This is a genomic window from Domibacillus aminovorans (assembly GCF_001643235.1).
Lineage (GTDB): Bacteria > Bacillota > Bacilli > Bacillales > Domibacillaceae > Domibacillus > Domibacillus aminovorans.
This window is the reverse complement of sequence record NZ_LQWY01000007.1, coordinates 1-57,671: the sequence shown is the minus strand read 5'-3', so window position 1 is coordinate 57,671 and position 57,671 is coordinate 1. Positions and strand designations below refer to the sequence as shown.

General features: G+C 40.5%; 57 protein-coding genes, 2 tRNA genes, 1 rRNA gene, 1 pseudogene and 1 riboswitch (1 of these 62 running past the window's edge). Of the genes and pseudogenes, 11 read left to right on the top strand and 50 right to left on the bottom strand.

All coding sequences use genetic code 11. The features are described 5' to 3' along the window. The 24 genes from ligA to nadE form a co-directional block, all read right to left on the bottom strand. On the bottom strand, nt 1-293 hold the start of the coding sequence (gene ligA / locus AWH49_RS04135) for an NAD-dependent DNA ligase LigA (RefSeq protein WP_063964737.1). The gene continues 1,717 nt to the left of window position 1, outside the view; the window shows 293 of its 2,010 coding nt (coding positions 1-293); its start codon is at nt 291-293; its stop codon lies beyond the left edge, outside the window. Nucleotides 294-310: 17 nt separating this feature from the next. Further along, on the bottom strand, nt 311-2,500 hold the full coding sequence (gene pcrA / locus AWH49_RS04130; protein WP_063964736.1) for a DNA helicase PcrA: 2,190 nt from the start codon (nt 2,498-2,500) through the stop codon (nt 311-313). Between the two features lie 40 nt (nt 2,501-2,540). Beyond that, nucleotides 2,541-3,233, bottom strand: a complete 693-nt coding sequence (gene pcrB, locus AWH49_RS04125) for a heptaprenylglyceryl phosphate synthase (protein ID WP_063964735.1) — start codon at nt 3,231-3,233, stop codon at nt 2,541-2,543. Between the two features lie 191 nt (nt 3,234-3,424). Next, nucleotides 3,425-3,721 (bottom strand): YerC/YecD family TrpR-related protein, encoded by a 297-nt coding sequence (locus AWH49_RS04120; RefSeq protein WP_026221837.1) that lies wholly within the window; start codon nt 3,719-3,721, stop codon nt 3,425-3,427. 2 nt (nt 3,722-3,723) lie between these two features. After that, on the bottom strand, nt 3,724-4,704 hold the full coding sequence (locus AWH49_RS04115; protein ID WP_063964734.1) for a DUF3048 domain-containing protein: 981 nt from the start codon (nt 4,702-4,704) through the stop codon (nt 3,724-3,726). Nucleotides 4,705-4,739: 35 nt separating this feature from the next. Next, a complete protein-coding gene (locus AWH49_RS04110; RefSeq protein ID WP_063964788.1) occupies nt 4,740-6,476 on the bottom strand; it encodes an adenine deaminase C-terminal domain-containing protein in 1,737 nt (578 codons plus the stop codon). Between the two features lie 229 nt (nt 6,477-6,705). Further along, on the bottom strand, nt 6,706-7,974 hold the full coding sequence (gene purD, locus AWH49_RS04105) for a phosphoribosylamine--glycine ligase (protein WP_018395505.1): 1,269 nt from the start codon (nt 7,972-7,974) through the stop codon (nt 6,706-6,708). Nucleotides 7,975-7,990: 16 nt separating this feature from the next. Further along, nucleotides 7,991-9,526, bottom strand: coding sequence for a bifunctional phosphoribosylaminoimidazolecarboxamide formyltransferase/IMP cyclohydrolase (gene purH, locus AWH49_RS04100; protein ID WP_018395504.1), 1,536 nt, complete (start codon nt 9,524-9,526; stop codon nt 7,991-7,993). Further along, nucleotides 9,523-10,110 (bottom strand): phosphoribosylglycinamide formyltransferase, encoded by a 588-nt coding sequence (gene purN / locus AWH49_RS04095; RefSeq protein ID WP_063964733.1) that lies wholly within the window; start codon nt 10,108-10,110, stop codon nt 9,523-9,525. The genes purH and purN overlap by 4 nt, the downstream gene beginning before the upstream one ends. After that, the gene (gene purM, locus AWH49_RS04090; protein WP_063964732.1) at nt 10,107-11,132 is read right to left on the bottom strand and encodes a phosphoribosylformylglycinamidine cyclo-ligase; all 1,026 of its coding nucleotides are present in this window, start codon (nt 11,130-11,132) and stop codon (nt 10,107-10,109) included. Before purM ends, purN begins: the two co-directional genes overlap by 4 nt. Nucleotides 11,133-11,161: 29 nt before the next feature. Further along, nucleotides 11,162-12,574: an amidophosphoribosyltransferase gene (purF, locus tag AWH49_RS04085; protein WP_063964787.1), complete on the bottom strand. Its 1,413-nt coding sequence runs from the start codon at nt 12,572-12,574 to the stop codon at nt 11,162-11,164. Beyond that, nucleotides 12,550-14,778, bottom strand: a complete 2,229-nt coding sequence (gene purL, locus AWH49_RS04080) for a phosphoribosylformylglycinamidine synthase subunit PurL (protein ID WP_063964731.1) — start codon at nt 14,776-14,778, stop codon at nt 12,550-12,552. The genes purF and purL overlap by 25 nt, the downstream gene beginning before the upstream one ends. Continuing rightward, the gene (purQ, locus tag AWH49_RS04075) at nt 14,762-15,445 is read right to left on the bottom strand and encodes a phosphoribosylformylglycinamidine synthase subunit PurQ (RefSeq protein WP_034288681.1); all 684 of its coding nucleotides are present in this window, start codon (nt 15,443-15,445) and stop codon (nt 14,762-14,764) included. Before purQ ends, purL begins: the two co-directional genes overlap by 17 nt. Continuing rightward, a complete protein-coding gene (purS, locus tag AWH49_RS04070) occupies nt 15,442-15,696 on the bottom strand; it encodes a phosphoribosylformylglycinamidine synthase subunit PurS (protein WP_018395498.1) in 255 nt (84 codons plus the stop codon). Before purS ends, purQ begins: the two co-directional genes overlap by 4 nt. After that, nucleotides 15,696-16,409, bottom strand: coding sequence for a phosphoribosylaminoimidazolesuccinocarboxamide synthase (purC, locus tag AWH49_RS04065; protein ID WP_018395497.1), 714 nt, complete (start codon nt 16,407-16,409; stop codon nt 15,696-15,698). The genes purS and purC overlap by 1 nt, the downstream gene beginning before the upstream one ends. A 30-nt stretch (nt 16,410-16,439) precedes the next feature. After that, complete coding sequence (gene purB, locus AWH49_RS04060) at nt 16,440-17,735, bottom strand: adenylosuccinate lyase (RefSeq protein ID WP_018395496.1); 1,296 nt, start codon at nt 17,733-17,735, stop codon at nt 16,440-16,442. Nucleotides 17,736-17,762: 27 nt separating this feature from the next. After that, the gene (gene purK, locus AWH49_RS04055) at nt 17,763-18,890 is read right to left on the bottom strand and encodes a 5-(carboxyamino)imidazole ribonucleotide synthase (protein WP_063964730.1); all 1,128 of its coding nucleotides are present in this window, start codon (nt 18,888-18,890) and stop codon (nt 17,763-17,765) included. Further along, a complete protein-coding gene (gene purE / locus AWH49_RS04050) occupies nt 18,883-19,371 on the bottom strand; it encodes a 5-(carboxyamino)imidazole ribonucleotide mutase (protein WP_034288670.1) in 489 nt (162 codons plus the stop codon). Before purE ends, purK begins: the two co-directional genes overlap by 8 nt. Nucleotides 19,372-19,467: 96 nt before the next feature. Next, nucleotides 19,468-19,567, bottom strand: a riboswitch (purine riboswitch). A gap of 75 nt (nt 19,568-19,642) precedes the next feature. Beyond that, complete coding sequence (locus AWH49_RS04045; RefSeq protein WP_018395493.1) at nt 19,643-19,837, bottom strand: NETI motif-containing protein; 195 nt, start codon at nt 19,835-19,837, stop codon at nt 19,643-19,645. Continuing rightward, nucleotides 19,834-20,376 (bottom strand): DUF2179 domain-containing protein, encoded by a 543-nt coding sequence (locus AWH49_RS04040; protein ID WP_063964729.1) that lies wholly within the window; start codon nt 20,374-20,376, stop codon nt 19,834-19,836. Before AWH49_RS04040 ends, AWH49_RS04045 begins: the two co-directional genes overlap by 4 nt. Before the next feature lie 98 nt (nt 20,377-20,474). Beyond that, the gene (gene ptsG / locus AWH49_RS04035; RefSeq protein WP_063964728.1) at nt 20,475-22,553 is read right to left on the bottom strand and encodes a glucose-specific PTS transporter subunit IIBC; all 2,079 of its coding nucleotides are present in this window, start codon (nt 22,551-22,553) and stop codon (nt 20,475-20,477) included. A gap of 176 nt (nt 22,554-22,729) precedes the next feature. After that, nucleotides 22,730-23,572, bottom strand: coding sequence for a glucose PTS transporter transcription antiterminator GlcT (gene glcT, locus AWH49_RS04030; protein ID WP_063964727.1), 843 nt, complete (start codon nt 23,570-23,572; stop codon nt 22,730-22,732). A 210-nt stretch (nt 23,573-23,782) separates the two neighbouring features. Further along, nucleotides 23,783-25,336: a glutamine-hydrolyzing GMP synthase gene (guaA, locus tag AWH49_RS04025; RefSeq protein ID WP_018395489.1), complete on the bottom strand. Its 1,554-nt coding sequence runs from the start codon at nt 25,334-25,336 to the stop codon at nt 23,783-23,785. Between the two features lie 185 nt (nt 25,337-25,521). Beyond that, complete coding sequence (gene nadE, locus AWH49_RS04020; RefSeq protein ID WP_063964786.1) at nt 25,522-26,343, bottom strand: ammonia-dependent NAD(+) synthetase; 822 nt, start codon at nt 26,341-26,343, stop codon at nt 25,522-25,524. A gap of 290 nt (nt 26,344-26,633) precedes the next feature. Here nadE and AWH49_RS04015 point away from each other — a divergent pair, with 290 nt between their 5' ends. Then, the gene (locus tag AWH49_RS04015; protein ID WP_034288659.1) at nt 26,634-26,930 is read left to right on the top strand and encodes a hypothetical protein; all 297 of its coding nucleotides are present in this window, start codon (nt 26,634-26,636) and stop codon (nt 26,928-26,930) included. Nucleotides 26,931-27,179: 249 nt separating this feature from the next. Here the strand turns inward: AWH49_RS04015 and larE are convergent, their stop codons facing one another. From larE to AWH49_RS03995, 4 genes are all read right to left on the bottom strand, one after another. Further along, nucleotides 27,180-28,013, bottom strand: a complete 834-nt coding sequence (gene larE / locus AWH49_RS04010; protein WP_063964726.1) for an ATP-dependent sacrificial sulfur transferase LarE — start codon at nt 28,011-28,013, stop codon at nt 27,180-27,182. 34 nt (nt 28,014-28,047) lie between these two features. Next, a complete protein-coding gene (larA, locus tag AWH49_RS04005) occupies nt 28,048-29,322 on the bottom strand; it encodes a nickel-dependent lactate racemase (RefSeq protein WP_063964725.1) in 1,275 nt (424 codons plus the stop codon). A gap of 90 nt (nt 29,323-29,412) precedes the next feature. Next, nucleotides 29,413-30,543, bottom strand: coding sequence for a 2-keto-3-deoxygluconate permease (locus AWH49_RS04000; RefSeq protein WP_063964724.1), 1,131 nt, complete (start codon nt 30,541-30,543; stop codon nt 29,413-29,415). Next, the gene (locus AWH49_RS03995; RefSeq protein WP_063964723.1) at nt 30,533-31,699 is read right to left on the bottom strand and encodes a glycerate kinase; all 1,167 of its coding nucleotides are present in this window, start codon (nt 31,697-31,699) and stop codon (nt 30,533-30,535) included. Before AWH49_RS03995 ends, AWH49_RS04000 begins: the two co-directional genes overlap by 11 nt. A 152-nt stretch (nt 31,700-31,851) precedes the next feature. Between AWH49_RS03995 and AWH49_RS03990 the strand changes: the two genes are divergently transcribed. Next, on the top strand, nt 31,852-32,946 hold the full coding sequence (locus AWH49_RS03990; RefSeq protein WP_169815971.1) for a CdaR family transcriptional regulator: 1,095 nt from the start codon (nt 31,852-31,854) through the stop codon (nt 32,944-32,946). A gap of 66 nt (nt 32,947-33,012) precedes the next feature. On the opposite strand, the gene AWH49_RS03985 is transcribed toward AWH49_RS03990, so the two are convergent. The 6 genes and pseudogenes from AWH49_RS03985 to AWH49_RS20635 all read right to left on the bottom strand — a co-directional run. Continuing rightward, nucleotides 33,013-33,930, bottom strand: a complete 918-nt coding sequence (locus AWH49_RS03985) for a DMT family transporter (protein ID WP_063964721.1) — start codon at nt 33,928-33,930, stop codon at nt 33,013-33,015. Between the two features lie 95 nt (nt 33,931-34,025). Beyond that, nucleotides 34,026-34,223, bottom strand: coding sequence for an SDR family oxidoreductase (locus tag AWH49_RS20640; protein WP_280512812.1), 198 nt, complete (start codon nt 34,221-34,223; stop codon nt 34,026-34,028). Continuing rightward, nucleotides 34,153-34,323, bottom strand: coding sequence for an SDR family NAD(P)-dependent oxidoreductase (locus tag AWH49_RS21165; protein ID WP_211268376.1), 171 nt, complete (start codon nt 34,321-34,323; stop codon nt 34,153-34,155). Before AWH49_RS21165 ends, AWH49_RS20640 begins: the two co-directional genes overlap by 71 nt. Nucleotides 34,324-34,865: 542 nt before the next feature. Further along, nucleotides 34,866-35,156: a hypothetical protein gene (locus tag AWH49_RS03975; RefSeq protein WP_063964720.1), complete on the bottom strand. Its 291-nt coding sequence runs from the start codon at nt 35,154-35,156 to the stop codon at nt 34,866-34,868. Between the two features lie 412 nt (nt 35,157-35,568). Next, nucleotides 35,569-36,924, bottom strand: coding sequence for an arsenic transporter (locus AWH49_RS03970; RefSeq protein WP_063964719.1), 1,356 nt, complete (start codon nt 36,922-36,924; stop codon nt 35,569-35,571). A 150-nt stretch (nt 36,925-37,074) separates the two neighbouring features. Continuing rightward, a pseudogene (locus tag AWH49_RS20635) lies at nt 37,075-37,158 on the bottom strand (recombinase family protein); the annotation flags it as partial. 430 nt (nt 37,159-37,588) lie between these two features. On the opposite strand from AWH49_RS20635, the gene AWH49_RS03965 reads away from it, so the two are divergent. The 3 genes from AWH49_RS03965 (at nt 37,589) to AWH49_RS03955 (ending at nt 39,877) form a co-directional block, all read left to right on the top strand. Then, on the top strand, nt 37,589-38,014 hold the full coding sequence (locus AWH49_RS03965; protein ID WP_063964718.1) for a hypothetical protein: 426 nt from the start codon (nt 37,589-37,591) through the stop codon (nt 38,012-38,014). A 328-nt stretch (nt 38,015-38,342) separates the two neighbouring features. After that, nucleotides 38,343-39,428 carry a CotH kinase family protein gene (locus tag AWH49_RS03960; protein WP_063964717.1) on the top strand — a complete coding sequence of 362 codons (1,086 nt, stop codon included), beginning with the start codon at nt 38,343-38,345 and terminating at the stop codon, nt 39,426-39,428. Between the two features lie 68 nt (nt 39,429-39,496). Continuing rightward, complete coding sequence (locus tag AWH49_RS03955; RefSeq protein WP_063964716.1) at nt 39,497-39,877, top strand: SET domain-containing protein; 381 nt, start codon at nt 39,497-39,499, stop codon at nt 39,875-39,877. A gap of 494 nt (nt 39,878-40,371) precedes the next feature. On the opposite strand, the gene AWH49_RS03950 is transcribed toward AWH49_RS03955, so the two are convergent. After that, nucleotides 40,372-41,871 (bottom strand): malate:quinone oxidoreductase, encoded by a 1,500-nt coding sequence (locus tag AWH49_RS03950; RefSeq protein WP_018395476.1) that lies wholly within the window; start codon nt 41,869-41,871, stop codon nt 40,372-40,374. A gap of 674 nt (nt 41,872-42,545) precedes the next feature. On the opposite strand from AWH49_RS03950, the gene AWH49_RS03945 reads away from it, so the two are divergent. Next, the gene (locus AWH49_RS03945; RefSeq protein ID WP_063964715.1) at nt 42,546-42,845 is read left to right on the top strand and encodes a hypothetical protein; all 300 of its coding nucleotides are present in this window, start codon (nt 42,546-42,548) and stop codon (nt 42,843-42,845) included. 402 nt (nt 42,846-43,247) lie between these two features. On the opposite strand, the gene AWH49_RS03940 is transcribed toward AWH49_RS03945, so the two are convergent. After that, nucleotides 43,248-44,015: a TSUP family transporter gene (locus AWH49_RS03940; protein WP_063964714.1), complete on the bottom strand. Its 768-nt coding sequence runs from the start codon at nt 44,013-44,015 to the stop codon at nt 43,248-43,250. A gap of 217 nt (nt 44,016-44,232) precedes the next feature. Here AWH49_RS03940 and AWH49_RS03935 point away from each other — a divergent pair, with 217 nt between their 5' ends. Continuing rightward, nucleotides 44,233-45,090 (top strand): LysR family transcriptional regulator, encoded by an 858-nt coding sequence (locus tag AWH49_RS03935; protein WP_063964713.1) that lies wholly within the window; start codon nt 44,233-44,235, stop codon nt 45,088-45,090. Nucleotides 45,091-45,288: 198 nt separating this feature from the next. Continuing rightward, nucleotides 45,289-45,783: a ferritin-like domain-containing protein gene (locus tag AWH49_RS03930; RefSeq protein WP_063964712.1), complete on the top strand. Its 495-nt coding sequence runs from the start codon at nt 45,289-45,291 to the stop codon at nt 45,781-45,783. A 14-nt stretch (nt 45,784-45,797) separates the two neighbouring features. Here the strand turns inward: AWH49_RS03930 and AWH49_RS03925 are convergent, their stop codons facing one another. From AWH49_RS03925 to groES, 4 genes are all read right to left on the bottom strand, one after another. Then, the gene (locus AWH49_RS03925; RefSeq protein WP_063964711.1) at nt 45,798-46,079 is read right to left on the bottom strand and encodes a hypothetical protein; all 282 of its coding nucleotides are present in this window, start codon (nt 46,077-46,079) and stop codon (nt 45,798-45,800) included. A gap of 215 nt (nt 46,080-46,294) precedes the next feature. Next, a complete protein-coding gene (locus AWH49_RS03920) occupies nt 46,295-47,206 on the bottom strand; it encodes a tyrosine-type recombinase/integrase (protein WP_063964710.1) in 912 nt (303 codons plus the stop codon). A 155-nt stretch (nt 47,207-47,361) separates the two neighbouring features. Next, a complete protein-coding gene (gene groL / locus AWH49_RS03915) occupies nt 47,362-48,987 on the bottom strand; it encodes a chaperonin GroEL (protein WP_018395474.1) in 1,626 nt (541 codons plus the stop codon). 50 nt (nt 48,988-49,037) lie between these two features. Continuing rightward, the gene (gene groES, locus AWH49_RS03910; RefSeq protein WP_018395473.1) at nt 49,038-49,322 is read right to left on the bottom strand and encodes a co-chaperone GroES; all 285 of its coding nucleotides are present in this window, start codon (nt 49,320-49,322) and stop codon (nt 49,038-49,040) included. A 209-nt stretch (nt 49,323-49,531) separates the two neighbouring features. Between groES and AWH49_RS03905 the strand changes: the two genes are divergently transcribed. Both AWH49_RS03905 and AWH49_RS03900 read left to right on the top strand, forming a co-directional pair. Then, complete coding sequence (locus AWH49_RS03905) at nt 49,532-50,269, top strand: CPBP family intramembrane glutamic endopeptidase (RefSeq protein ID WP_063964709.1); 738 nt, start codon at nt 49,532-49,534, stop codon at nt 50,267-50,269. A gap of 12 nt (nt 50,270-50,281) precedes the next feature. Next, nucleotides 50,282-50,479, top strand: a complete 198-nt coding sequence (locus AWH49_RS03900) for a YdiK family protein (protein ID WP_018395471.1) — start codon at nt 50,282-50,284, stop codon at nt 50,477-50,479. 15 nt (nt 50,480-50,494) lie between these two features. On the opposite strand, the gene tatC is transcribed toward AWH49_RS03900, so the two are convergent. Genes tatC through AWH49_RS03885 form a run of 3 tightly spaced genes read right to left on the bottom strand, consistent with a single transcriptional unit; the run spans nt 50,495 to nt 52,164 of the window. Next, on the bottom strand, nt 50,495-51,256 hold the full coding sequence (tatC, locus tag AWH49_RS03895) for a twin-arginine translocase subunit TatC (RefSeq protein ID WP_063964708.1): 762 nt from the start codon (nt 51,254-51,256) through the stop codon (nt 50,495-50,497). Nucleotides 51,257-51,274: 18 nt separating this feature from the next. Continuing rightward, nucleotides 51,275-51,460, bottom strand: coding sequence for a twin-arginine translocase TatA/TatE family subunit (locus tag AWH49_RS03890; protein WP_094777136.1), 186 nt, complete (start codon nt 51,458-51,460; stop codon nt 51,275-51,277). Between the two features lie 50 nt (nt 51,461-51,510). Next, a complete protein-coding gene (locus AWH49_RS03885) occupies nt 51,511-52,164 on the bottom strand; it encodes a redox-sensing transcriptional repressor Rex (protein ID WP_018395468.1) in 654 nt (217 codons plus the stop codon). Between the two features lie 147 nt (nt 52,165-52,311). On the opposite strand from AWH49_RS03885, the gene AWH49_RS03880 reads away from it, so the two are divergent. Next, nucleotides 52,312-54,240 (top strand): ABC-F family ATP-binding cassette domain-containing protein, encoded by a 1,929-nt coding sequence (locus AWH49_RS03880; RefSeq protein ID WP_063964707.1) that lies wholly within the window; start codon nt 52,312-52,314, stop codon nt 54,238-54,240. Between the two features lie 165 nt (nt 54,241-54,405). On the opposite strand, the gene tsaD is transcribed toward AWH49_RS03880, so the two are convergent. From tsaD to rrf, 7 genes are all read right to left on the bottom strand, one after another. Beyond that, entirely contained in the window at nt 54,406-55,425 is a 1,020-nt protein-coding gene (tsaD, locus tag AWH49_RS03875) for a tRNA (adenosine(37)-N6)-threonylcarbamoyltransferase complex transferase subunit TsaD (protein ID WP_018395466.1), read from the bottom strand. Further along, entirely contained in the window at nt 55,425-55,871 is a 447-nt protein-coding gene (gene rimI / locus AWH49_RS03870) for a ribosomal protein S18-alanine N-acetyltransferase (RefSeq protein WP_063964706.1), read from the bottom strand. Before rimI ends, tsaD begins: the two co-directional genes overlap by 1 nt. Beyond that, a complete protein-coding gene (gene tsaB, locus AWH49_RS03865) occupies nt 55,864-56,571 on the bottom strand; it encodes a tRNA (adenosine(37)-N6)-threonylcarbamoyltransferase complex dimerization subunit type 1 TsaB (RefSeq protein WP_063964705.1) in 708 nt (235 codons plus the stop codon). The genes rimI and tsaB overlap by 8 nt, the downstream gene beginning before the upstream one ends. Beyond that, nucleotides 56,552-57,034 (bottom strand): tRNA (adenosine(37)-N6)-threonylcarbamoyltransferase complex ATPase subunit type 1 TsaE, encoded by a 483-nt coding sequence (gene tsaE, locus AWH49_RS03860; RefSeq protein ID WP_094777135.1) that lies wholly within the window; start codon nt 57,032-57,034, stop codon nt 56,552-56,554. Before tsaE ends, tsaB begins: the two co-directional genes overlap by 20 nt. Nucleotides 57,035-57,147: 113 nt before the next feature. Continuing rightward, a tRNA-Asp gene (locus AWH49_RS03855) sits at nt 57,148-57,224 on the bottom strand. A 4-nt stretch (nt 57,225-57,228) separates the two neighbouring features. Further along, nucleotides 57,229-57,302: transfer RNA gene (locus AWH49_RS03850), tRNA-Met, on the bottom strand. Nucleotides 57,303-57,398: 96 nt separating this feature from the next. Beyond that, nucleotides 57,399-57,514, bottom strand: a 5S ribosomal RNA gene (gene rrf, locus AWH49_RS03845). Nucleotides 57,515-57,671: the final 157 nt, after the last annotated feature.

Here is a 57,671-nt window from a genome sequence, read left to right as displayed (position 1 = left end):
CGGTCAAAATCACGCAGGTCTGCTTCATCGAATGCATTGCCAAGACTTAACATCGGCACATCATGACGCACTTTCCGAAACACATCAAGCACTGCACCGCCTACACGCTGCGTAGGTGAATCCGGTGTTTGCAACTGCGGGTACATGGATTCAATATTGGACAACTCATTTAAAAGCCGGTCATATTCCGAATCGGGAACGGACGGTTGATCGATTACATAATACTCGTAGCTATATTTATTTAACGTATCATGAAGTTCCTGCACACGCTGTTCAGCCGCTTTTACATCCATATTCGTCGTCCTTTCTATTACGCTTTTTCGATTGGTGCAAATTGAGCTAGAAGCCGTTTAATACCCGTTGGACTTGGGAATGCAATATCAAGTTCTGTACTGTCGCCGCTTCCTTTCACTGCCACGACGGTACCTGTTCCCCACTTTTTATGTATTGCTTTATCGCCCACTTTCCAGTTCAGCTGAGCAGCCGCATTCGTTTGCGGACGCATAACAGGACGGCTTTTCTGTCCAAATACAGCTGGTTTTTTCGCCTGCTGTTTTGGGTTTTCAGATTCAAGCAGCTCTTCCGGAATTTCACTAATAAAGCGAGATACCGGATTCATATTTGTCCGGCCATACAATGTCCGCATTTCGGCGTTCGTCATGTACAGCTCATTTTCGGCTCGTGTAATCCCAACATATGCTAGTCTTCTTTCTTCTTCCATTTCTTCATCATCCATTATTGAGCGGCTATGTGGGAAGACGCCTTCCTCCATACCGATTAAAAAGACGATTGGAAATTCAAGCCCTTTCGCGGAATGAAGCGTCATAAGCACAACAGATTCCGTTGATTCTTCTTCTTTTCCAAGCTTGTCTATATCTGCGACGAGTGCGAGATCCGTTAAAAAAGCAACGAGCGTTTTATCTTCGCTTGATTCTTCAAACGCTTTTGTAACAGACAAAAATTCTTCAATGTTCTCAATTCTCGTCTGTGATTCAATTGTTTTCTCAGCCGCTAACATATCCACGTAGCCTGTACGGTCAATAACTTGTTCTACAAGCTCCGAAACCGACAAATACTCTTGCTGCTGTGTGTAAATGTTAATAATGTCACGAAAACCGGCGGCCGCATTCGCCGCTTTTCCGCTAAGCCCAATAAAATCCACTTCCGAAAGGGCCTTATACATCGAAATATCATGCTCTTGCGCATAGCGGGCAATTTTATCAAGCGACGTCGAGCCGAGCCCCCGCTTTGGTACATTAATGACACGTGAAAGGCTAATATCATCATCCGGATTCGCAATAAGACGCAAATATCCAAGTAAGTCTTTAATCTCTTTTCGGTCATAGAACTTAATGCCGCCGACGATTGTGTAGTCAATATTCGACTTCATAAGCGTTTCTTCAATAAGACGTGACTGAGCATTCGTCCGGTACAGAACTGCAAATTCGGACAATTCCCTTCCTGTCGAACATATTTCTTTTATTTTTCCAGCAACAAATTCTGCTTCCGTTCGCTCACTGTCTGCACGAAAATAAGCGATTTTTTTGCCATCTGAATTTTCCGTCCAGAGCTTCTTCGGCTTCCGATTTGAATTGTTCTCAATCACTTCATTCGCTGCCTGCAAAATCCGTTTCGTTGAACGATAGTTTTGCTCGAGAAAAATAGCTTTCGCGTGGGGATAATCTTTTTCAAACGATAAAATATTGGCAATATCCGCACCACGCCAGCGATATATACTCTGATCACTGTCACCGACGACACATAAATTTTGAAAACGGCTCGCTAGTAATTTCACAAGTGTATATTGGGATTTATTGGTATCCTGATACTCATCGACATGAATATATTGAAATTTCCGCTGATAAAATTCAAGTACTTCCGGCACTCGCTCAAACAGACGGATCGTCAACATAATTAAATCGTCAAAATCAAGCGCTTGGTTTTTCTTCAAACGCTTTTCATATTCTGCATATACGTCAGACGTTACTTTATCTTGATATCCGCCTTGCTGTTTCGCAAAAGAAGCTGCGTCAATAAGCACATTTTTCGACGAACTGATCGCCCCTAGCAAAGCGCGCGGATCAAATTTTTTCGGGTCAATGTTCAAGTCTTTTAAAATACTTTTCAACACCGATAATTGATCCGCTGTATCTAAAATCGTAAAATTCCGGCTGTAGCCGATTCGGTCAATATCACGACGCAAAATACGTACGCACATCGAGTGGAACGTTGACATCCAGATCTCTTCTGACACACCGCCGAGCAGCGCTCCAATACGATCTTTCATTTCGCGTGCAGCTTTATTTGTAAATGTCAGCGCAAGAATATTATATGGATTCACTTCTTTTTCGACAATTAAGTACGCAATCCTATGTGTCAGGACGCGTGTTTTACCTGAGCCGGCACCCGCCATAATTAAAAGCGGTCCTTCTGTCGCTTTAACGGCTTCCTGCTGTTCTGGATTTAAACCCTTTAATAATCGATCTGTTAAAAATTGCATACTGTCACCACCATTCAGAACATTCGTTCTTTATTATACACTATTTTTTAACCGCTGCGACGGTTTTTAATGATTCTTCTGGAAAATCGTAAATTGCGTTGCCAACGACGATGACATCGGCATACTGTCCGACTTCTTTCGCCTGCTCTGCCGTTCGGATTCCCCCGCCATATATAAATGTCGTGTCTGAATCACGCAAAATATTCGCCGCCTTTTGAACAGCTGCTATATCACCATACACACCACTATATTCCAAATAAAATACCGGCAGCTTCAATAAATGGCCGGTCATGCGGGCATACGCGGCAACATCTTCTGCATCCAGTTTTGTTTGAACTCCTGTTAATTTCGCCGCTTTGCTGTCTAGATTGGCAATGCAATAGCCTTCAACAATAAGTTCGTCTGGATTCATCAGTTCGCCATATTCTTTCATCGCTTCATAATGAAGCCCAGTAATCCAGTTGGCATCCGTACTGTTTAAGACAGTTGGAATAAAATATAAATCAAAGCCCGGCGTCACCATCTCAATTGATGATACTTCCAGTACACAAGGCACAGGGTAACGACGCACGCGCACCATTAAATCAAGTACATTTTCAAGCGTCACACCGTCCGAACCGCCGACAACAACCGCATCAGTCCCAGACTCGCATACGCGTTCAAGCAACTCATCATCAATCTCTTTATTCGGGTCTAATTTAAACACATGCCGCCACTCACAAACATCATACATGCGTAGAAACCTCCAATCATTCAGTTACAACTTAATATTATAACATCGAAAAGCAGAGTTCGCCTTCGTAAGTAAATCTCATTTCTCGTGAACAAATTCTCTTTAGAGGGACGTAATCTCGTTTTTCGTGAACATTCATCCCTTTTTTACCTATAAAAAAGCCGTCTCTCCGAAAAGAGACAGCTTTGTCATTATTCTTTTTCATGAACACGTTTTAACACGAATTCATATCCGTCGTTGCCATAGTTCAAACAACGTTTCACACGTGAAATGGTGGCCGTTGAGGCGCCGGTTTCGGTTTCGATTTTATGATACGTTCTTCCTTCTTGAAGCATGCGTGCTACTTCTAAACGTTGTGCAAGCGATTGAATTTCATTAACCGTGCACAAATCGTCAAAAAAGCGATAACATTCTTCCATATCACGAAGCGAGAGAACCGCTTGAAACAGCTGGTCGAGTGCTTTTCCACGCAGTTTATCTATCTGCATAATCAACTTCCATTCCCTTCACCTTCATTTTCCACATCAACTGTACTATTCAGCCCTCTTGAGGCAGGTACAACGTGAATCCACGTTTGTCCTTTTTTGAGGGCAGCACCGCTTTCTTTATACGGCACAATCTGTCCATTTTTATTTTGCCACTTGACCATATTCTTGATGCCTTTTTGAATTAAAAAGGCATCACCGCCAGATGTAAGATTAATATCAAGCCGGCCCGCTGCATCAACGACACGATGGTCCGCTTCGATGACGAAAATATTGTCAGCCTTTATCTCTACACCGCCTATTGTACGATGATACGATTCCGATTCTTTATCATACTCATATGTGGCATCGAATGATTCGTTTTTCGATGTATGAACAACGACGTTCGAAGCAGGCTCTCCGTTCAATGATTCTTCCTCATTCTTTGTTAAAAAAGACAGTCGTGCTGGAGAAGAATCCATGTTGTAATCTTTATCTTTCGCCCTATCTAACACTTTATCGAAATATACATATGAATTGTGAGGCGCCTGTCTAGATGCATCACGTTTAAAGACATCGCCATCGTGCTGAATACCGTTTAGTTGATCGACTTTCCCGTCAAATAACATTTCTTTCGCTTCAGGGCTGTACCCATGCGCTAAAAATAGTGCATCGTAGCCCATGGCAATTTCAACAAAATAGTCACGTGCGCTGCGAACTGGACCGGCAAATTCAGGATACTCACTTTGATAAATGGCCAGAAATCGAGTAATATTACCTTCTGCCAGCATTTCATATACAATATCTGCATCTTCTAACCCCGTCTGCGGACGGGCTTCTGTAGAATTGCTGATGACGACTGCTACCGCGCGCCGATCCGTATCCGCCGATTCTACACCGGTAAGCGGATTTATTTCATTTCGTTCACTATTATTGACAGACCGTGAACTTGCACAGCCGCTAAGTAATATAGATGCAGCTGCCAATGCAATCCATTTTTTTTTCATATCGACACTCCAAAAACAGTTTTTACTTTACCATTTTAACGCATTATCGTCGGAAAGAGTACCGTTTTTTTCATAACGTCATACATGCCCTGCGATGTAATCCGAATATATGGAAGATGAGTCGATGTTAAAAATAATAATGTATAAATTGGGTCATTAAATTGATATCCACGCTGTAACAGCAATTCTTTCAATTTCAGTTCTTGCTCAACAACTGTCTCAAATGGCTGATCGGACATAATGCCGGACAATGGAAGTGGAATTTCATGAAGAATTTTCCCATTTTCTGTAAGCACAATGCCGCCGCCAATCTCTTGCATCCGTTCAAACGCCCGATGCATTTCCTCTTTTACTGTTCCAATTAAAACGATATCCTCAGTACTTGAAAAAGAAGAAGCAAACCCTTCCACATTCGTCGCAAAGCCTTTAATCGTCGTGTTTACACGCCATTTACCTTCATAATCGAGGAGCACCAGATAATTTTGATCTTCCTCCATATAGAAATTCTCGCCTACCACATCTTTCATTACATGACACGGTTTCGTAATAACATTATTGACCATTTCAATTCCGAATGGCATTGAAAACTGCAAATCATCCTCACTCAATTCCCAATCAAAGCGCATTTTCGTATGACCGAACTGCTGCCATTGAACATCAGGGAAAGAAGATGTATCCATTCCGCTTTTTTTGACCCAGATTCCATTTGACAGAACCGCTTCCGGATTCGGATGAAATTCATCTGTTAAAATATTAACACTCGCCACCCGTCCCGGTGCAATCATGCCGTGCAGATGCTCCATCCGATAGTAGCGAGCCGCATTATAAGACGCTATATGATATGCATCAATCGGCGGAACACCGTAATCGATGGCGATTTTGATCATTTTATCAATAATGCCATCTTCATAAAACGATGGTGACGATCCATCTGTTGTGAACATCATCATATCATATTGATCGAGATCCATTTCTTTCATTTCCGTCAACAATTTTTCAAGATCCGGACGAATCGATGAATGGCGGAGCGTCACCATCATTCCATTCATGAGTCGCTTACGTACATCTTCTCCACTCATTGATTCATGATCGCCGTCTGCACCGAACAGCGTCATTTTCGTCAATGTTTTTTCAGAAGCACCCGGGAAATGGCCTTCAATTCGTTTTTTCATTCCTCTCGTTTCCTGCATCCAGTACAACATCATATCATCGCCATCTAAAAGCTTCGGCCACCCTGTTAATTCACCGCCTTGAATGACACTATCATGCTCAAGCCACGAATTAATCGCACCGTTTGCAAAAATATCATCTTCATTATCAGGCTCCGTCTGTGCATCATACCGGCACCACCAGTACATCGACACCGGCTGTCGGTTCAGTTCATCAATTAAAGAAAACGCTTTCTTTTCTTCAAGTGTCAACAGCATCATTAAGTTATCATTAATGAGTGTCGTCGTTCCGCGTTTAGCAGCATATTCAGCAAACGTCTTCGGGTTATACAGCATAAATGGATGAACGTGCGGCTCTATATACCCCGGTACAATCGTTTTTCCAGTACAGTCGAAAACTTCATCAGCTGACGCCGGCATTTCATCTCCGATATAGACAATACGATTTTCATATATCCAAATGTTTCCGCTCATCCATCGCTTTAACGTTGAATGCAAGTAACGGGCATTTTGCAAAACAAGTGTTGGTGCTTTTTCGAGATTAAGAACTGCGACCTGTTCACGCAGCTGTTTATTTTTCCATCTATGTTTTAAATCAGACATGACAATCTTTCCTCTCAAAATGACATCGCTTTCAAAACGTGTGATTGCCATCATCTTATCATATATCACATGTTAACGCACTAAGGAAAAGCTGAAAGTGTGAAGAATATTTGACACTTTGGCAAGAAACTTGCATATCGTTGTTAATTGGGACATTTTATTGAAATCCTCTTTTAACAAAGTCCCGATTTCACAAAAAAAACTGCCTCAAATGAGACAGTTACTCTTTTTACAATCCCGCTTTCGAAATGGCACGGCTGCCGATATCGCTGCGATAAAAGAAATTTTCAGTATCAATATTTTTCATTTTTACATATGCTTTTTTCTGTGCTTCAGTCGGATTCGCTCCGCTTCCCGTCACAAGCAGGACACGTCCTCCATTTGCACGGATAACGCCGTCTCCTTCTGTATACGTGCCGGCGTGAATAACAGATGCAGACTCAATGTTATCAAGTCCTTTCACTTCATTGCCTTTTTCGTATGCTTCTGGATAGCCTTTGGCAGCAAGAACAATACCTAAAACAGATTCGTCTTTCCACGATAGCTCAGGATCTTTTCCATCTAATACATCGAGCATAACCTGTATTAGGTCATTTTCAAGACGTGGCAGCACAACCTGCGTTTCCGGATCACCGAAACGAGCGTTAAATTCAATCGTTTTCGGTCCTTCTTCCGTCAGCATAAGACCGGCAAAAATGATACCTGTAAAGGAGCGTCCTTCCTGAACCATGCCTTTTGCGATCGGACGAATGATTTCTTCAACCGATTGATCATTAATCGCCTGCGAAATATGCGGTACTGGCGAATATGCACCCATGCCGCCTGTATTCGGGCCTTCATCGTTATCAAACGCACGCTTATGATCTTGTGCGGCTTCCATCGGATAAACATTTTCACCGTGAACAAAAGCCATCAGTGAATATTCTTCTCCTTGCAAATATTGCTCAACGACAACACGTGCAGACGCATCGCCAAACTTTTTATCAAGCATCATGTCTTCAAGAGATGTGAGTGCTTCGTCAAGCGTCATCGCTACTGTTACACCTTTACCCGCAGCAAGACCGTCTGCTTTTAATACAATCGGCGCACCCTCTTGCTCAATGTACGCTTTTGCTGCATCATAGTCTTCAAAAGACTGATAACGAGCTGTTGGAATGTTGTACTTTTCCATCATCATTTTAGAAAACGATTTGCTTCCTTCTAAAATGGCTGCATTTTGATTCGGGCCAAATACGTTTAACCCTTCTTTTTTCAAGTAATCAGTAATCCCGGCTTCAAGCGGGTTTTCCGGACCAACGATTACAAGACCAACTTTCTGTTCTTTCGCAAAAGACGCAATGTCTTTAAAGTTCATTTCATCAATATCAACAATGTGTGCATCACGGCTAATTCCAGCATTGCCCGGCGCGCAAAATACATTCTCAACCAGCGGGCTTTCCGCAGCCTTTTTACAGATTGCGTGCTCCCGCCCGCCCCGTCCGACTACGAGTACGTTCATATGAAGTGTCCCCCTATTAATGTTTAAAATGTCTGATGCCCGTTAAGACCATCGCAATGCCATATTCATCGGCTTTTTTAATTGAATCTTCATCTTTAATCGATCCACCTGGCTGAATGATCGCTGTAATACCGGCTTTTGCTGCTGCTTCAACTGTATCATCCATCGGGAAGAATGCATCTGATGCAAGAGCGGCGCCTTTTGCTTTTTCACCCGCTTGCTCAAGCGCAATTTTTGCAGCGCCGACACGGTTCATTTGACCAGCACCGACACCAAGTGTCATTTTATCGTCTGTGACGACAATCGCGTTTGATTTCACATGTTTCACGACTTTCCAGCCAAGTTTAAGTGCTGTCCACTCTTCTTCTGTCGGTTCCCGTTTCGTTGCTACTTTTACATCTGCATCTGCAAGTGACAATTCGTCAAGGTCTTGAGAAAGAAGTCCACCTTCAACAGATGTCAGCACTTTCTCGCCTTTTTTGCCGTTCGCAAAATCAAGCGTTAACAGGCGAATGTTTTTCTTTTTCGATAAAACATCGATTGCTTCTTGATCAAATGAAGGAGCAACGATAATTTCAAGAAAAATTTCATGCAGTTTTTCAGCAAGCTCTTTTGAAACAGGACGATTGAGTGCCACAATGCCACCAAAAATAGACGTAGGATCTGCTTCGTATGCGCGTGAATACGCTTCTTCAATTGTCGAACCTGCGCCAACGCCACATGGATTCATATGTTTCACTGCAACCGCTGCTGGCTCATTAAATTCTTTGACGATTTGAAGCGCTGCATCAGTGTCGCGAATGTTGTTATAAGAAAGCTCTTTGCCGTGAAGCTGTTCTGCACGGGCAACAGAGAAGGAAGAACCAAGCGGCTGTGCATAAAACGCTGCTTTTTGATGTGGGTTTTCTCCGTAACGAAGTGATTGCTTCAGCTCATACGTCACCGTTAATTTTTCCGGGTTTTCAACTCCTGTAAGATCGGTCATGAAGCCGGCAATCATCGCATCGTATGCGGCTGTATGACGGAATACTTTCGCTGCCAATTTACGGCGTGTTTCAAGCGTTGTTTGCCCATCGCCTTTCAGTTCAGCAAGTACTTCATCGTAATCACTTGAATCGACGATCACTGTCACGTATTCATGATTTTTTGCAGACGCGCGCAACATCGCTGGGCCGCCAATGTCGATGTTTTCAATCGCATCTTCAGTTGTAACTTCCGGTTTTGCGATCGTTTGCTGGAATGGATACAAATTAACGCAGACGATATCAATCGGCTGAATATTATGCTCTTCTAGCTGCTTTTGATGATCAGGTTCGCCGTGTTTCGCAAGCAAGCCTCCGTGAATATACGGATTAAGTGTTTTCACACGTCCTTCTAAAATTTCTGGAAATCCCGTTACATCCGTTACACCTTTTACCGGTACTCCCGCTTCAGAAAGCATTTTCTTCGTTCCGCCTGTCGAAACAATTTCGTAGCCAAGCGCTGCAATTTCTCTCGCAAATTCTGCTACACCGCTTTTGTCTGATACGCTGATCAATGCGCGTTTTGTCATCGGTTGTAATCCTCCCTATTTCCATTCAAAAGATTTGTTATGACGTTCGGGTAAAGACTGTGCTCTATTCGTTGAATCGCTTTTTGTAAATCATCACGCGTCATGCCGGAATCGACCCGAACACATTCTTGGTCAATAATCGGTCCTGTATCCATTCCTTCATCAACGAAATGAACAGTCACACCGGAAATTTTTACACCTGCATCAAATGCCTGTCCAATCGCGTCTTTGCCTGGAAAAGCCGGCAGCAGTGATGGATGAATATTGACGATTCTATTTCGATACGCTTCCAGTAACGTTGGGCCAATAAGCCGCATATAGCCAGCCAAAAAGACATACTCCGCCCCCGCAGCGCGGAGACGGGATACGATGTCTGTTTCAAATGCTTCTTTTGATTCATACTCTCGCGGCAAAAAAGCAAATGTTGGAATGCCTAATTTGTCAGCACGCTCTAACACGAATGCTTCCGGTTTATCACAGACGATTAAGACGATTTCAGCCGGTACAGATCCCGCTTGCACCGCTTCTGCGATCGCTTGCACGTTACTGCCGCTTCCGGAAGCAAATAACGCTATTTTCGTCATTGAACTGTAACTCCTTCGCCGCCCGTAACACGTCCGATTGTGTACGCAGTTTCACCGGCTGCATTAAGCAATGATTTTACGTTTGTTTCTTCTTCCTGCGAGACAATTAAGACGAAGCCAATACCCATGTTGAAAATGTTATACATTTCCTCGCGGTCAAGTTCCCCATACGTTTCAAGAACGTTGAAGATATCCGGAACCGGCCATGAACCTGCTTCGATTGATGCCCCAAGTCCATCCGGTAATGCACGCGGAATATTTTCGACGAATCCACCGCCGGTAATATGCGCCATGCCGTTCACTTTTGCTTCTTTCAATACAGAAAGAACAGGCTTCACGTAAATGCGCGTCGGTTCAATTAATGCTTCACCTAGTGGAACAGACAAACCTTCTACTTTCGCATCAACAGCGAGGTTATGTTTTTCAAAAAAGATTTTGCGCACGAGCGAATAACCGTTACTATGAATGCCACTCGATGCAAGACCAATCAAGACGTCCCCTTCTTTTACATCTTCACCAGTGATCACTTTGCTCTTTTCAACAGCACCGACTGTAAAACCAGCCATATCATATTCTTCTTCTTCATATAGACCAGGCATTTCTGCTGTTTCGCCGCCGATGAGCGCACACCCCGCCTGCTCACAGCCATCCGCTACACCTTGGACGATTTTCTCAATTTTTTCCGGTACAGCTTTTCCACACGCGATGTAATCAAGAAAAAAGAGCGGTTCTGCTCCTTGTACGACAACATCGTTGACGCACATCGCGACGCAGTCCACGCCAATCGTATCATGTTTATCCATCATAAACGCTAGCTTCAGCTTTGTGCCAACTCCGTCTGTTCCCGAAACGAGAACTGGCTCTTTCAAATTTAAAGAGGACAGGTCAAACATGCCGCCGAAACTGCCAAGCGCACCCATGACGCCGGCCCGTTTCGTACGTTCCACATGTTTTTTCATCCGTTCTACCGCTTCGTATCCGGCTTCAATGTTCACGCCTGCTGCTTCATACGACTTTGCCATTTTTGTTCCTCCTTATTTAATCCGGTGCATTAGCATTTGGTAATTGGATGTTCCGTATCCGGATAAATTTCAGTCGGATAGTTACCTGTAAAACAAGCCATACATTGTCCACATTCGCCATCTTTCTGTTCATGGCCAATTGCTTCTATTGTTCCTTCTGGACTCAAATAGGTCAATGAATCCGCCCCGATTAATTCGCGCAATTCTTCTGTTGAATAATGTGCTGCGATTAATTCTTCACTTTTCGATGTATCGATCCCGTAGAAACAAGGATGCTTAATTGGCGGTGAACTAATGCATACATGTACTTCTTTCGCACCCGCATCTTTTAACATTGTAACAATTCGTCTGCTTGTCGTTCCACGCACAATCGAATCATCGACCATAATGACCCGTTTTCCTTCAACAACGCCGCGCACAGGAGAAAGTTTCATCTTCACCCCTTGCTCACGAAGCGATTGAGAAGGCTGAATGAACGTACGGCCGACATAACGGTTTTTAATGAGGCCCATTTCGTACGGAATACCTGTTGCTTCTGCGAAACCAATCGCCGCTGAAATACTTGAATCCGGCACACCTGTAACGACGTCCGCTTCAATATTTACTTCCTTTGCCAACATTTTACCGAGACGTTTCCGGGCACTGTGAATGTTAATATTGTGAATGTCACTGTCCGGGCGGGAGAAATATACGTATTCCATCGTACAAATTGCACTGTTTGTGGCAACTGCGAACTGTTCAGATTGAAGACCATCTTCATTGATCGTAATCAATTCTCCAGGCTGTACGTCACGTACAAATTCGGCACCGACAATATCAAATGCACACGTTTCAGATGCAACGACATACGCATCGCCTAGTTTCCCAATCGAAAGTGGTCGCATTCCTTGTGGATCGAGTGCCACATGCATCTCTTTTTCCGTCATCACAAGAAACGCATATGCACCCTTTAACATTGATAACGCTGTTTTCAACCGATCTTTCATCGAACCGAGACCGCTTCGACGAATTAAATGAGCCAACACTTCCGTGTCAGATGTCGTTTGAAAAATACTGCCTTGCGCTTCAAGCTCACTCTTTAAAGAAGTTGCATTGATCAGATTTCCGTTATGTGCAAGTGCAAAACTGCCTGTTTGGAAATGGAAGAGAAACGGTTGAACATTTTCATATCCACCGCCGCCTGCTGTTTTATACCGAACGTGGCCAATCGCACTCGACCCTGTCAATCCGTTGACAATATCCTGGTTGAAAATTTCTGTGACAAGTCCTTCCCCTTTATGACCGCGAAGGTGTTCGCCGTCACTCATGACGACGCCCGCTCCTTCTTGTCCGCGGTGCTGAAGGCTTTGAAGACCATAATACGTGATTTGTGATGCATTTTCATGACCGAAGATACCGAAAACGCCACACTCTTCATTTAAGCCTCTGAGTTCAGCAAGCATGGAATAGCTCCTTTCCAGGCGTCCTCAAGATTCTTGACGGATGCCTGTACCACTTCTTCTCCATTGACACGAATGGACACAACTGGCTGTGCTGTTACTTTACCAATTTGTTTTGCATCTTGTACCGCTGCTTCAAATGCTTCTTTGTTTTCTGCTTTCACTGTGACGACAAAACGGGATTGTGTTTCTGCAAACAATACTGCCGTTGCCTCGCCTTCAAGTGATACATTTACACCAAGATTTGTGCCAAATGTTTTTTCAACAAGAGCTACTGCGAATCCACCTTCTGAAATATCGTGAGCAGATTGAACGAGACCTGATTTAATGGCTGAAAGAACGGCATCTTGACGCGCTTTTTCAACTGTTAAATCAATCGCTGGTGCTTGACCGAAAATTTCGCCGCCATTCGTCATTTTCTGCAATTCACTGCCGCCAAATTCATTTAGAGCATCACCGATGACATAAACGAGATCGTCCGCTTGTTTGACTGATTGTGTTGTAATATGATCTGTATGTTCAATTAATCCTACCATACCAATAACTGGTGTTGGATAAATCGCTGTGCCATTCGTTTCGTTATATAAAGAGACGTTTCCACCGATAACCGGTGACTCAAGCGCCAAACATGCTTCACTGATGCCGTCAGCTGATTCTTCAAGCTGCCAGAATACACCCGGATTTTCAGGGCTTCCATAGTTCAATCCATCTGTAATGGCTAGTGGTTTTGCACCTGAACAAACGATGTTACGCGCTGCTTCTGCAACCGCAATTTTGCCACCTGTTTTCGGGTCAAGGTAAATATAGCGGGAGTTACAGTCTGTTGTCATGGCAAGAGCTTTATTTGTGCCGCGCAGACGGATGACCGCTGCGTCAGAACCTGGTGCGACAACTGTATTTGTCCGTACTTGATAATCGTATTGATCATATACCCACTCTTTGCTCGCTATAGTCGGCTGCTTCAAAAGGTTTACAAGTGTTTCTTTGTAATCCGTTACATTCGGTGTTGTTAGTTCCATTGCTTGGAAGTCACGGAAGTATTGCGGTTCAGCTGATGGTTTATAGTAAACCGGTGCATCTTCTGCTAATGCATCTACCGGTACTTCTGCTGCCACTTCGCCTTTATGAAGAAGACGGAGCATTTTGTCGTCTGTTACAACGCCGACCGACGCCGCTTCAAGATCATATTTGGCAAATAAGTCTTCGATTTCTTTTTCGCGTCCTTTTTCTACCACGATAAGCATGCGTTCCTGTGATTCAGATAACATCATTTCGTATGGTGTCATGCCTGTTTCACGCTGCGGGATCAAATCAAGATTCATTTCCATACCTGAACCAGATTTGGATGCCATTTCAGCGGAAGAACTTGTAAGACCTGCTGCACCCATATCTTGAATACCGACGAGGGCATCATTATTAATAAGCTCGAGACAAGCTTCAAGAAGCAATTTTTCCATAAATGGATCGCCTACTTGAACAGCCGGTCGTTTTTCCTCAGAGCTTTCGCTTAGTTCTTCAGAGGCAAACGTTGCTCCATGAATGCCGTCGCGTCCTGTTTTCGCACCAACGTACATGACCGTGTTCCCAACGCCTTTTGCCTGCCCTTTTTGAATATCTTCATGAGCAATTAAGCCGACACACATTGCATTTACAAGTGGATTGCCTTCATAAGATGGATCAAATCCGATTTCGCCGCCGACTGTCGGAATACCGATACAGTTGCCATATCCAGCAATACCGGCAACCACTTCTTCAAACAAATATTTCACACGTGACGTTTCAAGCTCACCGAAACGAAGCGAGTTTAAAATCGCAACCGGACGTGCACCCATTGAAAAAACGTCGCGGATAATACCACCTACACCTGTTGCTGCACCTTGATACGGTTCAATTGCAGACGGGTGATTATGGCTTTCAATTTTAAATACGACCGCTTGACCGTCACCAATGTCAACGATTCCTGCGCCTTCACCTGGCCCTTGAAGAACGTGCTCGCCTTCAACCGGGAATTTGCGAAGAACTGGCTTTGAGTTTTTATAACTACAGTGTTCAGACCACATAACCGAGAAAAGACCTGTCTCTGTATAATTTGGCAAACGTCCAATAATTTCTGTTGCTTTATCAAATTCTTCGTCCGTCAAGCCCATCGTACGGTACAGCTTTTCATCTTTAATTTGTTGCGCGTTTGGTTCAAGCGTTAACGACATGAGAGTCCCTCCAGTGTTTCACAATTGATTGGAAAAGTTTAAGTCCGTCTGCGCTGCCAAGAAGATCATCAACAGCACGCTCCGGATGCGGCATCATACCGAGTACGTTACCTTTTTCGTTTGTAATGCCAGCAATGTCCGAAAGACTGCCATTCACATCGCTCGCATACGTGAATACAATTTGATTGTTTTCTTTTAATTTCGCCAGCGTTTCGTCGTCACAGTAGTAGTTGCCTTCACCATGCGCAATTGGAACGCGGATTTTATCGCCTTTTTCGTACGAAGACGTAAACATTGTTTTATTATTCTCAACCGACAGCTCAACTGTCCGGCAAATGAATTTCAAGTTTTTATTGCGAAGCATCGCACCTGGGAGAAGTCCAGATTCAAGCAAAATTTGGAATCCATTGCATACACCCAGAACAGGCTTGCCTGCTTCAGCCGCTTTTTTAATGGCATTCATGACAACTGACATATGTGCAATCGCGCCCGAACGAAGGTAATCGCCGTACGAGAAGCCGCCTGGAATTAAAATCCCGTCATATTGATCAAGATTGTCGGCGTCGTGCCACACTAAATCCACTTGCTCACCAAGCTCATCTTTTACTGCATGATACATGTCCACATCACAGTTGGACCCTGGAAATACGATGACTGCAAATTTCACTGTTTCGCACTCTCCTCGATTTCATATCTGTAATCTTCAATAACCGGGTTAGACAATAGCTTTTCGCAAACTTCTTTCACAGTTCCCTCTACATCTGTTACTGTGTCGTCAAACTGAAGTTCCATGTATTTTCCAATACGTACATCTTCTACACCATTATAACCAAGGCTTGATAAAGACTGCTGTACTGCTTTCCCCTGTGGATCCAATACACTTTCGCGAAGTGTGACGTAAACTTTAACTTTATACATTAGATTGTTCCTCCAAGTCGTTTATAAATTTCAGTATATGCTTCTGTTAATCCGCCGAGATCACGGCGGAAAAGGTCTTTATCTAATTTGCGGTTTGTCCCTTTTTCCCAAAGACGACATGTGTCCGGTGAAATTTCATCCGCAAGTAAAATATGACCGTTTTTATCTTTGCCTAGCTCGATTTTAAAGTCGATCAGCTCAATATCTATTTCACTGAAAAGCGGAACAAGCACATCATTTACACGCAATGCTTCTTTTTTCAAAAGTTGTAATTCTTCAGGCGTTGCAATATCGAGAATTTTCACATGATCTTCTGTCAGTAGCGGATCGCCAAGTTCATCATTCTTATAATAAAACTCAACAATTGGCTCTTTAAAAGGAGTTCCTTCTTCAAGGCCGAGACGTTTTGCAACGCTGCCTGCCGCAATGTTACGGACAACGACTTCAAGTGGAATAATCGTTACATGTTTCACAAGTTGCTCATTTTCAGAAATTTGTTCAACGAAATGGGATTCGATCCCTTTTTCTGCAAGTTTCTGAAAGAGTAGTCCCGTAATTAAGTTGTTTAAACGGCCTTTACCTTCAATTTCAGCTTTTTTTTCACCATTGAATGCGGTCGCTGAGTTTTTATATTCAATCCAGACAACATCTTCTTGGTCAGTTGCATAAATACGTTTCGCTTTTCCTTCATAAAGCTGTTTACCTTTGTTCATATCCGGTTCCTCCCGATTTAGGAATAAGCATTACTTTAGGCCAATGCGGTCAAAGATTGTGTCAACGTGCTTCAAATGATAGTTGTAATCAAAGCAGTCTGCAATTTCTTCAGCGGATAGTTTCGACGTAATCGTTTCATCTGCTTCTACAAGTGAACGGAATTGAACTTGCTTATCCCATGCTTCCATCGCTCTCGGTTGAACAGTATCGTACGCTGCTTCACGCGCCATGCCTTTGTCAATCAATGCAAGTAGAACGCGCTGTGAGTAAATAAGGCCCAATGTGCGATCCATATTGCGCTTCATATTGTCAGGGAATACAGTCAAGTTTTTCACGATATTGCCGAAACGATTCAGCATGTAGTTCAAAGCAATCGTCGCATCCGGTAAAATCACACGTTCTGCTGATGAATGCGAAATATCGCGTTCATGCCAGAGCGAGACGTTCTCATACGCTGTAACCATGTGACCACGAATCACACGTGCCAGGCCAACCATATTTTCTGAACCGATCGGATTTCGTTTATGCGGCATTGCTGAAGATCCTTTTTGACCCTTAGCGAAAAATTCTTCTACTTCACGCGTTTCTGATTTTTGCAAACCACGTACTTCTGTTGCAAACTTTTCAATGGATGCGGCAACGAGTGCAAGTGTTGCCATATAATGAGCATGACGATCACGCTGAAGTGTCTGCGTTGATACTGGAGCCGGTTTCGTCCCAAGCTTTTTGCAAACATACTCTTCAACGAACGGATCAATGTTCGCATATGTGCCGACTGCGCCGGAAATTTTGCCAAACTCAACAGTTTCTGCAGCATCATTAAAACGCTTGAGATTCCGTTTCATTTCTTCGTACCAAAGCGCCATTTTAAGACCGAATGTTGTCGGTTCTGCATGAACGCCATGCGTGCGGCCCATCATGACCGTATGTTTATGTTCAATCGCTTTATTACGGAGGATTTCGATGAATGATTCAATGTCTTTACGTAAAATATCATTTGCCTGTCTGAGTAAGTAAGACAATGCTGTATCGACGACATCTGTTGACGTTAATCCGTAATGAACCCATTTACGCTCTTCACCAAGTGTTTCTGATACCGCACGTGTAAAGGCTACAACATCATGGCGCGTTTCAAGTTCAATTTCGTTTATTCGGTTAATATCGAAGCTGGCGTTCTCGCGAAGCTTCTTTACATCTTCTTTCGGAATATCGCCAATTTCAGCCCATGCTTCACATGCAAGAATTTCAACTTCAAGCCATGCTTTAAATTTGTTTTCTTCTGTCCAGATGGTGCCCATTTCCGGTCGTGTATAACGTTCAATCATTTTTTCATCCTCCGATATGTGTACGTCTTAGTTTGCCCAAATTCGACTTTCATCTATATCTTGCAGCGCTTCTTCAACTGTATCAGCTAAAATGGTCACATGTCCCATCTTGCGTTTTTCTTTCGCTTCATCTTTACCATATAAATGAATCGACCATTCCGGCTTGCTAAGGATCGCTTGAATGACCCCATCTACATGTTCACCGAGTATATTTACCATCACGGCTGGCTTCAACAATTCTGTACTTTTGAGCGGCCAGTTACAAATGGCACGAATATGCTGTCCAAACTGTGAAATACCGCAAGCTTCAATTGTATAGTGCCCTGAATTATGTGGCCGCGGTGCAAGTTCATTAATATAAATTTCACCATTTTTCCCAATAAACATTTCTACAGCAAGCGTGCCGACAAGCGACAATGCGGACGCAATTTTTTCTGCTGCTTTAAATGCAGCCTGCTTTGTTTCATCAGAAATTCGAGCAGGTACAATGGATTCATGCAAAATGTTGTCAACGTGAATGTTTTCTGCTGCTGGGAAATACGTCGTTTCGCCTGCAGGGTTACGCGTAATAATAACGGAAATCTCTTTTTCAAACGGTACCCATTGCTCAAGGACACATTCTCCATGTGTTAAAAGAGCAGATGCTTCATTCGCTTGTTCAACTTCTTTCAATACGAATTGTCCTTTTCCATCGTAGCCGCCCGTTGCTGTTTTCAGCACAGCCGGTAACCCGAGATCTTCCATGCCTTGCTTAAGATCAGCTTCTGTCCGGATTACACGGTACGGAGCAACTGGCACACCTGCATTCGTAATCGCTTCTTTTTCAAAAACACGATTTTGCGTAATGCGGATCAGTTCTGCTCCCTGCGGCACATACGCTTCTTTCATTAACTCTTTTAATCCTTCGTAATCAATATTTTCAAATTCATACGTAATGACGTCACTTACATCAGAAAGTTGTTTTAAGGCAGCCTGGTCATCATATGGTGCTTGAATGACAATATCGGCTGTTTGTGTACATGGTGCACCTTCTGTTGGCTCCAGCACAGCAATACGAAAGCCTGCTTCTTTCGCCGCGAGCGCCATCATCCGACCAAGTTGTCCTCCACCAATAATGCCAATCGTTTTGCCCGGTTCAATGATTTTTCTAGCCAAGTTGATCACTGCTTTCTAACACCGTTTTTTCTGTTTCTTTTCGGCGATTTTCTAATTTTTCGGCAATTTTCGCATCAGTAATAGACAAAATTTGCGCAGCCAGCAGTCCGGCATTCGTTGCGCCTGCTTTGCCAATCGCTGTCGTCGCAACCGGTACACCACCTGGCATTTGAACGATTGATAATAAAGAGTCAAGCCCATTCAATGCTTTCGATTGTACGGGAATGCCGATAACCGGCAATGTCGTTTTCGCCGCAGTCATACCCGGCAAATGAGCCGCTCCGCCCGCGCCGGCAATAATCACTTTAATGCCTCTTTCACGTGCAGACTCGGCATATTCAAACATTAAATCAGGTGTACGATGTGCGGATACGACACGTTTTTCATACGATACTCCAAGTTCATCGAGTACGTCACATGCATGTTTCATCGTTTCCCAATCAGATGTGCTACCCATAATAACACCAACTTCAATCGTCATATTGATCCTCCAATGTGAGATTATTTTACATAAAAAAAAGCGGACAACCTACTTTCCCCGTTGAAGGAGAAAGCGATTCGTCCGCAGCCGATCGAGATTCCGAATGCTTTCACCCATAGTCAGCTGTTTAAGGCAGCCGGTAGAAACTCGCAGGCCATATCCCCGCTATTATATGAGGTGCTTTATTTGTCATTTACATATTAACAACGACGCGGAGCAGTTGTCAATAAAAATCGAACGATATTCATTGTGTTTATTTAAACGTTCGTATTTATGTTACTTTCTTACCTTCAAAGACGATTTCACGGCCGATTGGGACATGAATCGTCTCTCCATTTTGCTTTTTCTCTTCAAAAACAGGCTTTTCCATTCGCCGGACCGGGACGTATCCTTCGTCTTTCATCCGGTTCAGACAATGATCAATCGTTTCCTCTGCTTCAACTCGGAATATTTTCTTTTTGCTCATTTCATCAGCATTCCTTTTTTCACTGTTTTTACCCAGAACCCACCGTGAATCGTCTTTGATTCATACGCGATAATAAACGCTTTCGGATCAAGTTCTTGTATTTTTTGATAAAGCTTTAATTCGTATTTTCTTGGTGTTAATATTTGCAAAACCATCCGCTCACCTTCAAGACCGTTGGCTGCCCAGTTTGTCACACCGTACCCTTCTGCACGAAGCTGCCTCGGCAAATCTTTGTCGTACTCTTTCGTGATCACATTGACCATCATATAACCGAGCGCCAGCTTCTCTTCAATTTTCATTCCGACGATGACACCAAGGCCATAACCGGCGGCATATGCAATCAAGTTTTGAATTTCATTTAAATTGTCAAGAACAAGTCCGAGGCCAACGACGTAAATGACAACTTCAATGGTACTGACAAAAGCAGCTGTATACCGATATCCTTTCAATGTCAAAATCATCCGAATCGTGAAAAACGACACGTATACAACGTTAATTAATAATATGATCACAACCATAAAAATGGCGCTATCTATCATTGATTTTTCCACTCCTCTTTGACGGCAGTGTACCATACACTCATTAAATAAAAAAGCCTCAAACAGTCCGCAATAGACTGTTTGAGGCTGGTCACTTCTTATTTAATAGTAATAATGTTCTCGTCACCGAATTTCACTGAGCCCGGTTTATCGACAACGACTGATTCACCTTCAGCAAGGTTTGTAAAAATAATCGGCGTGATCGTTGAAGTTGCGTTTTCGGCAATGTAACCAAGATCCACTTTGAGAAGAGGCTGGCCTGCTTTCACTATATCTCCTTCTGAAATAAGTGATTCGAACCCTTCACCTTTCAATTTCACCGTATCAATCCCGAAATGAATCAATACTTCACGGCCATTATCTGACACAAGACCGATCGCGTGTTTTGTCGGGAAAATGTTCACGATTTTGCCGTCAACCGGTGAGACAACTATACCGTCGGAAGGCTTAATCGCAAAACCATCACCCATCAGTTTCCCTGAGAAAACAGGATCTGATACTTCTGTAATCGGAAGTAACTCACCCGTGATTGGCGCCACAAATCGGCTTTCCATATCATTACGGATGGCGGATGGCACCGCTTGTTCTACTTCCTTTTGTACTTCCTTTTGTACTTCCTGATCCGGCTTCACTGCAGTCGGACGCGGAGAATTTCCTTTCATAATATCCGCCATTTGGTGACGTAAGCTGTCTGAACGAGGACCAAAAATGGCTTGAATGCTGTTGCCAACTTCAAGAACACCGGCAGCGCCAAGCTTTTTCAACCGTTTTTTATCAACATGGGCACTGTCATTAACTGATACGCGAAGACGTGTAATACATGCATCCAGGTTGGCAATGTTTTCTTTGCCTCCCATTGCTTCTAATATTTCATACGGAAGCTCACTTGCAACAACCGCTGGTGCATCGTTGTCTGCATCTTCATTTTCTGGCTCACGGCCTGGTGTTGCCAGGTTAAACTTACGAATCGCAAAACGGAAACCAAAGTAGTAAATTACGGCTAGCACAAGACCAACCGGAATAACGATCCACGCATTCGTTTGCGGGTTAATCGCACCGAATAAAATGTAATCGATCAAACCACCAGAGAAGGTCATCCCAATTTTAACGTTTAGAAGATGCATCGTCATAAATGAGAGACCTGCAAAGATTGTGTGAATGGCAAACAACACGGGTGCAACGAACAAAAATGAGAATTCAAGCGGCTCGGTAATTCCTGTTAAGAAAGAGGTCAAAGCAGCAGAACCCATAATACCTGCAACGACTTTTTTACGTTCCGGACGTGCCTCATGATAAATCGCAAGCGCTGCAGCCGGAAGACCGAACATCATGAATGGATATTTACCTGTCATAAATGTACCGGCTGTTAAGTTTTGAACGCCATCTTTAATTTGCGCCTGAAAGATCGTGTTGTCACCACGCACAACTTCCCCAGCCTGGTTTACATACGAACCGAACTCAAACCAGAATGGTGTATAGAATATGTGGTGCAAACCGAATGGAATTAATGCACGTTCAATGACACCGAACACGAAAGCCGAACCGGCAAGATTCCAATTTAAAACGAAATGAGAAAATGTATTTAAACCACTTTGAATGGTCGGCCAGATGAAGATCATTAAAAGACCGAGCACAACCGCTGATGCAGCCGTTGCAATTGGAACAAACCGTTTACCTGCAAAGAAACCGAGATAAGACGGCAATTCAATGTTAAAGAATTTATTGTACATATACGCCGCGAGAACACCGACGATAATCCCTCCAAATACACCCGTTTGAAGGGATGGAATACCTAGGATTAAGGCATATGCAGGATCTCCGCTTTGCAAAACAGCCATTTTTTCAAGACCAAGAGCTGTTCCCATTGTGGCATTCATAATTAAATATCCAACTAACGCAGCAAGACCGGCAACACCATCTCCTCCTGCAAGGCCAATAGCGACACCGAGAGCAAATAGTATCGGCAAGTTACCAAACACAATATCCCCTGAATTTTCCATAACCGCAGCCACTTGTACAATCCAGTTTAATTCAAGGAATGGAGCAATTTCGACAAGTGTCGGGTTTTGAAGAGCATTACCGAATGCAAGAAGTAGACCGGCTGCCGGCAAAATTGCAACAGGGAGCATGAGTGCTTTACCAATTTTTTGTAAAACACCAAAAAGTTTTTTAAACATATATTTTCCTCCTTCATCACTTTTATTATGAGCTTCTCAAAGAAAAAACAGACAAACACGAAAAAAGGCATGAGAAAAGAAGACAGTAGAAAACAGAAGTGGTTATAACCTCTGTTTTCCCTAAATCTCCTTTACTCATGCCTGATCGTATCAGTAACACGTAAAGAACGAATAATTTATTTCATTTTTGTCTGAATCCGTTGCAGATGCATCGTCAAGTAAACCGCTTCCGCATCGTACACTGGCTTTTTTAATGTCTGCTGCATTACTTTGATTAGCTTCCACGACAAATTATAGCATATTGGATATTCCGTTTTCAAGAGACTTGCTATTTTTTCTGGTTCATCCACTTTTTCGCCGCGGACAACCCGTTCAATCGTATAACGGATATGACGAACAAGCCGCATATAATCAATACTTTCTTTATCAAGCTTTACATCTAGCTGCACTTCAATCAGTTGAATAAGCGTTGCCATTAGTTCTGAATAACGGCTTAAATCACGAACCGCTTTATTCGTAATCGCGCTATGTATATGAAGTGCAATAAAACCTACTTCACCTGGCGGCAACGCGACTGTCAGCCGCTGATTAATGAGCTTGGTTACTGCTTCTGCCACTTCATATTCAAACGGATAGAGCGCTTTCGTTTCCAACAAAAAGGGATTGCGTATCCCAATCCCCCGGATCATCCGATTGACAGCGAACAAAAGATGATCGGTGAGGCCGACATGAATATGCTCGTTTAACGTTTGCCCTACACGATCACGAATTAATTCGACTGCTGCAATAATCACTCTTAATGTTTCATCATCAATATTCGGCAGCAATTTTTTATATTGCTCCTGCTCATTCCGATCGGTCAGCACGAACAGCTTTTCAACAGATTCCCGAACAATTTCGTCTCCTTGACGCCGTCCGAAACCAATTCCCCGGCCAATGAGCACCACTTCGACACGATCTTCTCCTGACGCGATGAGCACATTATTATTTAATACTTTTTTTACAAAAAATTTACTCACGGTGATATCCCCATTGTTCTTCGTTTTTTTACAGTATAGCATGAGGACCTGTCCAAAAAAACACCTCCCTATTTATAGGAAGGTGTGAGTCGCTTATTTAATAAAAATAAAGCAAAGAACAAATACAATAAACAAGAAATACATAATGGGGTGCACTTCTTTTGAACGACCTTTTACGATCATCATAATGGGATAGAAAATAATTCGCCTTTATTCCCACTCGATCGTTGCAGGCGGCTTGCTTGTAATGTCATACACGACACGGTTTACATGGGCCACTTCATTTACAATACGAGTTGAGATCACTTCAAGCACTTCCCAAGGAATACGTGCCCAATCAGATGTCATACCATCAATCGATGTCACCGCACGAATGCCAATTGTATAATCGTACGTACGCGCATCACCCATCACACCAACGCTGCGGATATCCGGAAGGACCGTAAAGTATTGCCAGATTTCACGTTCAAGTCCATGGTTACGCACTTCTTCACGTAAAATCGCATCCGATTCGCGGACAATTTCCAATTTTTCTTCAGAAATTTCCCCAAGAACACGAATGCCTAAACCAGGTCCTGGAAACGGCTGACGCCAGACGATATGATCTGGAATACCAAGCTCAGAACCGAGCGCACGCACTTCATCTTTAAACAATGTGTTAAGCGGTTCAATTAATTGGAATTGCATATCTTCTGGCAGGCCACCGACGTTATGATGCGATTTAATCGTTTGTGCGGTCGCTGTTCCACTTTCGATAATATCCGTATAAAGTGTCCCTTGTGCAAGGTAATCAATACCTTCTAGTTTCGACGCTTCATCGTCAAATACATAAATAAATTCATTACCGATAATTTTGCGTTTTTTCTCTGGATCAGAAACACCCGCAAGTTTACTCAAGAAGCGGTCTTTTGCATCCACTTTAATAATGTTGATATTAAATCCATTTGCAAATGTATCCATCACTTCTTCTGCTTCGTTTTTACGCAGAAGACCGTGATCGACAAAAATACATGTCAGTTGATCACCAATTGCTTTATGCATCAATACCGCGACCACGGATGAATCAACACCGCCTGACATGGCACAAAGAACATTTTTGTCACCGACTATTTGACGAATTTTTTCCACTTCAACTTCAATGAAGTTTTCCATTGACCAGTCTCCCGTGCAATCGCAAATGCCAAAGACGAAATTTTTCAAAATATCATTGCCATAAACAGAATGTTTTACTTCTGGATGGAATTGAACAGCGTAAAGATTTTTTTCTGCATAGCTCATCGACGCAATCGGGCATGATGGATTCACTACATCAACGGTAAATCCTGCTGGTGCTTCCGTTACAAGATCGCTATGACTCATCCAGACAACTTGCTCTTTCGGAAGATCGGCGAAAAGCGCGGATTCTGTCTGCACGTTAATCGCTGCTTTGCCGTATTCACGGTGAGACGCGGATTCTACTTTGCCACCATAATATTTTGTCATCAACTGCATGCCGTAGCAAATGCCGAATATCGGAATATTCAAGTCAAAAATACGCTCGTCACAGCCAAATGCACCTTCCGCATACACACTGTTTGGACCGCCGGAGAAAATAATCCCTTTTGGATTGATTTCTTTAATTTCCTCCACCGTAATTGTGTGTGGATGAAGCTCACTATATACACCAAATTCGCGAATGCGTCGTGTAATTAATTGATTATATTGACTACCAAAATCAAGCACGAGAATCATTTCCTGATTTTGTAATTCTGATTTTCCTGTCATCGTATCTACTCCTCTTTCTTCAACTTTCTTCAACAATTCCGTATTATAGGAAACAATCCTCTATTATTTGTTCGTGTTCACACATTTCGACCTCATTTTATATGTATACAGCTGGTCGGTCAAGGCGTTGGAGTTTTTATTGAAAATTCAGATTTAAAAAACTTCCTGGCAGAAGCCTGAAAGCATTATTTTTTCCAAAAATCATCAAAAACGGTAATGGGAAGATGGCGTTTATGTGCTGATTTTTTAAAGAGGTCTTCTATTCGTTCCGCTGCTGCATCCGGTACCTCTCTTCCTTCCAGGTAATCATCGATATGTTCGTACGAGACGCCAAGTGCCACTTCATCCGGCAGCTGCGGACGATCTTCTTCAAGGTCGGCTGTCGGTACTTTCGTATACAGATGCTTCGGACAGTCTAATTCTTGCAGCATTTGACGCCCTTGTCGTTTATTTAAACGAGAAAGCGGAATAAGATCAGCGCCCCCGTCACCGAATTTTGTATAAAAACCGGTTACTGCTTCTGCTCCATGATCCGTGCCGATGACAACCGCGTTTTTCATGGCGGCAATGCTGTACTGTGCTTTCATTCGTTCGCGTGCTTTTTCATTTCCTTTAATAAAATCCGTTAACTCAATACCGTTTCCCATCAGAGCTGCTTCGCTCGCTTTAACAGACGGTTTGATATTAATCGTATATATTTCATCCGGCTGGATAAAATCAAGTGCATCCTGACAGTCATCTTCATCCTTTTGAACACCGTATGGAAGGCGTACAGCAAAAAAAGCATAGTCGTCAGAACCTGTTTCTTCTTTTAATTCGTCGACCGCCATCTGTGCAAGTTTACCAGCAAGTGTTGAATCCTGACCGCCGGAAATACCGAGCACAAATCCTTTTAAAAAAGAATGGTGACGCAAATAAGCTTTCAGAAAATCAACACTTCGTCTAATTTCTTCCGGTGCATTAATCCCCGGTTTTACTTTTAGCTCTTCAATAATTTTTTTTTGCATGTCACGCACAACTAAAAATCCCCCTTCCGTCTCTCATACATTTGTCATTATTGTACCACTTCTATATCCACGTTGCCGATTACATTCACTTTGATTATACGAAAGAAAATAATAACTTAGTGAAAATTTGTAAAGACACGTAAATACGGAATCGTCATTGAACAAATTATATTCAATTGTCGGAAAATATTCAAAAAATGATGTTTACAAGCGATACATAAAGGGAACAACATAGCATAGCTTTAAAGATGGGATACAATTGAATAAAATAAAAGAAAGGATTGATTTAGATGAATCCGTCGGAAAGAATAAAGTGTGATTTGTCAAGCTCAGTAGAAACAATAAGAAATATATTATCTAGTAGGCCTTTTGACTACAAAGACGTTCATTTCGTTGAAGAAGAGTTTTTGCCTGGAGAAGGAAAAGACTACATTGGATTTATCTATGATGTAAAAGGCAAATGCAAAAACTATGGGGATTACAAAAACTATGAAGTTAGCGTGTTTTCTCGTGATGGATTGCAGTTCGAAGTAAGAAAAGACAGCGATCAAGGGTTTGATGATTTAGAGGATAGATTTACATTATAATAGTGAAGATTATAATAGTGAATCTTCATTCTTGAAGATTCTTTTTTTCGTTTAGCTCATTATTATAAAGGTGTAAATTCCACACTCAAATTAACAGAAAGAAGACTGCCTAGCAGTAAGTCAACATTTATGACCTCTTCAGACAGCTTCATTTAACTGGATCATCACTACTTTTAATAAAAAACAAACCATTTTATAGATAAATTGGATTCGTTTCGTTCCATACAAGTCTAACTCTTTGACCAATCATCATCCAAATTCCACCTTCATTACATCCTCAGACAATACTTCATTCATGCTGCCGGTACGGTAACCACGCAGGTCGACTGACACATAATTAAAGCCAAGTGATGTTAGTTTTAAATCTATTTTATCCCGATGCTTTAATAATTCGTTAATTTCCTCTGGAGTCACCTCGATACGAGCAACATTGTCATGATGGCGTACACGTACCATGTCGAATCCAAGTTTTGCAATGAATTTTTCTGCCTGATTGACTTGTTCAATTTTACGTTTATCTAGTTTCGTTCCATATGGGATTCTGGATGCAAGACTGCATGATGCAGGTTTATTCCAGACGGGAAGCTCAAGCTCTTTAGAAAGCTTACGGACTTCCTGTTTGTATAAACCCGCTTCCTGTAATACACTACGAGCTCCTGCTTCTGTTCTTGCTTTCATGCCAGGGCGAAAATCATCCATATCATCCATGATCATTCCGTCCAGAACATAATCATAACCTAGTTCTTTAGCGAGCTGATTTAAATGAAAATAAAGTAATTTCTTACTGTAATACCAGCTATCAGGAGTATTCGCCGTCACCCCTTCATCTTCCAATTCCTTAATTTCAGTTTGGTGAACATTTACGCCCATTTTTTTTGCAAGATTAACAGCACCCTCAAACTCTTCTTTACGGAATAATTCTGATGCAACGACAACAGCAAGAACATTGGAAGAACCTAGTTCCTGCTGTGCTCTTTTCAACACTAACGTACTATCAACTCCGCCGGAAAAAGCGACAATAACGCGATTCATTCCAGAAAGGATTTCACCAAGTTGCTGGTTTTTTTCAATTATTTTATTCATATTTTGCGCCTCATTTTATTTTAGTATTTTATAATTAAACGAATTCTTTCTCCTCGACATAAGGGATCGATAAAGGACCTAAAGGAAGGACAGCTATTGTCATATTTTCACCATACTTTTTCTTTAAATCATCTATTGTCTTCTCGATATCATGAGTTGGTTTTAGCATCGTTCCTTCAACCTGTTCATCTGTAAGCTTGGAGTACACATAAACATCTGCCCAAACTTGGATGACTGCCTGTTTTTGTACTTGCCATTGGTCAAACATTTTAAACTCAGGGTTGTTGATCATATCGAGTAAATCTTGAGGCGTGTCTGCCATTTCAAAGATCTTGGAATAGTTTCCGTGATCTGGCAAACCATCTGAACATTCTGATGCAATAATAATAGATCCTCCTTCTTTGACAATTTTATGTGACGCGCTCATTCCTTTTACCGCTTGATAAAGATTTTGATCAAGCGGGTAGCCGGAGTTTGAGGCGATCACGACGTCAAATCGCTTATCACAGCGGAACATTGTATGTTCTTTGACAAACGCACAGCCTTTGTCATGCGCTTCATAAAGCTCTCCTGCAAAAATTTCTGTAATTTCTTTTTCACGATTTAGCGTGACATTTAACATAAAATCAGGTTTGCACATTCCATTTATTTCACGAGTCATGTCCTGAACAGGATTGTTAACCATATTGCCCCAAGTAGAAAGAGGATCCCCAATCATTCTTGCATTATGAAAGGTCATAATTGTTTCAATTCCGGCAATTCCTGGCATTATTCCTTTTGGCCCTCCTGAAAAGCCTGCAAAAAAGTGTGGTTCAATAAAGCCTGTTACAATACGAAAATCTGTTTCTACATAATCTTTATTCAAATAAACGTCACAGCCGAATTTGCTTTTACCTATATTCACAAGTTCTTCTTTATTATGACATTGATTATTGACAATACGAATATGCTCGACGACCCATTCACCGAGCATTTGGACAAACTCTTCCCTCGTTTGATCACGGTGTGTTCCTGTACCATTAATAATCACAAAATTCTCCAAAGGAACGTGGCTTAATTCTTCTATTAATAAGGGGACTAAAATATGATTCGGTGTAGGTCTCGTTATATCACTGATTACAATCGATACAGTGTCTGTCGATTTTACCGATTCCTTTAATGGCGGTGCACCAATCGGATTCCTTAATGCCTGTCGAATTGCTTCTTCCTCATTCTCTAATTTAGGTAAATTTTTCGGTTCGATGATAAATGAATGATCCGGTAAATCTAATGAAATACCTTCTTTTCCATAAAGTAATTCTGTATTCATGCTACATACACCCCGCCTTTTTAATAGTAGATATTTCTATTATAAGATAACGTTTACCCCCTTTGAATTGAAAAGGGGGTAAACGATTAATTAGTTACTTGCTGCTTGTTTCGTTTCTGTTTTGCTTTCCATTCCCTTTAGTCCAAGGTCTTCTCGGGTGCCATCAATACCTCTTTTCCTTTGATACTTATCCATCAGAATAACCCCTAGTGGGCAGAGTAGAGACGTTGTGATTGTCGATACGGAAATTTGTGCCGTAGCAATCGGAACAATGTTCTGTATCGCTTCGAACTCCGCTGCTGTCATAGCCCCTGACCCTACTGCCACTGAAGCTGCCGCTGCTATTGCTGCAGGTGTAGCGGCTGCATTTCCTGCTGTAGACGCTTCCGCAAGTGGAGCAATGTAACTTTTTTCTTTAAATAATTTAAATACAAGTATACTCATTCCACCAGTAAGAACAAACGTAAGGATAGCAAGTGTTAACCCGCCTGCAAGTACAGCAGGATTAAAGAAGTTCGCCAAATCCATTCCGGCGCCTAATGCAAATGCGAAGAAGGGGATCGTTAACGATTCACCTGGCTGCAAAAATTCACGTATTTTCGGATCAAGATTTCCTAAAAGCATTCCAATACCGATTGGCAATAATACGGCAATGAATGCAATCAACGGGAAAGCAGTTCCTAAAATCCCTAAAGATACCAGCGTTAAGAAAGGTCCATCATTAATGGCGAGAATAGACAGTCCGCCTACGTCCGATCTATTACCGTATTGTCCGGTTAAAGCAGCATACATTCCGCTGTTACTATTTGTCATCCCAGCAATAATGGCTAAGGTAGACAACCCTAATATTCCACTCCATGGATCAAAGAAAAATCCGAACGCCATACCGACTGCCAGACCAGTCAAATATTTCGTGCTAGTGAGCAGTACACCTTTTTTCAAAGCAACTCCGCCTACTTTTAAATTCATCTGGCTTCCTACACAAAATAAAAATAAGGCGATAAGCACAAGTGCACTATCTTTAAATAATTCCTGGGAAAATCCGCCGATTCTTAAAAATTCATAATAACCATCATCTGTTGGCGCTGTACCGAGAGCTTTCAGAACATTCATTACGACTGGTATATGCATTTGATCAATTGTATTCAGTGTAGCTCCCAGTAAAAGAGGAACGACCATCAAGCCTCCTGGTACTTTTTCAATAGTGTCTTTAATTCTCAAGCAAATGACCTCCTTTTTCTTTCACACTTTGATAGAAATAAGAACGAACAACTTGTTCAGCACTTGATTCCAGTAATTCCTCTGCATGTTCCATGGCTTCTTTTAAGGACATCGGATTATTTATAATACTGTTTACGCTTACAACGCCGAAATCATAAAGTACTTCAATGCCCTTTCCGACAGATCCTGTCATAAGAATGGTTGGAACATTTCGATTTTTTGCTGCCTGAGCAACCCCCATCGGGGTTTTCCCGAATACTGTTTGACTATCAACTCTTCCTTCTCCTGTGATGACAAGGTCAGCATTCGTCAATTCCTCATCCAATTTAATGTAGTCAAGAACGACATCTATTCCTCGTTTCGCTTCAACAGGGAAAAAGGCTTGAAATGCTCCTCCGATACCACCAGCTGCACCTGCGCCTGGTTGATCGTGAAGTTTTATGCCGGTTGCTTGTTCAATCTCATCTGCCCAATTAGTGAGATTGCTATCCAACAATTCCACATCCGCTGCTGTGGCCCCTTTTTGAGGACCGAAAACATGAGAAGCCCCATCAAGTCCGATCAACGGATTTTGGACATCGGAAGCAATGATAAACTTGCTGTCTTTTATTCGCTTATCGAAAGAATGTAAGTCAATCCTCTTAATTTTGTTTAGTTCACCACCGCCATGGCCGATTTCATTTCCTTGCCCATCCAAAAGCTGCATTCCTAGAGCCTGAAGCATTCCGGCTCCTCCATCATTTGTCGCCGATCCTCCTAAACCAATAATGAAGGAAGTAAATCCGTCATCGAGAGCATGTTGAATCAATTGCCCAGTGCCGTAAGTAGTGGCTTGTAGAGGAGACAGCTTCTCTTCAGGTACCAAGTGTAATCCTGATGCAGATGCCATTTCAATCACACACGTTTCACTGTCGCCCAATATTCCATATGCTGCTTCGACCTGATTGCCTAATGGACCCGTAACGGATACCGTTCTTATTTCTCCTCCTGTAGCAGCAACCAAGGTTTCCATCGTTCCTTCGCCGCCATCACCTACAGGAAGTAATACTGTTTCAGCTTCCTTAAACGCCTTTTTAATGCCCCTGTTTATCGCATTTGCTGCTTCGATCGCACTTAGACTCCCTTTAAATGAATCTGGTGCTATAATAATTTTCATAAAATCTCCCCCTTTAGAAAACGCTTTCATTTACTTAATGTAAATTATAAGAATCTTGACTATATTTGTCTATGGCTATATTGTATAAAATAACTATAAAAAACTAACTTATTTTTGTATATTTTAACTAAAATACAGAAGAGGAAATGACTATGCTAACAGAAAAAATTGCAAGTGAAATTGTAAATGAGACTTCCCTGCGTCTTCATCGCAACGTCAATATCATCAATATGGAAGGGGTAATTATTGCAACAAAGGATAAATCCAGAATAGGTTCCGTTCATGAAGGAGCAATCGAGGTTCTTAAAAGCGGGAAAACACTTACGATTCATACGGATGAAAATGAGCATTGGGAAGGTGCTCAGCCCGGAGTCAATCTTCCAATTGTTTTTCAGGAACAAATTATAGGTGTCATTGGTATTACCGGAGATCCCGATGAAATGGGGGACATTGGAGAACTAGTTAAAATGACTACGGAACTAATGATTAAGCAGGAATTCATGGTCTCACAGATGGAATGGAAGCAGCGAACAAAAGAGGTGATCATTGAACAGTTATTGAAAAGTGATCCTTCTGCTACCAGCATTGACCGAAGTCTTAGCTTACTCGGCTTGCATCTTATTCCGCCTTTTACGACAATTATTATCCAAATAACAGAGCGATCCATTTCAAACCGAACATTTATTCAAAAGTTAGAAAAAACAATTGGAAAAGAAAATGGAATTGTTGGTTTTATTAATGTTAACCGAATATTTATAGCTATTTACGGCATAAATGAGAAAGAAATAAACCTAAAGATAAACTGTGTTTATGATTTATTAAAGAAATTAAATATAGTATTCCGAATGGCTTATAGCCTTCCTTTCAATAATCTGGATAATTTCAGCCAATCTTACAAAGAATGTGAAATAACCTTGAAAATAAGTGAAATCGAAAAAGATTTTGTTTCATTTGCTCAAATTGAAGCGAAGGCTTTAATCTATCAAGTTGATGAAATAGTAGCTGAGCGTTTTTCTCATCGGGTATTGAAAAACTTTGATAAGAATAAAGCAAGAACATTGGAATCTTTCTTCGTTAATGATCTTAATATCCAAAAAACAGCTGACGATTTATATGTGCATAGAAACACGTTAATTTATCGTCTGAACAAAATTGTAGAAGAAACAGGTTATGATCCTAGAAGATTTAAGGATGCGTTGATTTTGCAGGTCGCTTTGTGGATTTTTCAGAAAGCGGAGGAACAATAAAAAGAGACTGATATCCACAAGTACGCTTTTAGCGAACTTATGGGTCAGACTCTTTGCTTCACTTATTTAACCGATTTCTTTTGTTCTTTCCATTGTATTTACCTGTTTATTACTACTTTCTCCTGAATAATTTACGAAACCAATGCTAAGTATGATTAAAATTAATCCTGCAAAAAGTGTAATGCTAAATGGTTCATTCATGAACACAGTTCCAACTAATACGGCAATGAGCGGGACAAGAAAAGTAAAGGACGCGACACTGCTGGCATCTCCTGAGTTGATCAGTGTAAAATAGAGCACAAATGCAATAGGAATTCCAAATGTAGCCCCAAATCCTAATCCAAACAAATACTCCCTGCTCCAAATAATATTTGAAAAGCCTTCTACTCCGGCTCCAATGCTTGTTAAAATTGCTCCTCCAATTGTGAACTGTAACGCGATCATCCACAAGGAATCTACTTGTTTGCTCTCTTTTTTCACATAAATAGTACCAAGTGCCCAGGTTATCGCTGTCAATAAGGCTATAATAACACCCGTGATGGATACTTCCCCCGTTAGTCCATCCGTACTAATCGTTAATATGCCTAAAAAGCCAACAATCAGTCCGATAATTTTTAGTCTCGACATTTGCTCTCCCAGCCAAACCCAAGCAAAAAGGCCAATCAGTACAGGCTGAAAATAAACGAGGACAGAAAATAATCCTCCGGGTAAATACATCAAGCCTATTGTTTGAAATCCATAAAATAAAATAGCATTTAACAAAGCTGATAAACAGTATCGAATCCAGTTTTCACGCCATTTTATTTTTTTCCACGTTGGTATTAAAAAAATGGCTAATAGGACTCCGCCAATAAGTGCACGCATGCCTGCAAAAAGAATAGGCGGAGTATACGGTAAGGCAATTTTATAGATGGACCAAGATATACTCCAGATAAGAATTAAAAACGCAATGGCTATTGATGATCTTGTTGAAAATTTCCCCACCAGAGGACCTCCTTTTAAGACTGTCAGAAACTCTTCAAATTAAGCTTTCCGATTATTTAAAAATATACGACACATTTGAATTTTTCTAATACGTTTTATACGATTGTGTACCCACCATCGATTGGAATCATCGCTCTGTTCATAAACTTAGATTCATCAGAAGCTAAGAAAACAGCTAGTTCAGCTACTTCGTCTACCTGTCCGAATCGATTCAATGGAATGTTATCCGTAGGTCTCGTTTTTAACATTTCCTCTGTCATTGGTGTAGAAGATGGTACCTGGGCAAATTGCATTGACTTTAATACCGTGTTTAGAATACACAGCAGCAATGTGTTTTGTATACCCGATTACACCATGCTTAGAAGCAATTGTAGCATAGATGATCCAAATCAAGCTGTCTTGTTTTTCTGTGTGCCTTATCAAAAAGGTTCGTTAGCATAAGTAAACTTTTATGAAATAGTTATCATCATTGCAGCTTTGTATATCGGATGAGTATGGCTGGTCTCTTCGTCCCATTTTGGATGCCATGTGCAGCTGGGGAGAAGGACACATCGCATTGACTGGTGAGGAAGTTGTAAATTAACTATCATTAAAAAAGGATTCGAATGCTATAAGCAACGAATCCTTTTTTATTTGTTTAACTTTTCGAATTGAACAACTTTATTGTCACTCAACAAAATTTCAAAAGTACTAGGCTACGTTTAACTTTGGCTCTAACCCATTTGGAAAGCGAAATATAAATAATAATAAAGTTGTTTGAAATTGCAGAAAAACCCTAAATAGTCTAGAGAACTATTTAGGGTCATATTAATTTTACTCTTCTAAAATTCTTATTTCTTGAGCATTTCCTCCATATCATGGGTAACAATTACTTTCTGTCCGATATGGAGAGAGGAAATAGCCAACAATTTAATGATAAAAACATTCTTCAAAAATTAACTTAATATAGCTTCTTTAATTTTCCGATTAAACAAGCTCCGGTTTTTCCAAATAAATTGAACAAAATCTTTATCGAGCAAACTTTGTTCATCATGATCACAATAATTCAAGCCTTTGCCATGAAGGGTCCATTGGCTGTCTGAATATTTCATCAGTGTCCAATCCCCTCCTCGTTCTCTATCTTCAATCACAAGGTAATACTTTTGTCCAACATCATCATATGAAGCTATTAATTCAAACTTTTCAATGAAGTCTTGAATATCTAATTTTTTCTTAATAATATGCATGATGTCCCGCCCTTCTATTCACTGTACCGTTTAAAGCAAATGCATTATTTACTGCTTATGATAAAACATATTATATCATATGAAGCGTATAAGAAAATCCAAATTTGTTTTGTCTGTAAATGTTCATATTTAACAATCTATGTACCGATTATCTGTTATTATTGGGGAATTTTAAATTGGCATTAGTGGGTATCCGGTTCTTCCATTATTTTGGTGAAGCCTTTGATCAGGTCGTGTGACCGGTTGCGCTACTTTTTTGATAGCGAGCCCATAAATAGAAAAGAGACAGGAATTATTTCCTGTCTACAGTCCAGCCATTTATCACCACAGCCTTAATCATATTTTATGAACGGGCTTTTTTGTGTTGAAAATAGCTATTTTTCTGTTCTTTTTCCTGTGAAGTGATAAAACATCAGGCAAAAACCATCTGCACCCAATAGAATAACAAGAATAACGTCACAATCGTTGTCAAAGGTATAACAATCAATGATAAGCTTAAATAATCTTTCCAGGTGACTTTGATCTTATTCTTCCTTAAAATATCTATCCAAATAAGAGAGGCGAGCGTTCCAATAGGCAATAACAAGGAGCCCATATCACTGCCAATAATATTTGCGAGATAAATCGTCTTTAATGTGATAGGGTCCAGTCCCATTTCGGTTAAGGTAATGGTTCCGATCATTAAGGCAGGGTGATTATTGAAAAAGTTGGATAAAATCGAAACTAATCCGCCCATCATAAAGCTCGCCTGGAGCAGTCCCTGATTGACGATGGGTTCACATGCTTTTACAAGCATGGCCGTTAATCCTGCATTGTGGAGCCCATAAATCATGACATACATGGAGAAGGCAAAAATTAAAATGTGCCACGGGGTCTTTTTCAAAATATCCAGCGGGTTTGTGCGTAAATGATACCATCTCCATGCAAGCAATATGAGTGATCCGAGCACTGCCACAATTTCAATTGGAATGGAGAGATAGGACGCAACAAAGAGCAGACAGCGTATCACAAAGACAAACAGTAAAAGTCTTAACATAAATTTCGTGCGTTGATTTTTTGTTTCAACAGACAGTGTCCCTTTTAATAGATGGAATTTTTCAGAGAAAAAGGTTTCTTCTACATCATATAAGGAAGCGGGTAGCGTCTTCGGTAATTTCTTCTTTACAACAACAAACATTAAATAGGACATGAACAGTAATCCAAGTGTTCCTGGCACAAACATCATGGCTGTATGCATATAAAGTGTCATATGAACAATTTTCAATGCAATTAAATTGACAATATTGCTTACGCCAATAGGTGCGCTGGAAGCGGTCGCAATGAGAGCCCCACTTAAAAGATATGGGAGCTGTTCATGTAGTTTCAGCCGAAGGTTTTTAAGCAGTAGAATTAAAATTGGAGTCGTAATCAAAATGCTGCCATCATTGTTAAATAAAAGGGTCATTAAGAAACATAAAAGCTGAATGTACCAATACAGGCGATAACCAGAACCTCTAGCTAAATTTGCAAGTCGCGCAGCTGCCCAGTGGAAAAAACCGAAACTTTCCAATATGACAGCCATGACGATCGTGGCCATAATAGTAACAGATGCGCCGCCTATCTTATGGATAATATCCATAACATCTTCATGTGATACAATCCCCATTAGTAAAATAATGCCTGCCCCGACCGATGCTGGCCATGCTTCATTAATACCGCCTGGCCTCAAAAATATAACAAACATTGTCATGATAAACACCAAAATAGTCAATCCAATTTCCAAGCTCATTATCCCTTTCCCCTTTTTGAAGAGCCATGGGTCAAATGCCTTTTCTTGTCCGTTTATTATTATATTTATATTCACCTCTGACAAAATGTAACTGGGCAACGTGCCTAATCTTTGAACTTATTCCGAAAGAAGTCTCCTACTTCTAAGCGTGAAGCTGTCCCGTTCATCAAATCCCAATTTTTTCATGGCCTCCAGCTGTCGTCCTTCATTTTGATCTTTGCTGCTGACTCGTATGTATCCAAATTTTCAAACGTCGATCATCTTTCTCCTTTTACAGAGCGTTTGTTCTTTTGTTATATCAAAAGCGTTCGTAAAATGATTTTAGACTTAAAAGAAAGCGAAAATCGATGTTTTTTGCATAGTCTATTCGAGTGAGATCAACCCTTTTAAGCCCTCATATTTATTCTGAGTGCTTATACAAATTATTTTTTTGATTACCTCGTTTGTAGAACCCAGATCCAACATCTAAAATTCCCCGTAATTTTACCACCTCTTTTATGATAAAATATTCCTTTTTTTAAAAAAATATTGAATAAGTGCTCCGTTGGTTCATATTTGCGACCAACTGAATACACTGTATTTGTATTCACTTAATCCGTTGGTTCATATTTGTAACCAATTGAATACACTGTATTTGTATTCACTTAAATTGGGAGGGATATTTGTGGGAGAATTTGGAAGCGACGAAAGAAAGAACATGACCACTGGTTGCACTACAACTGATTGTAGTTGTACTACAACCGATGAAACGACTACTGGTTGTAGTTGTACTACAACCGGTGAAACAACTACTGATTGTACTACAACCAGTAAAACAACTACTGATTGTCATAAGAAAAAGAAAAAAAAGAAAAAGAAAAAGAAACACCGCACGACTACTGGTTGTACCACAACTGATTCTCATAAAAAGAAAAAGAAAAAGAAAAAGAAAAACCGCACGACTACTGATTGTACTACAACGGATGAAACATCAACTGGTAAAAAATCAACCGGTAAAACATCAACCGGTAAAACATCAACTGGTAAACATAAAGGAAAAGGTCCTAAAGGAAAGGGTCCTAAAGGAAAAGGTCCTAAAGGAAGAAAATAACAGAGAATATAAAGCAAACAGATACTTCCGCTTGATTAAGCGGAAGTATTTAATTCTTAAATAGGACATCAAAAGATCATCCAAAAAAGTGAGTGCAATACTAAATTTGATTTGAAATCATCTAAATAGAAAAACCTCTTCAAGATTAAACAACTAAATATTGTATAAAATTTAAAACCAAGGATACAATCCCTAGGTTTTTATTTGTAGATAATAAATTAAGTTTATGTCCTTCATTCTTCAATAGCTGCTTACAATGGTGATATTAACAGTGAAAAAAGATAATACGTGAGCGCATCGGTGTTATCAAAGAAAGGACAGAGAGTATATGCCTTATCTAATTCCATCTTATTTTTTGATAATCGAAGAAAGTAATCTAGATGATCTAAGGAGCGATATATGGAGTGATACTCCTGTTTCCGCCTATTTAAAAGTGAAAAACATCACCTATACTATTGACATTGCCTACCGGGGATCCTATACGCGGAAATTTCGCAAAAGATCTTTCCGGATTGAGTTCATCAATCCAAATAGATGTTCCGGGGCCCGCATAATTCATCTCAATGCAGAATATAGGGATCCGTCCCTTATGCGAAATAAACTTTCTTTTGATTTTTTCCAGGATCTTGGTGTTCTATCACCAAATAGTCATCATATAAATTTAACGCGAAATGGCTCTTTTAAAGGGGTCTATTTGCAATTGGAATCCGTAGATGATTTGTTCTTGAAAAAGAGGGGCCTTCCTTCGGGTCCTATTTATTATGCGGTCAACAATAATGCCAATTTTTCTCTAACAAGAGATGAGAAGAAAAAAAAGTCACTTCTTTCGGGGTATAGACGAGTGTTAGGAACCAAATCAGACGATGATCTCCTTCATGAATTGATACACAAAATCAATACTACTTCCTTATCTGATTTTCCTAATGAAATTCCTCACCATCTCAATATTGATACTTTTTTACGCTGGCTCGTTGGAGCTGTTTGCACAATGAATAATGACGGGTTTACTCATAACTATGCGCTGTACCGGAATAATGAAACTGGTTTGTTCGAAATTATTCCTTGGGACTACGATGCAACGTGGGGACGAAAAGTCGACGGTGGACTCATGGAGCACAATTACGTTCCTATTAAAGGAAAGAAGGACAACCATCTTTGCCGTCTTCTTCTGAAAGTACCAGAATTCCGTAAACTTTACCGGAACATATTGGAAGAAACTTTGGAAACTAAGTTTACAGTCAAATACTTAGAAAATAAGGTCATTTCGCTCCATGAGTCCCTTCGACCACACATTCTTCTAGATCCTTATAAAAAGAAAACGATTGATACATTCGATAAAGAACCTGAGTTTATCTTTCAATTCATTCGGAAACGCAACAGCTATTTAAAAAAGCGTCTAAATAAACTTGACTAGAAGAATAATCGTCATCTCGATCTTGCCACTCGGGAAGCGTTTGAACATTCGGAAAGGGGTAAACAAATTTGGGTTTATTATGCATAAAAGATAGTGGAAAGTACGGTAGAGGGATATATGCTACACGTGATATTAAAACAGGTAAATGTATTGAAGTGTCACCTGTTATAGTATCACCCCCAACCGAATGGAAGTATCTGAAGAAGACGGTACTTTCTGAATACTACTTCACTTGGGGTGAAAATTACGAGCATAAAGCGCTTGCTCTGGGATATGGGTCGCTATTTAATCATTCATATACTCCGAATGCGACGTTTGTTTACAAACTAGATATTTTATCGATAGCATTTTTTACAATATCTGATATTAAGAAGGGTGAGGAAATCACTATAAATTACAACTGGTACCCTGAAGATAAATCTCCATTATGGTTTGATGTAATTGATTAACAAGTGATGTGGCTAATACGCCGCTTAGATAAACAGGATAGCGCAATCGCTGAAAGAGTCTCCAGAGACCAAATAGATATTACTTGCTTCACCAAGAGCCCCGAAAGCAAACCAGATAATCTTTAGCTGATTCAGTAAAAAGGAATCAAAAAAAGCATTATGAGGAAAAGGCCTCCCACCAGTTCAATTGAACTGATGGGAGGCCTTTAACTTTAAAGTTATTTACATGTTAAGTGAGGATTTATTTCTAAATACACCGCAAATCCTTATACATCTAGGATTTTAGTTCTTCTTACATCATGCCGCCCATTCATTTTGACAATTAATAAAAGAAAAACAGGGCTAAAAAACCTTATCATATCAACGTTTCCTAAAATTCACCTTTAATAATCTTAAATAGTTTTAAAATTACACGAGGACAAATAAAATTTGTTTGGCTTTTGTCCTCTTTTTTCTCTTCTTTAAAAAATACCTTTGTTTCTATATCCAAAGAATTAACTATAGACTAGCTCTTTTTCGCTTAGAGCAAGCGTCTCTGCTGTTGAAGTATGAATTTCGTGCAGAAGCTCTGGATTTTCCATTAGTGACACGCCATATGAAGAAATCATTTCTTTGATTTTTGGTTCCCACTCATTCATATGTTGCGGGAAGCATTTTTTAATTATCTCGAGCATAACGTGAACAGCAGTAGAAGCACCTGGAGAAGCACCTAGTAATGCTGCAATCGAGCCATCAGCTGCAGTAATAACTTCGGTACCAAATTGAAGCGTTCCTTTGCCGCCTTCAGCCGTATCTTTGATAACTTGTACACGTTGGCCTGCTACTACTAAATCCCAATCCTCGCTCTTAGCGTTCGGGATAAACTCTCGCAACTCTTCCATACGCTGTTCTTTCGATAACATAACCTGCTGGATCAGGTATTTTGTCAATGACATTTCTTTTGCGCCTGCTGCCAACATCGTTAAGACATTATTTGGTTTTACGGAAGTTACTAAATCGAACATTGAACCTGTTTTTAAGAACTTTGGTGAGAAGCCGGCAAACGGTCCAAATAGTAACGATTTTTTATTGTCGATATATCTTGTGTCAAGATGCGGAACAGACATTGGAGGAGCTCCAACCTTAGCCTTGCCATATACTTTTCCATGATGCTGCGCTATAACTTCCGGATTATTACACACCATAAATATTCCGCTTACTGGGAATCCGCCAATATGTTTTCCTTCAGGAATACCGGATTTTTGCAGTAAATGTAGGCTTCCTCCCCCGCCTCCGATAAAGACGAATTTTGCAGTATGGCGTTCGACGTTACCGCTGTCGTTTCGTACTTTCAATTCCCACGAGCCATCGCTAGTGCGTTTAATATTATCAACACTATGTTTGTATTTGATATCGACATTTTTATTCTTTAAGTGGTCAAACAACATGCATGTTAAAGCACCAAAGTTAACGTCTGTACCAGAGTCGATTTTTGTTGCCGCAATAGGGTCATTCAATGGACGGTTTTGCATAATAAGCGGAATCCATTCCATCAGTTTTTCCGGGTTATCGGAAAATTCCATGCCTTTAAACAAGGGATTGTTTGAAAGCGCCTCAAAACGCTTCTTTAAAAACGCTATATTTTTTTCTCCTTGTACCATACTCATATGAGGCAATGGCATGATAAAGTCCTGCGGATTATTAATTAGCTTACTTTTTACAAGATAAGCCCAAAACTGCATTGAAACTTGGAACTGTTCATTAATTTTAATAGCTTTGTTAATATCTATAGATCCGTCTGGTTTTTCAACAGTATAGTTAAGCTCACACAGTGCCGCATGCCCTGTTCCCGCATTATTCCATTCGTTAGAGCTTTCCTCCCCTGCGTTTTCGAGCTTCTCAAACACTGTAATTTCCCATTCCGGTACTAACTCTTTCAGGAGCGTACCTAAAGTCGCACTCATGATTCCAGTGCCAATTAAGATGACGTCTGTTTTAGTTTTTCCATTGCTCATTTTTACCATCCCTATACCCTAAAATTTGCAGAAAGGATGCAGGCGCTCCGGCTTAGGCGTCACACACCTTTTCTGTTTCAATTATAACTATATCATAGTGTATTACAATTATTTATAGATTAAAATATCTACTATTATCTAATATTTATAAGCTATTTACAAGCTGGTAAAAAGTGAGAATTCTGTCCACAAGTCCCTAGGAACACACAAAAACCAAGGCCTTAACCCAGCTTCTTGCAAGGATTAAGGCTTTGGTTTGCGGTTACCAGTGAACCGCCATCATCTAATTTTCGCCGTTACTTGTGGTACGGTTCACCGTAACGGTAAACAAGGTAAGTTAAAAGATTTTGTTTTCTTATAAAAGAAGAATAAAACTAGAAATAAAAATTATGACAGGACTTTTCTAAACAAGTAATAGAATTGTTGCTTCTGCATTCGGCTATGGCATGGTTCTGAAAATGTATTCTGTATAAAAAATTAATTACCTAAAATAAGCAATAATGAAATGGGGTTGTTACTCCTTTGGTTTTGACGCAGTCCTGTTATCTTCTTTTAATAAAAATAAGTTGTTATGTAACTGTATAGAAAAGAAAATGCAAAGATAAATTGATAGACTTATAAGAAAAGCTTTTTGATTAGTATACATAATGAAGTTGAATAAAGGGAGATGAACCATGGAGGCGCATGTAAAGAAGTCTTTAGACGAATGGAAAGAAGAAATTTGTGGTTTATTACATGAAATAGATAAAGAATATGAAGAAGTAAAACGTGAGCTTCAGGTTTATTCCTATAAATTCAGCATCACTAAACAGGTTGTACAATCTACAATTAATGATGAGATTATCCGCAATATCCGTGAACTTTATCATAAGCCATTTGAACAAAGATTTAACCAATTGAAAGAAGAAATAAAAGACCTGGAAGAAAAGAAAAAAGTGTTTCAGATGTTTGTAGATAAAATTGATAAAGTATAAGAAAAAGAAGAAGTAAAGCCATATGCATCTGCTCAATAGTCCAAAGGTAAGCAGTGCAATAAAGAGTGAAGTTTATAGGACGGATAATAGATTAGCCTCCCTTTAGAACATGTTTCCTAAGGGGAGGCTTTTACATGTAAAACCCATTAAGCTTTGTTAAAACAAAAAATCAGACAATGATAAACGGATTGTTACTGTATGCTGCCTTCTGAAGATAAATAACTTTTTTATAGGGACACATAAAGAAATTGCAATGATAGATATTGTTAATAATAATCCAACAGTTTTTTCATTTTTCCTCCTAATAGTAAAAAAGGTACTTTAAAATTGTAAAAATATTATTTTTGAGACATAACTGACATATCCAACCCCTTTTATTGAAACTTTCTAGAAAAATTGGTACTAATGAATAGCATCATATATATTTTTCGCTAATAGTAAAAAAGTAACTGTAATAAACAAGGCACGAACATACCCACTTCCTCTTTTTATGGCAAATTTCGACCCGCACATTGCTCCAGCAATTCCTGCAATTGCCATTGGTAATCCATATGCATAGTTTACTTGCCCTAAATTCATAAATATCAACAATGCAGCAATATTACTTCCAAAGTTTAAAAATTTCGCGTTACCTGCTGCTTTTATAAAATCAAGTCCGATCATCAAGAAAGCAAACATTAAAAATGAACCTGTTCCTGGTCCAAGAAATCCATCATAAAAACCAATCGTAAAAATTAAAAACATAAATATTATTAAATGGCGGATAGACAACTTTTTATAAGTAGAAATACTCCCCCAATCTTTCTTGAATATGGTATAAATCGTTACAGCTGCGAGCATGACTAGCATCAATGGTTTTAGCACTTCGGGATTCATCAAGTGAACAGTCCACGCACCGACCATCGAACCGATAAAAACGAGCGGAAATAGCTTATACAGTGATGTAAAATCGAGATTGCCTGAACGATAAAACATAAGTGTGCTAGTTAAGGAGCCCATTGTTCCTACTAATTTATTCGTAGCAACTGCTGCTGCCGGATTTAGCCCTGTGAATAACAAAGCAGGCAATGTAATTAGACCGCCTCCCCCTACAACTGAATCAATAAAGGCAGCTACAAATCCAAAGAAAATCAAAATAATTAATAAAGATGGTTCCAGTTCAAATTGCATCTAATCATCCTTCCAGAGAGTAAGACCTTAGAAAATAACTAACTTGTTGAAGTGTCCGTTATTCTCTCGTACGACAAATACTCGACCTATAAACCATTTTTTAGCTATCGGCTTTATATATTTGCATTTTCTTAAATTATAGAAGTAAACTATATATAAATAAAATCAAACTTTTAAATGTTTAACATAAATAAAACTTATGGATTTGGATGATAATATGAGCCTTTCAAAATATGAAGTTTTTAACACAGTCGTTGAATCGGGGAATCTTACAAAAGCCGCGGAGGCTTTAAATTTAACTCAGGCCGCTGTTAGTTATTCGATCGCAAAATTGGAATCTGAACTTGGGTTCCCTCTACTAATTAGAAGTAGGTCCGGTATTATCCTAACAAGTAACGGAGAAAGGATATTAAAATATATACGAATGATTCTACATTGGGATGAAAAAATGAAGCAAGAAGTAGCATCTATTAATGGACTTGAGGTTGGTACGGTTCGGATAGGGGCATTTACAAGTGTTTGTATTCAATGGTTGTCTAAATGTATCAAGCAATTTAAAGAAGAACATCCCTTCGTTGAAATTAAGATCTTTCAAGGAGACTATGAAGATGTTGATAAGTGGATAGCTAACGGGATGATTGATTTTGGTTTTATTACATTGCCTTCATTACAATCTTTTGAAACGATCCCCCTTAAAAAAGATAGGATATTGTGTATCCTTCCATACAATTATCCCGTGAGTAATCAAGATAAAATCCGCCTAGAACAATTAGAAAATGAATCTTTTATTGCAAACCACGATATAAAGCGCCTATTAAAAGGGACAGGTATTACTCTTAAGCAGAGTTTTGATATAATCGACGACCACGCTATTGTATCAATGGTTGAAAATGAATTAGGAGTAAGCATCATGCCTGAATTAGTTCTGCAAGGTATACCACATAAACTTAGGGTTCTTAGTCTAGAGCCCGAACAGCATCGAATAATTGGGATTGGTGCATTATCTCTAAAAGAACTCTCACCTGCTGCGAAAAAGTTCATTGAATATATAAAAATTCAAATAGACTCAAACTAAGGTTTAAGGAAGAGGTAGAGGTTTTAAGTACAATCCATCAAATTATACAAAGAGTTACATTCAAGAGACTAACTTTTCAAATTTTTGTGTTGAAACATAGAAGATTGATTCTCCTATGTGCTCCTGCATTAACTAATTAATCACCCTAATTTAAACGGTGAATATACTATCTACGTTATTAAATAAGGGGGATTGTCGATGTATCAACCATACCAGTACCCATATGTAGGATACGTACCCGTTCAAGGGACACCGATTCAAGAGTTCGATTATACTCAACCATGTTTGCAAGTAGCCTTACAGCATATAAAGGAATCCGTTCAAGGGGAAAGAGAAGATGAACTTTTTTATCAATATTTAATTTCGATTGCACCAACTCAAGAAGAGAAAGAGATCATTGCTTCTATAAGGGATGATGAGAGAAAACATAATCAAATGTTTAGAAGGATTTACTGGAATTTTACAGGACAAGAAGTGCAGAACGTGAATGAAGAGCAGTTTGAAAAACCAGCGAACTATATCGCTGGGATAAAAAAAGCGTTATTTGGGGAGTTAAAGGCCGTTGAAAAGTATCGAAGAATCAAACAATGTTTACCCGAAGGTATATATCAACATATGCTATTTGAAATTATCACCGATGAGTTAAAGCATGCAACAAAGTATAATTATTTGTTTACTTTAAATAAAAAATAAAGATCGATTTCCATCTACTTTTGCAGTCGGTTTATTTGTCGTTGCATACACTCCATTTGCTTTCGCAATTGTTCTGTTTCTTTACGCATTTGTACCATCTGCTGTTTCATTTGTTGATTCTGCTGGTTATTATCCTTTTGCTGATTTGTTTGTTCTTGTTGAGCTTGCTCTCGTTCCGCCGTTAAACCGATCGTTGTCAGAATATCTCCTAAAGTAACTAATACCTGTCCAATGTATTGTAATTCAGCAGGATAATCATCGTTTGTATTTGTACTACTTCCTATTTTGTTATTCAAGATAACCCCTCTTTTCCTTAATAATTCACTTTAGTTTATTCGGATTTCCTTTAAAACGTACATCAAACGAGAACAGATAGGCACTTTTTATTTCCAATGCAATATAATATATTTTTGGTACATCCTCATCATGATTCAGTTCATTAAACCCTTGAACATAAAGAATAAAGGAGCGACTGACAGTGTTGAATCAGCCGCTCCACCCTTGTATATGATTAAATATCTAACGAGTTGAGCGGATTGTACTTGTCGTTTTGTTCTCTCAATTCATTTCCCCACATGGCAACGTAACGCATCGTCACGTTAATACTTTTATGTCTCATTAGTTTTTGAATTGCAAAAGCACTCATGCCGGACATAGCCAGCCGATGACAAAAAGTATGACGGAATGTGTGAGCGGACACTCTTACATCTTTAAAATTCATTTTTTGACCAAGATATCTAAAAATTAATGCAAGTGCGTTTTCCGTTAGTTGAGTATTATCTCTTTTGACAAATACAAAATCACTCACTTCTCCCCAATGCTGCTTACAAAATGCATGGTAAGCGGATAGTTCTTTCGATAACTTTTCTGTGATAGGAATTGTTTCTTTTCTTCTGTTCTTGCCATAAACAGAGATGCTTTGATTCATGAAATCAATATCAGACCATTGAAGGTTGATAATTTCCCCACGCCTAATTCCTGTGCCGAGTATCGTAACAATAACCATATAATCCCGATAAGCAAAATAACTCTTTTCTCTCCGTTTGACACGTCTGTAAAAGTTCAACATTTGCTGAATTTGATCATCATTAAAGACATCAATTTTCACATCTTCTTTTTGTCTTTTGACCCGCTTTGCAGGATTGCTTTTAATAACTTCACACTCGACCATATAATTCAGAAAGGCTCGTATTCGCAAAAGCTTCGTGTTAATCGTACCTGCTTTATTTCCCCTCTCTTGGCATTCTGAAAGGTGCTGACGTACATGACTATAAGAAATGTCTTCTACGTTTACAACCTCATTCTTGATGCAGTAACTCACAAACTCTCCAAGTAAAGTTTCGTAATTTTTTATGTTTATCTTCGATGTATTCTTGAAACGTCTGTCATCTAAAAAGTCTTGATACGCAAATTTTAATAACAAAAAAGACTACCTCCTTATTTTTAGGAAGTAGTCTATACTTTTAAAAAATTTATTTACGTGACCGGTTCTCATCTTGAGAGAAAAGCAGCCGTAACTGCTTTTCAAAATGAAAGTGTATGATGCTATTAAAACATTGTTATATCAACGTTTTAATATTACATCATGCCGCCCATGCCGCCCATATCAGGCATTGATGGCATACCGCCGCCTTCTTCTGGCTTGTCCGCTACAACTGCTTCAGTTGTTAAGAACATAGCTGCAACAGATGTTGCATTTTGAAGTGCTGAACGTGTTACTTTCGTTGGGTCTACGATACCCGTTTCGATCATGTTTACCCACTCGCCAGTTGCCGCGTTGAAGCCGATACCGAGTTCTTCTCGTTTCAGGCGTTCCACAATAACGGAACCTTCAAGACCTGCATTGTGCGCGATTTGACGAACTGGTTCTTCAAGAGCGCGGAGTACAATTTTCACACCTGTTGCAAAATCGCCTTCGCCTTCTACTTCAGCTACTTTATTGTATACATTCACAAGTGCTGTACCACCACCGGATACGATGCCTTCTTCAACAGCTGCACGTGTTGCATTCAAAGCATCTTCAATGCGAAGTTTGCGCTCTTTTAGTTCTGTTTCTGTTGCCGCTCCAACTTTGATGACAGCAACACCGCCAGCAAGTTTCGCTAGACGCTCTTGCAATTTTTCGCGATCGAATTCAGACGTTGTATCTTCAAGCTGCGCACGGATTTGGCTTACGCGGCCTTGAATGTTTTGAGACTCGCCCGCACCTTCAACGATTGTTGTGTTTTCTTTCGATACTACAACTTTCGATGCACGGCCAAGTTGTGTAATATCCGTTGATTTCAAGTCAAGACCAAGCTCTTCTGTAATGACTTCAGCACCAGTTAAAATCGCAATGTCTTCAAGCATCGCTTTACGACGGTCACCGAATCCAGGTGCTTTAACTGCTACTGCGTTAAATGTACCGCGTAGTTTATTGACAACAAGTGTTGCCAGCGCTTCGCCTTCTACATCTTCGGAAATAAGAAGTAGCGGTTTGCTTTGTTGAACAACTTGCTCAAGAACAGGAAGAATTTCTTGAATGCTTGCAATTTTTTTGTCTGTGATTAAGATATATGGGTTTTCAAGCACTGCTTCCATTTTATCTGAATCAGTAATCATGTAAGGTGAAGCATAACCGCGGTCAAATTGCATACCTTCTACAACATCAAGCTCCGTCGTGAAGCCTTTTGACTCTTCGATTGTAATAACACCGTCATTTCCAACGCGCTCCATTGCCTCAGCAATAAGTTGTCCCACTTCTTCATCGCCAGAAGAAATCGCTGCAACTTGAGCAATCGACTCTTTTCCTTCGATTGGTTTTGAAATGACTTTTAATGATTCAAGTGCTGTTGCGACTGCTTTGTCCATTCCTTTACGAATGCCGACAGGGTTTGCACCAGCTGTTACGTTTTTCAAACCTTCACGGATCATCGCTTGCGCAAGAACCGTTGCAGTCGTTGTACCATCACCAGCAACGTCATTTGTTTTGCTTGCTACTTCTGCAACCAATTTTGCACCCATATTTTCGAATGCATCTTCAAGTTCGATTTCTTTTGCGATTGTTACACCGTCATTTGTAATAAGCGGCGAACCAAATTTTTTCTCAAGAACGACGTTGCGTCCTTTTGGTCCAAGCGTTACTTTAACTGCATCTGCAAGCTTGTCTACACCAGCAAGCATCGCGCGGCGTGCATCTTCACTAAATTTAATATCTTTAGCCATTTTAAAGTGCCTCCTCTAAATTTTATATTTATATGTTTTATGTGTAATGATTAGCCGATAACAGCTAAAATATCGTTTTCGCGCAACAATAAATATTCTACGCCTTCGTATTTTACTTCTGTACCTGCGTATTTTGAGAAGATGATGCGATCGCCTTCAGCTACTTCAAGTGCTACACGCTCGCCGCTTTCTAGAACACGTCCTGTTCCAACTGCCACAACTTTGCCTTCCTGCGGTTTTTCTTTCGCAGAATCAGGAAGTACAATTCCGCTGGCCGTTTTTTCTTCAGATTCTACTAGTTCGATTACTACGCGGTCACCTAGTGGTTTTAACAAGTGAAACCCTCCTCAAAAAATAGATAATTAAATTTTATTAGCACTCTACTCAGACGAGTGCTAACACAACTATTATAATAAATGAAATTGGCTTTCTTTTGCAAGTGTAAAGCAAAAAAATTTTCAAACAGAGCGAGACTGCTTATTTGAAGGGCTCCATCTTTATTAGTACAATGAATAGTAAGTGAATCGAATAAAGGAGTTTTTATGTGAAAAAAGAATATGGGTTTATTTTAATTACGTACATTTTAATGCAATTTTCCGGTTATATTGGTATTCCTCTTCTTTTTAAGATCGGTGTTTCGACCGGCGTGGAACAGAATGAGATGGAGATGCTGGCTATAGGTTATTGGACAGTGATTAGTTTCGCCCTTGCGACAGTCATCATTCTGCTTATTTTGCGAAAATCTGCGTATGTAAATAGAATTGAAAATCAGATATCACTATCTACTGGAAAATTAATTTTCTGGTCAATCACCGGCGTTTTTCTAGCATTTTCTGCGCAATATGCGGCGATCATCATTGAAACGGCGATCGGTATTGGGCAAGGCTCTGAAAATACGCAAGACATTATTCAACTCGTTGAATGGGTTCCGCTTACAATGCTGTCCGTCGCCCTATTCGGTCCGATTTTGGAAGAAATCGTGTTCCGGAAAATTTTATTCGGCTCATTATATGAACGGATTCCTTTTTTCTTCGCCGCGCTCATTAGTGCATTTATATTCTCTATTGCACACAGAGAATTAGAGCATTTTTTATTATATGCGGCAATGGGATTTACATTCGCATTTCTTTACGTAAAAACAAAGAGATTAATCGTACCTATTGTGGCGCATGTATCAATGAACTCAATCGTTGTGCTGATGCAGTACGTATTTGCGGATGATATTGAAAAAATGATCAAGAAAGCTGAACAAGCGCAACAATTTATTTTGTGGTTTTCGTAAGGAGGTATAATGATGAGACAGTCACCACTAGCTGCAGGGATTTTTTATAATATACTCGGCGGATTTTTCGTGTTTCTAGCCGTACAGGACGTAAATGTGAATGGCTTCAGGTTTTTCAACTATGTGCTTATTTTGCTGGCGACATTCGATATCGGCACTGGTCTCCGGTTAATGTTGATTCACTTCAAAGTAAAAAACAGCCAGAATTAATAAAATCCGCCCAGTTTATTGGGCGGATTCTTCTTGTTCAAGTGTAGCACGGGCTTCTGCCTGCTGCACTTTTTTATAGCCAATTTTCGAAACAAAAATACTCACTTCATATAAAAGAAATAATGGAACACTCACCATCATATGTGAAATGATATCCGGTGGAGTAATGAGTGCCGCAATGACGAGTAAGACAAAATACGCATAGCGGCGAATCTGACTTAAAAAGTGTGGCGTGATAATGCCTAACCGTGTCAAAAACAGCGTCACAACTGGAAGCTGAAATAAAAACCCAAATGGAATCGTCGTCTGAAATAAAAATTGGAAATATTCATTAATGCCAATGACCTGTTCAATATTCAAATCGCCGGACAGTTTCATCATAAAATGAATAATGTACGGAAATAAAATGAAATATGAAAAAGCGAGTCCCCCTAAAAACAGAAGAACCGATGCGGGGATGTAACTAAGCGTCGCTCTCCGCTCTTTCTCATGCAGACCGGGACTGACAAATGCCCACAATTGATACAAAATGACCGGCGATGTCAAAATAATCCCTATTACAAACGCCATTTGAAAATAAATCTTTAGCGGATCAGTTACCCGAAATGCGTTCATCGACAGCGCCGCCGCTTCATCTGCATGCTGCAAATAGTGGATGATTGGCTTTGCAAGAAAAAGCCCTCCAATGGCAGCAATGAAAAAGAAAACGACGACAATCATAAGCCGTTTCCTGAATTCCTCCAGGTGTTCATATATCGTCATGTCTTGTAGACTCATTTATCATTCATCCTAACATCACTTGGACTCTTTCTTGTCCTCTTTTCGATCATCATCATCATCCGTTAATCCTTTTGTTGAACTTTTAAATTCTCTCAATGTATCACCGGCTGCTCGTCCGAGTTCCGGAAGCTTTTTCGGTCCAAAAATAAGCAATGCTACAGCGCCAATTACGACCATGCTGCCAACACCTATCATTGGCACACACCTCCCTTTTCCTTCATCATAACTGATTTACCCGTTAAATACTATGATCATTTTTCGACAGATTGATCCGGATAATTTTTCAAGAAATACACGAGCGACTGCAATTCAATCGCCAAATCAATATGATGAACGCGAATAGCTGAAGGCACGTTTAACCGTGCCGGTGTAAAATTCAAAATCCCTTTTATATTTGCCTGGACTAAACGATCCGTAATGGATTGTGCTGCAGACTGTGGAATCGTTAAAATTGCTACCGGCACTTTCAGTTGGGCTAAAGTCTCTTCCAACTCATCCATATGATAAATAGGCACCTCTCCAATAGTTGTCCCGACTTTGCTCTCTTCCACATCAAATGCAACTAGGATCTTCGTGTTATTATTTTTCAAAAAATTATAATTTAAAAATGCCGTCCCTAAATTCCCAACACCGATCAATGCAACATTTGTCAATTCGTCCTGATCGAGCGTTTTGCGAAAAAAGGATAGCAAATAGCTCACATTGTAGCCATATCCTTTTTTGCCAAGCGCACCGAAATAAGAAAAGTCTCTCCGGATCGTAGCCGAATCTACTTTTACTGCTTCACTCAATTCTGCCGATGATACACGCTGCTTGCCTGACGAATGCAAATTTTGAATAAATCGGTAATACAAAGGCAGTCGCTTCGCTGTTGCTTGTGGAATTTTTACCGAATCGCTGTTCATTTTTATCCCCCTTACATGATGCCGCTTCCACATTTCATTTTTTCTTATAGTATAATCATAAATCTTTGTCACCTTTTTCACAAGAACTGCTTCTTTTCCATTGCTCGCTTACTCTTCCTCGAGTAAAGTGAAGGTGAGGTGAAAAACATGATACTTCTTCAAGTACAGCAGCTCTCGAAATATTTTGGAGCTGAACTTATTTTATCGAATATTAAGCTTGAGGTGCAGTCAGGCGATCGGATCGCACTTGTCGGCCGAAATGGTGCGGGCAAATCAACGCTCTTAAAAATCATTGCTGGACAGCTTTCACATGAGTCTGGTGCGATTATAAAACCGAAAGATGTCACCATTGGATATTTAGCGCAAGATACCGGTCTTGAATCGAACCTTTCCATCTGGGATGAAATGAATAGCGTTTTCAACAGTCTTCGGGAAATGGAGCAGCAATTGCGAGGGCTCGAAGCGGATATGGCCAATCCAGATGTGTATGATGATCCAAAGCTGTACGAGCAGGTGATGACCTCTTACGACCAACTTCAAAATGAGTTTAAAGAAGCTGGCGGTTATCAATATGAAGCAGATTTACGCTCCGTTTTACATGGGTTTAACTTTCAAGATTATGATTACGATACACTTATTTCCACATTAAGCGGTGGACAAAAGACGCGTCTCGCTCTTGCAAAGTTACTTTTAGCAAAACCTAGTATTTTAATTCTTGATGAACCGACGAATCATCTTGATATTGATACGCTTTCCTGGCTCGAACATTACTTACAAGGATACGCCGGCGCAATTTTAATTGTCTCTCATGATCGCTACTTCCTTGATAAGACTGTTAATCAAGTATACGAAATGTCTCGAAACAAAATTCGCAAATACACTGGCAACTACAGTAAATATTTAATTCAAAAAGCCGATCAATACGAGCGGGAAATGAAACAATTTGAAAAACAGCAGGAAGAAACCGCAAAGCTTGAAGCATTTATTCAGCGCAATATCGCCCGTGCTTCTACCACAAAACGGGCGCAAAGCAGACGAAAACAACTTGACCGGATGGACATGATCAAAAGACCAGGTGGTAATGAAAAGCCACCAAGTATGTTGTTTGATATCGACCGGCAAAGCGGCAATGAAGTATTGAAAATTGACAGTGTGTCTATTGGCTATGACGGACAGACAATTGTTTCTGATCTGTCATTTGATGTATTCAGAGGCGAAAGCATCGCGCTCGTCGGTCCAAACGGTGCTGGCAAATCGACTTTGCTGAAATCGATCACCAGTGCATTACCGCTTCTAGCCGGTGAGATCCGACAGGGGGCTGGTGTCGAAATCGGTTATTATGACCAAGAACAGTCTCATTTAAACCGGGCAAAAACGGTACTAGCTGAACTGTGGGACGAGTATCCTGGTACTCAAGAAAAGGATATACGAACGATTCTTGGTACCTTTCTTTTTTCAGGTGATGATGTGTTAAAACCTGTTGCAGCACTGAGTGGTGGTGAAAAAGCCCGTCTTGCACTCGCTAAACTGACGATGCAAAAAGCAAATTTACTTATACTTGATGAGCCGACAAACCATCTTGATCTCGACAGTAAAGAAGTGCTTGAAAATGCATTAATCGATTATCCTGGTACCCTCTTATTCGTCTCTCATGACCGTTATTTTATTAACCGAATCGCCACACAAGTAGTGGAACTTGATAAAACAAAAACAGGAGTCACCGTCTATCTCGGAGATTACGACTATTATGTAGAAAAGAAAAATGAACAGGAAGAACTGGCTGCTCTCGAAACAGTAAATACGATTTCAACCATAGCAAAACCGGCAGCTGCTGATTCGTATAAAACCGATAAAGAGCAGCGAAAACGGGATCGTCAGCGTCTTCGCCGAATTGAAGAAATCGAATCAGAAATTGCTGGCCATGAGGGAATCATAACTGAAGTAGAAGGGTTGCTCTGCCTACCTGAAATATACGAAGATCATTCAAAATCACTGGAATTGCAGCAACAATTGGAACAAGCAAACAATGCTATTGAATTACTAATGGAAGAATGGGAATCATTGCAGGAAGAATAAACAAAACACGATGCTATCCACAGCATCGTGTTTTTTATCCCCATTTCTATTTTATTAAAAAGCTTTTAAAAAAGCTTTCCACAGGACTTATCCACATTATCCACAGAAATTAACTATTTTTGTCCACATTACCCACAATAAAAAAGACAGGCATCTGCCCGTCTGTTAAAATTCCTCAATATCTAATCCCGGATGACCGTTCATATCCAGCCCATCCCGTTTTCCCTGTTCAAACAAAATAGTCCCTGCCGCTGCAATCATCGCTGCATTATCCGTACAAAGCGATATAGGCGGAATCATGATATCAATGTTCTCTATTTCGCCAAATGCATTCTCAAGTGACGCACGAAGCCCTTTATTAGCCGCCACACCACCAGCTAATAATACTTGCTTTACATCATATTCTTTCGCTGCCCGCACTGTTTTTTCTGTCAGCACGTCCACGACACTCGCTTGAAAACTCGCAGCCAAGTTTTCCGGATTAATCTCCTCACCGCGCTGCTCCGCATTATGAACCGTATTAATAACCGCTGATTTCAATCCGCTAAAACTGAAATCGTATGATCCTTCTTCCAGACGAATGCGCGGCAATGAGTACGTATCCTGTCCTTCAGCTGCTAGCCGATCAATGTGTGGGCCGCCCGGATAAGGTAAACTCAATGTACGGGCTACTTTGTCATACGCCTCGCCAGCTGCATCATCACGTGTCTCGCCGATCACTTCAAATGAGCCATGTTCTTTCATATAGACAAGTTCCGTATGTCCGCCAGAAACAACGAGTGACATAAGCGGGAACGACATCTCCTGAACTAACCGGTTCGCATAAATGTGCCCTGCAATATGATGAACACCAATGAGCGGCAGATCATGTGCAAACGCAATCGCTTTCGCTGCATTGACACCGACTAAAAGTGCCCCGACAAGACCCGGTCCCTTTGTTACTGCAATAGCATCCATATCCTGAAATGTTAAGCCGGCCCGCTCCAGTGTTTCCTCAAACACGGCAATAATTTGTTCTACGTGATGACGCGATGCAATTTCCGGTACGACGCCACCGAATCGTTTATGGCTTTCAATTTGTGATGAAACGACATTTGCGATAATGTCCGTTCCATTTTTAATAACTGCGGCTGCTGTCTCATCACAGCTCGTCTCAATTCCAAATATAAATATATCTTTTTTCATCATAAATTCACCCACATCACTAAAGCATCTTCTAAATCATCGGTATAATACTGCTTCCGGATTCCACCCGGCTGCAACCCGAATTTTTCATAAAGCGACCGTGCTGGTGTATTACTCACTCTCACTTCTAAAGAAAGTACTTTCCCCCCATGAAGCCTCGCCTCATTGATCACAAAACCGAGCAATTTTTCACCATAATGATTGCCACGATATTCGGGCAAAATCGCAATATTTGTCACCTGTACTTGGTCATATACAATCCACATACCGCAGTAGCCAATCACTTTGCCCTCGATTTCAGCTACATGGTAAAGAGCAAAACTATTTGAGGTAATTTCTCGTTCTAATGCTTCTTTTGACCATGGAACTGTAAAACTAACCAATTCTACTTCATACACCGCAGAAACATCATCCAAAGTCATCTTTCGCACAAAAAACTCACTCATCAGACTTCTCCTTCTTTTCATTCGCTTTAAGCCAATTCGCCTCTGCCTCAGCTAGTCGTGCATAGTTCGGCACAACTTGAGACGGATCTTGCTCCATTCCTGATGCAAGTGAAAGAAGAGCAGCAGGACGTGTATATGGAACCGATTTCCCGGCAAATGCTGCAGCACTGCCCATTATCTCTGCTATGACCTGCTCATGCATAATGCTTTCCTGTCCAACAAATAAAACAGGCTCTCCAATCTTAAGAAGCTCCTGACACCAGTCCACAACAGGAACATTCTGATCTTCTTTCACCGATTTCAATAACCCGTTCGATAACCGATACAGTCCCGTGAACACCTGCCCTCTACGTGCATCAAACATTGGGCAAACAAGACCTTCAATTAATGGAGCAGACGCTGCAAGAGACGCCAGCCCAGATACAGCAGTAATAGGAATATGTAACGTCCATGCTAATGTTTTCGCAATCGTGACGCCGATTCGTACACCTGTATAAGAACCCGGTCCATTTGCTACTACAATTTTGTTCAAATCACCTGGTTTCATATCCACCTCACTCATGAGCGCTTCAATGGCCGGCATCACCCTGATCGAGTGATTTTTTTTCACATTTGTTACCTGTTCCGCAAGTATGACATCACCATCAGACAAACCGATCGACAATGTATATGTAGACGTATCAATTGCTAGTATTTTCAAAATCAATCACCTTCTCACTTATTCGATCGTAACGATCACCTTCTATAGTTAAAACTATTTCTCGCTGACCATCAACTCCTGTATAATAAATATTAATTTTTATATATTCATCCGGCAGTTGTCCTTCAATTAAATGTGCCCATTCCACAATCGAAATACCTTCCCCATAAAAGTATTCGTCAAAACCAAGATCTTCTTCTGAATCTGGACCAAGCCGATACACATCCATATGATACAACGGATACTTTCCTTTATATTCTTTAACAATTGTAAATGTTGGGCTATTGACGTTTTTTTTCACGCCTAAAGCAGCCGCAATTCCTTGAGTAAATGTTGTTTTCCCTGCGCCTAGATCTCCTTCAAGCAAGACCACATCACCAGGTACAAGCAACGCAGCAATATGCGCAGCAAAATTTTTCATTTCTTCTGTATTATCAATGATGAATTTATAAGAAGATGTCACAAATATTTACCTTCTTTCCTCGAAAAAAAACCTTAGGATCATATATCCTAAGGTTTCCTATTTTATTATATCGAATATGTTTGAATAAAAAAAGAATTCTTCTTAATAAAAAATGGCGGTCCGGACGGGACTCGAACCCGCGACCTCCTGCGTGACAGGCAGGCATTCTAACCAACTGAACTACCGGACCGAGATTGCGGGGGCAGGATTTGAACCTGCGACCTTCGGGTTATGAGCCCGACGAGCTACCGAACTGCTCCACCCCGCGACGATAAAAATGTTATGAATATCTAAGCTATAGTGCCCCAAATCGGCAATTATAAACTGTCAAGACTATGCGGATAAAGAATATCACTTCAGCTTTGCCAGGCGGCGTCCTGCTCTCACAGGGGGAAACCCCCAACTACCATCGGCGCTGAAGAGCTTAACTGCCGTGTTCGGGATGGGAACGGGTGTGACCTCTTCGCTAATGCCACCTGACTATGAAGTTCGAAAGAAAGATGTTCTTTCAAAACTGGATATAAGGGATTCGTATGATACGTATAACACCAAGTGTTGTTTCGTGTTGTCCAGCCCCAACCAGCCCAAATGGACCAGCTGGCACTTTTCGTTATTGGTTAAGTCCTCGATCGATTAG

Bases quoted from the DNA above. Each gene is read 5' to 3' on its own strand.
- purE (WP_034288670.1), bottom strand. From the start codon at position 19,371: ATGACGATTGAAGTTGGTGTTATTATGGGTAGCACATCTGATTGGGAA.
- AWH49_RS03880 (WP_063964707.1), top strand. From the start codon at position 52,312: ATGATACTTCTTCAAGTACAGCAGCTCTCGAAATATTTTGGAGCTGAA.
- AWH49_RS03945 (WP_063964715.1), top strand. From the start codon at position 42,546: ATGGAGGCGCATGTAAAGAAGTCTTTAGACGAATGGAAAGAAGAAATT.
- AWH49_RS03900 (WP_018395471.1), top strand. From the start codon at position 50,282: ATGAGACAGTCACCACTAGCTGCAGGGATTTTTTATAATATACTCGGC.
- rimI (WP_063964706.1), bottom strand. From the start codon at position 55,871: ATGAGTGAGTTTTTTGTGCGAAAGATGACTTTGGATGATGTTTCTGCG.
- nadE (WP_063964786.1), bottom strand. From the start codon at position 26,343: ATGCAAAAAAAAATTATTGAAGAGCTAAAAGTAAAACCGGGGATTAAT.
- AWH49_RS20640 (WP_280512812.1), bottom strand. From the start codon at position 34,223: ATGCAATTTGCCCAGGTACCATCTTCTACACCAATGACAGAGGAAATG.
- AWH49_RS04110 (WP_063964788.1), bottom strand. From the start codon at position 6,476: ATGTCTGATTTAAAACATAGATGGAAAAATAAACAGCTGCGTGAACAG.
- purM (WP_063964732.1), bottom strand. From the start codon at position 11,132: ATGGCAAAGTCGTATGAAGCAGCAGGCGTGAACATTGAAGCCGGATAC.
- AWH49_RS03940 (WP_063964714.1), bottom strand. From the start codon at position 44,015: ATGCAATTTGAACTGGAACCATCTTTATTAATTATTTTGATTTTCTTT.
- pcrA (WP_063964736.1), bottom strand. From the start codon at position 2,500: ATGCAATTTTTAACAGATCGATTATTAAAGGGTTTAAATCCAGAACAG.
- AWH49_RS03885 (WP_018395468.1), bottom strand. From the start codon at position 52,164: ATGAACAGCGATTCGGTAAAAATTCCACAAGCAACAGCGAAGCGACTG.
- AWH49_RS03975 (WP_063964720.1), bottom strand. From the start codon at position 35,156: ATGCATATTATTAAGAAAAAATTAGATATTCAAGACTTCATTGAAAAG.
- guaA (WP_018395489.1), bottom strand. From the start codon at position 25,336: ATGACAGGAAAATCAGAATTACAAAATCAGGAAATGATTCTCGTGCTT.
- AWH49_RS04040 (WP_063964729.1), bottom strand. From the start codon at position 20,376: ATGATAGATAGCGCCATTTTTATGGTTGTGATCATATTATTAATTAAC.
- purC (WP_018395497.1), bottom strand. From the start codon at position 16,409: ATGAACAAAGGTAAACAGCTTTATGAAGGAAAAGCGAAACGTATTTAT.
- tatC (WP_063964708.1), bottom strand. From the start codon at position 51,256: ATGAGTCTACAAGACATGACGATATATGAACACCTGGAGGAATTCAGG.
- purF (WP_063964787.1), bottom strand. From the start codon at position 12,574: ATGCTTGCTGAACTCAGAGGCTTAAATGAAGAGTGTGGCGTTTTCGGT.
- pcrB (WP_063964735.1), bottom strand. From the start codon at position 3,233: ATGTATGATGTTTGTGAGTGGCGGCATGTGTTTAAATTAGACCCGAAT.
- purL (WP_063964731.1), bottom strand. From the start codon at position 14,778: ATGTCGTTAACGCTTGAACCAAACGCGCAACAAATTAAAGATGAAAAG.
- groL (WP_018395474.1), bottom strand. From the start codon at position 48,987: ATGGCTAAAGATATTAAATTTAGTGAAGATGCACGCCGCGCGATGCTT.
- AWH49_RS03930 (WP_063964712.1), top strand. From the start codon at position 45,289: ATGTATCAACCATACCAGTACCCATATGTAGGATACGTACCCGTTCAA.
- AWH49_RS03960 (WP_063964717.1), top strand. From the start codon at position 38,343: ATGCCTTATCTAATTCCATCTTATTTTTTGATAATCGAAGAAAGTAAT.
- tsaD (WP_018395466.1), bottom strand. From the start codon at position 55,425: ATGAAAAAAGATATATTTATATTTGGAATTGAGACGAGCTGTGATGAG.
- AWH49_RS04115 (WP_063964734.1), bottom strand. From the start codon at position 4,704: ATGAAAAAAAAATGGATTGCATTGGCAGCTGCATCTATATTACTTAGC.
- AWH49_RS03995 (WP_063964723.1), bottom strand. From the start codon at position 31,699: ATGAAAATTATTATAGCACCAGATTCATTTAAAGGGAGTCTAAGTGCG.
- AWH49_RS04015 (WP_034288659.1), top strand. From the start codon at position 26,634: ATGAATCCGTCGGAAAGAATAAAGTGTGATTTGTCAAGCTCAGTAGAA.
- AWH49_RS03970 (WP_063964719.1), bottom strand. From the start codon at position 36,924: ATGAGCTTGGAAATTGGATTGACTATTTTGGTGTTTATCATGACAATG.
- purH (WP_018395504.1), bottom strand. From the start codon at position 9,526: ATGACAAAACGCGCATTGATCAGCGTATCAGACAAAAGCGGTGTAGCA.
- purB (WP_018395496.1), bottom strand. From the start codon at position 17,735: ATGATTGAACGTTATACACGACCGGAAATGGGCACCATCTGGACAGAA.
- AWH49_RS04045 (WP_018395493.1), bottom strand. From the start codon at position 19,837: ATGAGCAAAAAGAAAATATTCCGAGTTGAAGCAGAGGAAACGATTGAT.
- AWH49_RS04120 (WP_026221837.1), bottom strand. From the start codon at position 3,721: ATGCAGATAGATAAACTGCGTGGAAAAGCACTCGACCAGCTGTTTCAA.
- purN (WP_063964733.1), bottom strand. From the start codon at position 10,110: ATGACGAAAATAGCGTTATTTGCTTCCGGAAGCGGCAGTAACGTGCAA.
- larA (WP_063964725.1), bottom strand. From the start codon at position 29,322: ATGAATACAGAATTACTTTATGGAAAAGAAGGTATTTCATTAGATTTA.
- AWH49_RS03950 (WP_018395476.1), bottom strand. From the start codon at position 41,871: ATGAGCAATGGAAAAACTAAAACAGACGTCATCTTAATTGGCACTGGA.
- larE (WP_063964726.1), bottom strand. From the start codon at position 28,013: ATGAATAAAATAATTGAAAAAAACCAGCAACTTGGTGAAATCCTTTCT.
- ptsG (WP_063964728.1), bottom strand. From the start codon at position 22,553: ATGTTTAAAAAACTTTTTGGTGTTTTACAAAAAATTGGTAAAGCACTC.
- purS (WP_018395498.1), bottom strand. From the start codon at position 15,696: ATGTATAAAGTTAAAGTTTACGTCACACTTCGCGAAAGTGTATTGGAT.
- AWH49_RS03990 (WP_169815971.1), top strand. From the start codon at position 31,852: ATGCTAACAGAAAAAATTGCAAGTGAAATTGTAAATGAGACTTCCCTG.
- purD (WP_018395505.1), bottom strand. From the start codon at position 7,974: ATGAACGTACTCGTAGTCGGACGGGGCGGGCGGGAGCACGCAATCTGT.
- AWH49_RS03935 (WP_063964713.1), top strand. From the start codon at position 44,233: ATGAGCCTTTCAAAATATGAAGTTTTTAACACAGTCGTTGAATCGGGG.